Annotated in this window: 46 protein-coding genes, 1 tRNA gene and 1 riboswitch; of the genes, 24 read left to right on the forward strand and 23 right to left on the reverse strand. The window is 59.1% G+C overall.

Annotation, left to right across the window (positions count from 1 at the left end):
* Positions 1 to 243: 243 nt before the first annotated feature.
* Together ACVWZF_RS11920 and ACVWZF_RS11925 are read right to left on the reverse strand one after the other, a co-directional pair.
* Positions 244 to 645 carry a YraN family protein gene (locus ACVWZF_RS11920; RefSeq protein WP_011433700.1) on the reverse strand — a complete coding sequence of 134 codons (402 nt, stop codon included), beginning with the start codon at positions 643 to 645 and terminating at the stop codon, positions 244 to 246.
* A gap of 23 nt (positions 646 to 668) precedes the next feature.
* Positions 669 to 791, reverse strand: a complete 123-nt coding sequence (locus ACVWZF_RS11925; RefSeq protein WP_011429573.1) for a hypothetical protein — start codon at positions 789 to 791, stop codon at positions 669 to 671.
* A gap of 391 nt (positions 792 to 1,182) precedes the next feature.
* Between ACVWZF_RS11925 and ACVWZF_RS11930 the strand changes: the two genes are divergently transcribed.
* Together ACVWZF_RS11930 and ACVWZF_RS11935 are read left to right on the forward strand one after the other, a co-directional pair.
* The gene (locus ACVWZF_RS11930) at positions 1,183 to 1,806 is read left to right on the forward strand and encodes a TMEM165/GDT1 family protein (protein WP_011433699.1); all 624 of its coding nucleotides are present in this window, start codon (positions 1,183 to 1,185) and stop codon (positions 1,804 to 1,806) included.
* Between the two features lie 88 nt (positions 1,807 to 1,894).
* Entirely contained in the window at positions 1,895 to 3,088 is a 1,194-nt protein-coding gene (locus tag ACVWZF_RS11935) for an RNA-guided endonuclease InsQ/TnpB family protein (RefSeq protein WP_011433698.1), read from the forward strand.
* A gap of 18 nt (positions 3,089 to 3,106) precedes the next feature.
* Here ACVWZF_RS11935 and ACVWZF_RS11940 read toward each other — a convergent pair whose 3' ends face one another.
* The 3 genes from ACVWZF_RS11940 to mgtE form a co-directional block, all read right to left on the reverse strand.
* Positions 3,107 to 3,808, reverse strand: coding sequence for an MgtC/SapB family protein (locus tag ACVWZF_RS11940; protein WP_011433697.1), 702 nt, complete (start codon positions 3,806 to 3,808; stop codon positions 3,107 to 3,109).
* 27 nt (positions 3,809 to 3,835) lie between these two features.
* Positions 3,836 to 4,039: a DUF7219 family protein gene (locus tag ACVWZF_RS11945; protein WP_238376758.1), complete on the reverse strand. Its 204-nt coding sequence runs from the start codon at positions 4,037 to 4,039 to the stop codon at positions 3,836 to 3,838.
* Between the two features lie 192 nt (positions 4,040 to 4,231).
* Entirely contained in the window at positions 4,232 to 5,611 is a 1,380-nt protein-coding gene (gene mgtE / locus ACVWZF_RS11950) for a magnesium transporter (protein WP_457395948.1), read from the reverse strand.
* 923 nt (positions 5,612 to 6,534) lie between these two features.
* Here mgtE and wecB point away from each other — a divergent pair.
* The 4 genes from wecB (at position 6,535) to ACVWZF_RS11970 (ending at position 11,382) form a co-directional block, all read left to right on the forward strand.
* Positions 6,535 to 7,671: a non-hydrolyzing UDP-N-acetylglucosamine 2-epimerase gene (gene wecB, locus ACVWZF_RS11955; RefSeq protein WP_011433693.1), complete on the forward strand. Its 1,137-nt coding sequence runs from the start codon at positions 6,535 to 6,537 to the stop codon at positions 7,669 to 7,671.
* A 178-nt stretch (positions 7,672 to 7,849) separates the two neighbouring features.
* Positions 7,850 to 8,425, forward strand: coding sequence for an ureidoglycolate lyase (locus ACVWZF_RS11960; protein WP_041437468.1), 576 nt, complete (start codon positions 7,850 to 7,852; stop codon positions 8,423 to 8,425).
* Positions 8,426 to 9,219: 794 nt separating this feature from the next.
* Complete coding sequence (gene ftsZ / locus ACVWZF_RS11965) at positions 9,220 to 10,335, forward strand: cell division protein FtsZ (protein ID WP_011433691.1); 1,116 nt, start codon at positions 9,220 to 9,222, stop codon at positions 10,333 to 10,335.
* Positions 10,336 to 10,404: 69 nt separating this feature from the next.
* Positions 10,405 to 11,382, forward strand: a complete 978-nt coding sequence (locus ACVWZF_RS11970) for a D-alanine--D-alanine ligase family protein (protein ID WP_011433690.1) — start codon at positions 10,405 to 10,407, stop codon at positions 11,380 to 11,382.
* Positions 11,383 to 11,424: 42 nt separating this feature from the next.
* On the opposite strand, the gene ACVWZF_RS11975 is transcribed toward ACVWZF_RS11970, so the two are convergent.
* Entirely contained in the window at positions 11,425 to 11,922 is a 498-nt protein-coding gene (locus tag ACVWZF_RS11975) for a hypothetical protein (RefSeq protein WP_011433689.1), read from the reverse strand.
* A gap of 170 nt (positions 11,923 to 12,092) precedes the next feature.
* On the opposite strand from ACVWZF_RS11975, the gene bchM reads away from it, so the two are divergent.
* On the forward strand, positions 12,093 to 12,758 hold the full coding sequence (bchM, locus tag ACVWZF_RS11980) for a magnesium protoporphyrin IX methyltransferase (protein WP_011433688.1): 666 nt from the start codon (positions 12,093 to 12,095) through the stop codon (positions 12,756 to 12,758).
* A 140-nt stretch (positions 12,759 to 12,898) separates the two neighbouring features.
* Here the strand turns inward: bchM and ACVWZF_RS11985 are convergent, their stop codons facing one another.
* The 4 genes from ACVWZF_RS11985 to ACVWZF_RS12000 form a co-directional block, all read right to left on the reverse strand.
* Complete coding sequence (locus tag ACVWZF_RS11985; protein WP_011433687.1) at positions 12,899 to 13,627, reverse strand: HEAT repeat domain-containing protein; 729 nt, start codon at positions 13,625 to 13,627, stop codon at positions 12,899 to 12,901.
* A gap of 106 nt (positions 13,628 to 13,733) precedes the next feature.
* On the reverse strand, positions 13,734 to 14,504 hold the full coding sequence (locus ACVWZF_RS11990; RefSeq protein WP_011433685.1) for a peptidylprolyl isomerase: 771 nt from the start codon (positions 14,502 to 14,504) through the stop codon (positions 13,734 to 13,736).
* Positions 14,505 to 14,580: 76 nt separating this feature from the next.
* Positions 14,581 to 15,336 carry a hypothetical protein gene (locus tag ACVWZF_RS11995; RefSeq protein WP_457411555.1) on the reverse strand — a complete coding sequence of 252 codons (756 nt, stop codon included), beginning with the start codon at positions 15,334 to 15,336 and terminating at the stop codon, positions 14,581 to 14,583.
* Positions 15,337 to 15,418: 82 nt separating this feature from the next.
* Positions 15,419 to 16,351 carry a DUF1517 domain-containing protein gene (locus tag ACVWZF_RS12000; RefSeq protein WP_457411557.1) on the reverse strand — a complete coding sequence of 311 codons (933 nt, stop codon included), beginning with the start codon at positions 16,349 to 16,351 and terminating at the stop codon, positions 15,419 to 15,421.
* Between the two features lie 222 nt (positions 16,352 to 16,573).
* Between ACVWZF_RS12000 and ACVWZF_RS12005 the strand changes: the two genes are divergently transcribed.
* The 3 genes from ACVWZF_RS12005 (at position 16,574) to nusB (ending at position 20,600) form a co-directional block, all read left to right on the forward strand.
* A complete protein-coding gene (locus tag ACVWZF_RS12005) occupies positions 16,574 to 17,434 on the forward strand; it encodes a Cof-type HAD-IIB family hydrolase (RefSeq protein ID WP_457411559.1) in 861 nt (286 codons plus the stop codon).
* An 11-nt stretch (positions 17,435 to 17,445) separates the two neighbouring features.
* On the forward strand, positions 17,446 to 19,605 hold the full coding sequence (locus tag ACVWZF_RS12010) for an ATP-dependent helicase (protein ID WP_011433681.1): 2,160 nt from the start codon (positions 17,446 to 17,448) through the stop codon (positions 19,603 to 19,605).
* A 119-nt stretch (positions 19,606 to 19,724) separates the two neighbouring features.
* Positions 19,725 to 20,600, forward strand: a complete 876-nt coding sequence (gene nusB, locus ACVWZF_RS12015; RefSeq protein ID WP_414331399.1) for a transcription antitermination factor NusB — start codon at positions 19,725 to 19,727, stop codon at positions 20,598 to 20,600.
* Between the two features lie 5 nt (positions 20,601 to 20,605).
* On the opposite strand, the gene ACVWZF_RS12020 is transcribed toward nusB, so the two are convergent.
* Both ACVWZF_RS12020 and ACVWZF_RS12025 read right to left on the reverse strand, forming a co-directional pair.
* Positions 20,606 to 21,049 (reverse strand): DUF29 domain-containing protein, encoded by a 444-nt coding sequence (locus ACVWZF_RS12020; protein WP_414331397.1) that lies wholly within the window; start codon positions 21,047 to 21,049, stop codon positions 20,606 to 20,608.
* 143 nt (positions 21,050 to 21,192) lie between these two features.
* A tRNA-Gly gene (locus ACVWZF_RS12025) sits at positions 21,193 to 21,264 on the reverse strand.
* 233 nt (positions 21,265 to 21,497) lie between these two features.
* On the opposite strand from ACVWZF_RS12025, the gene ssuE reads away from it, so the two are divergent.
* From ssuE to ACVWZF_RS12055, 6 genes are all read left to right on the forward strand, one after another.
* On the forward strand, positions 21,498 to 22,025 hold the full coding sequence (gene ssuE, locus ACVWZF_RS12030; protein ID WP_414331394.1) for an NADPH-dependent FMN reductase: 528 nt from the start codon (positions 21,498 to 21,500) through the stop codon (positions 22,023 to 22,025).
* A gap of 232 nt (positions 22,026 to 22,257) precedes the next feature.
* Positions 22,258 to 22,339, forward strand: a riboswitch (Glutamine riboswitch).
* A 79-nt stretch (positions 22,340 to 22,418) separates the two neighbouring features.
* Complete coding sequence (locus tag ACVWZF_RS12035; RefSeq protein WP_083757650.1) at positions 22,419 to 22,592, forward strand: DUF4278 domain-containing protein; 174 nt, start codon at positions 22,419 to 22,421, stop codon at positions 22,590 to 22,592.
* A 799-nt stretch (positions 22,593 to 23,391) separates the two neighbouring features.
* Positions 23,392 to 23,631 carry a preprotein translocase subunit SecG gene (gene secG, locus ACVWZF_RS12040; RefSeq protein ID WP_011433676.1) on the forward strand — a complete coding sequence of 80 codons (240 nt, stop codon included), beginning with the start codon at positions 23,392 to 23,394 and terminating at the stop codon, positions 23,629 to 23,631.
* Between the two features lie 12 nt (positions 23,632 to 23,643).
* Positions 23,644 to 24,297 (forward strand): YqiA/YcfP family alpha/beta fold hydrolase, encoded by a 654-nt coding sequence (locus ACVWZF_RS12045; RefSeq protein ID WP_414343667.1) that lies wholly within the window; start codon positions 23,644 to 23,646, stop codon positions 24,295 to 24,297.
* A gap of 67 nt (positions 24,298 to 24,364) precedes the next feature.
* Complete coding sequence (locus ACVWZF_RS12050; RefSeq protein WP_238376756.1) at positions 24,365 to 25,099, forward strand: HAD family hydrolase; 735 nt, start codon at positions 24,365 to 24,367, stop codon at positions 25,097 to 25,099.
* 37 nt (positions 25,100 to 25,136) lie between these two features.
* Complete coding sequence (locus tag ACVWZF_RS12055) at positions 25,137 to 26,780, forward strand: gamma-glutamyltransferase family protein (RefSeq protein ID WP_457411560.1); 1,644 nt, start codon at positions 25,137 to 25,139, stop codon at positions 26,778 to 26,780.
* A gap of 5 nt (positions 26,781 to 26,785) precedes the next feature.
* Here the strand turns inward: ACVWZF_RS12055 and fabG are convergent, their stop codons facing one another.
* On the reverse strand, positions 26,786 to 27,547 hold the full coding sequence (gene fabG / locus ACVWZF_RS12060) for a 3-oxoacyl-[acyl-carrier-protein] reductase (protein WP_011433672.1): 762 nt from the start codon (positions 27,545 to 27,547) through the stop codon (positions 26,786 to 26,788).
* Between the two features lie 275 nt (positions 27,548 to 27,822).
* Here fabG and ACVWZF_RS12065 point away from each other — a divergent pair, with 275 nt between their 5' ends.
* On the forward strand, positions 27,823 to 28,317 hold the full coding sequence (locus ACVWZF_RS12065) for a DUF3531 family protein (RefSeq protein ID WP_414331319.1): 495 nt from the start codon (positions 27,823 to 27,825) through the stop codon (positions 28,315 to 28,317).
* 12 nt (positions 28,318 to 28,329) lie between these two features.
* On the opposite strand, the gene ACVWZF_RS12070 is transcribed toward ACVWZF_RS12065, so the two are convergent.
* Positions 28,330 to 30,090, reverse strand: coding sequence for a sulfatase (locus tag ACVWZF_RS12070; RefSeq protein WP_457411561.1), 1,761 nt, complete (start codon positions 30,088 to 30,090; stop codon positions 28,330 to 28,332).
* A gap of 81 nt (positions 30,091 to 30,171) precedes the next feature.
* Complete coding sequence (gene lptC / locus ACVWZF_RS12075; RefSeq protein ID WP_457411563.1) at positions 30,172 to 31,137, reverse strand: LPS export ABC transporter periplasmic protein LptC; 966 nt, start codon at positions 31,135 to 31,137, stop codon at positions 30,172 to 30,174.
* A 151-nt stretch (positions 31,138 to 31,288) separates the two neighbouring features.
* On the opposite strand from lptC, the gene ACVWZF_RS12080 reads away from it, so the two are divergent.
* Genes ACVWZF_RS12080 through ppk1 form a run of 3 tightly spaced genes read left to right on the forward strand, consistent with a single transcriptional unit; the run spans position 31,289 to position 35,350 of the window.
* Entirely contained in the window at positions 31,289 to 32,158 is an 870-nt protein-coding gene (locus ACVWZF_RS12080; protein WP_457411564.1) for a branched-chain amino acid ABC transporter permease, read from the forward strand.
* Positions 32,158 to 33,117: a branched-chain amino acid ABC transporter permease gene (locus tag ACVWZF_RS12085; RefSeq protein WP_457411566.1), complete on the forward strand. Its 960-nt coding sequence runs from the start codon at positions 32,158 to 32,160 to the stop codon at positions 33,115 to 33,117. Before ACVWZF_RS12080 ends, ACVWZF_RS12085 begins: the two co-directional genes overlap by 1 nt.
* Before the next feature lie 58 nt (positions 33,118 to 33,175).
* Entirely contained in the window at positions 33,176 to 35,350 is a 2,175-nt protein-coding gene (gene ppk1 / locus ACVWZF_RS12090) for a polyphosphate kinase 1 (RefSeq protein ID WP_457411573.1), read from the forward strand.
* A 78-nt stretch (positions 35,351 to 35,428) separates the two neighbouring features.
* Here ppk1 and ACVWZF_RS12095 read toward each other — a convergent pair whose 3' ends face one another.
* Positions 35,429 to 36,007 (reverse strand): DoxX family protein, encoded by a 579-nt coding sequence (locus ACVWZF_RS12095; RefSeq protein WP_457411568.1) that lies wholly within the window; start codon positions 36,005 to 36,007, stop codon positions 35,429 to 35,431.
* A gap of 335 nt (positions 36,008 to 36,342) precedes the next feature.
* Between ACVWZF_RS12095 and ACVWZF_RS12100 the strand changes: the two genes are divergently transcribed.
* The 3 genes from ACVWZF_RS12100 to ACVWZF_RS12110 all read left to right on the forward strand — a co-directional run bounded on the left by ACVWZF_RS12100 (position 36,343) and on the right by ACVWZF_RS12110 (position 39,182).
* A complete protein-coding gene (locus tag ACVWZF_RS12100) occupies positions 36,343 to 37,434 on the forward strand; it encodes an ABC transporter ATP-binding protein (RefSeq protein ID WP_414329341.1) in 1,092 nt (363 codons plus the stop codon).
* A gap of 155 nt (positions 37,435 to 37,589) precedes the next feature.
* The gene (locus ACVWZF_RS12105) at positions 37,590 to 38,633 is read left to right on the forward strand and encodes a GntR family transcriptional regulator (RefSeq protein ID WP_457411575.1); all 1,044 of its coding nucleotides are present in this window, start codon (positions 37,590 to 37,592) and stop codon (positions 38,631 to 38,633) included.
* A 114-nt stretch (positions 38,634 to 38,747) separates the two neighbouring features.
* The gene (locus ACVWZF_RS12110) at positions 38,748 to 39,182 is read left to right on the forward strand and encodes a hypothetical protein (RefSeq protein ID WP_457411570.1); all 435 of its coding nucleotides are present in this window, start codon (positions 38,748 to 38,750) and stop codon (positions 39,180 to 39,182) included.
* Here ACVWZF_RS12110 and ribB read toward each other — a convergent pair.
* From ribB to ACVWZF_RS12135, 5 genes are all read right to left on the reverse strand, one after another.
* Positions 39,171 to 40,424 carry a 3,4-dihydroxy-2-butanone-4-phosphate synthase gene (ribB, locus tag ACVWZF_RS12115; protein WP_457411571.1) on the reverse strand — a complete coding sequence of 418 codons (1,254 nt, stop codon included), beginning with the start codon at positions 40,422 to 40,424 and terminating at the stop codon, positions 39,171 to 39,173. The two genes, ACVWZF_RS12110 and ribB, sit on opposite strands and share 12 nt — an antisense overlap.
* A 110-nt stretch (positions 40,425 to 40,534) precedes the next feature.
* Positions 40,535 to 41,704 carry a molybdopterin-synthase adenylyltransferase MoeB gene (gene moeB / locus ACVWZF_RS12120; RefSeq protein ID WP_011433659.1) on the reverse strand — a complete coding sequence of 390 codons (1,170 nt, stop codon included), beginning with the start codon at positions 41,702 to 41,704 and terminating at the stop codon, positions 40,535 to 40,537.
* Positions 41,705 to 41,706: 2 nt separating this feature from the next.
* A complete protein-coding gene (locus tag ACVWZF_RS12125; protein WP_011433658.1) occupies positions 41,707 to 41,988 on the reverse strand; it encodes a MoaD/ThiS family protein in 282 nt (93 codons plus the stop codon).
* Between the two features lie 246 nt (positions 41,989 to 42,234).
* On the reverse strand, positions 42,235 to 42,723 hold the full coding sequence (locus ACVWZF_RS12130; protein ID WP_011433657.1) for a M67 family metallopeptidase: 489 nt from the start codon (positions 42,721 to 42,723) through the stop codon (positions 42,235 to 42,237).
* A 161-nt stretch (positions 42,724 to 42,884) separates the two neighbouring features.
* Positions 42,885 to 43,181 (reverse strand): DUF6464 family protein, encoded by a 297-nt coding sequence (locus ACVWZF_RS12135; RefSeq protein ID WP_011433656.1) that lies wholly within the window; start codon positions 43,179 to 43,181, stop codon positions 42,885 to 42,887.
* Between the two features lie 199 nt (positions 43,182 to 43,380).
* Here ACVWZF_RS12135 and ACVWZF_RS12140 point away from each other — a divergent pair, with 199 nt between their 5' ends.
* On the forward strand, positions 43,381 to 44,535 hold the full coding sequence (locus ACVWZF_RS12140; protein ID WP_011433655.1) for an RNA-guided endonuclease InsQ/TnpB family protein: 1,155 nt from the start codon (positions 43,381 to 43,383) through the stop codon (positions 44,533 to 44,535).
* 45 nt (positions 44,536 to 44,580) lie between these two features.
* On the opposite strand, the gene argH is transcribed toward ACVWZF_RS12140, so the two are convergent.
* On the reverse strand, positions 44,581 to 46,014 hold the full coding sequence (gene argH / locus ACVWZF_RS12145; RefSeq protein ID WP_011433654.1) for an argininosuccinate lyase: 1,434 nt from the start codon (positions 46,012 to 46,014) through the stop codon (positions 44,581 to 44,583).
* Between the two features lie 130 nt (positions 46,015 to 46,144).
* Complete coding sequence (locus ACVWZF_RS12150) at positions 46,145 to 46,363, reverse strand: hypothetical protein (RefSeq protein WP_011433653.1); 219 nt, start codon at positions 46,361 to 46,363, stop codon at positions 46,145 to 46,147.
* Positions 46,364 to 46,929 lie beyond the last annotated feature (566 nt).

Consider the following 46,929-nt stretch of genomic DNA (forward strand, 5'->3'; position numbering starts at 1 on the left):
TTTCTCGTTTTGACAAATTGGCCAGGAACTTCTTGAGTTTTCTCTATCTCGTCAGTGCTCTCTTTTGGCTCAAATGAAAGATCAACACAACCTAGGACACTCTAGGACACTGCGTCAGGGTTGTGGAGCAATAGCGTTGCGGAGCAATAATGCGCGGGGCTAGAGGGCTTGTCTCAGCAGCCCAGGCATCTCACCTAACCTGAAACGGCCATAAGCTCCCACAGCATCTCGGATAAGCTTGCCTCAACAAATCTCAAAAGCTGCTGGCAGGTAGTCAACCAAAGCGTAGCTTACCCCTTCCCTGGAGGCCCGACGTTCTATCAGCGCAACATCAAAACGGCAGGACAACTCGGAGAGGTGGGGATGCTGGCTCAAGAAGGCTTGGGCAGCCCGGATCAAGCGTCGCTGCTTGGGGATCCCAACCGCCAAAAGCCCGCCTCGATCCCAGCTACCGGGGCTACGGGTTTTCACCTCTACGAAAATCAGCACATCAGCTTTGTGGGCAACCAGATCCAGCTCGCCCCAAGGGCAGCGCCACCGCTGGGCCAGGATCTGCCAGCCCTGCTGACAGAGATATTGCCGCACCCAGCCCTCGCCGACGTTGCCTGTATTCTGGAGGGAAGCCCTTCTGGGCAAGGGATCCATAAAAAAATCACCAGCGCCCGGCTCTAATGAGCAGAGCCATTGCCGTGATACTTGTCGGTGTCGTAAAAGCCGTTGCGGGTGCCGAAGTAGAAACTTGCCAGAGAGAGGACAAGAGCAACCCCCACCAAGACTAACTTTGCATCCACGTGGTTTTCCCCTGATTTTCTCCTCAACCGTGATCATAATAGCCTGCCGCTCCTTCACAATCCTCTGGTAAGCGATGCGCGGCACTGATATCGGCCAAGGCACAGCAAGTCTTGGGGGATCCCATCGGAAATGAACTACTCCCACTGGGAGCTCAGCATGCTACCATTCAGACGGAAAGGGAGTAGTCAGGCGGCTTACCGCCCTCTGCATCGACATACTGGCTAAAAACAGCCCGGTGCAAGAGACAAAGCAAGCCCGGCAGGCTGCTTTGGTGACGAGACTTTCACTGAGTTCACGCGGAGGTGAGCTTGGTGAGTCCGTCTGACTTTCCCAGCCTTCACCTCTAGGTGTGAACCGATTCCACACACAAGAGAGGTTGGAGGCTAGAAAATGTGGGCCGGTTTTTTATCGAGTTTGCTGCTGGTGACGGTAGCGGAATTTGGGGACAAAACCTTTTTTACCCCCTTGATTTTGGCGATGCGCCACCCACGCCGCTGGGTTTTTCTGGGGACATGGCTGGCTTTAGCGATGATGAACCTGCTAGCGGTAGGAACCGGGCAAGTGCTTTTTAAGCTACTGCCACCCTTGGGCGTGCGGGTGCTATCGGCTGGGGTTTTCGCCGTTTTTGGCTTGAGAATGCTCTGGCAAGCGTGCAGAATGCCACCTCAACAGGCATTACCAGAAGAAGAGGAAGCCCTCAGACAAGTGATGCAGGCAGAAGCAAAAGGAGTTGGCCGCGGGGGGGTTAGGGCCATCGTCTGGGAAGCCTTTAGTTTGATCGCCCTAGCCGAGTTCGGGGATAAAACCCAGATTGCTACCGTTTCCCTAGCCGCCACCCATCCGGGATTCAGTGTCTGGGCGGGGGCAACCCTGGGTCATGGTCTGATGGTGGGGCTGGCGGTGGTGGGAGGTCGTTTTTTAGCAGCTCACATCTCTGAACGCGCCGTGCATTGGGTGGGGGGCGGCTTATTTCTGGTGTTTGCGTTGCTGACCGGTTGGGAGTTGGCAGGATGAGGGATCAGCTAGAAATCGCAGGAGCCCCGCACTGTACCCGTAGGGTCAGTGCCGGGAGGAATGCGCTTTGATGAAGTACAATGGACTTATGAGCCAAGTCCTGACCATATCCTGTAAGCTCAAGGTGTTCCCGTCACAAGCCGCCAAATTGGACGCGACGATGGATGTCTTTGTGCAGGCATTGAACTGGGTCAACCAGAACACGCCGGAGAAGATCGTCAACGCGGTCAAACTGCAATCCCTTTGCTACTACGAGATTCGAGCCCGGTTCGGCTTGTCCAGTAACTTGGCTCAACAGGTGTGCAGACGGGTGGCGGGCGCTCGCAAAGTGGCGAGACAGCGCAACCGTCCAGTTAAAGAGTTCAAGCGTAGGTTCGTTACCTACGATGCACGTATCTTCTCATTTCGCGAGAAAGACTGGACGGTGTCGCTGACCACGGTGAAAGGGCGAGAGCGCTTTGAACTAGCCATTGGCAACTACCAGCGTGGGATGCTGGCTGGTTCCAACCCAAAATCTGCCACCCTGGTCAAGCGGAAAGACGGCTCCTACTACATCCAGATTTGCGTAGAGAAAAACCCGCCCAAGCAACAAGATACCGACAGGGTGATCGGGGTGGACTTGGGCAGGACGGATATCGCCCATACGTCAGAGGGGGACAACTGGAATGGACAGCAGTTGAACCGAATCCGAGACCACTACTCCAAGCTGAGGGCGGCACTCCAACGCAAAGCCAGTAAGGGCACCCGCAGTTCGCGGCGCAGATGCCGTCAACTGTTGCAACGGCTGTCTGGCAAGGAGAGACGCTTTCAGGCGTGGGTCAATCATCGCATCTCCAAAGCTATTGTCTCTAGGGCAAAGGCGACAAATAGCGCTCTTGCTCTGGAAGACTTGACAGGGATTCGGGAAAGGGTCAATCAACAGCCACGCAGCAAGACAGAGCGTAGGCGGGCAAATAGTTGGGCGTTTTATCAACTCCGTCAATTTTTGGAGTACAAGGCTCTGCGTGCGGGGGTTGCTCTGATTCTTGTTCCGCCTGCCTACACGTCGCAGACCTGCCACCGGTGTTTGCACATTCATCCCGACCCTGCGCAATCCTATCGCAGTGGAAAGAAGTTTAAGTGTGGACACTGTGGATGGGAAGGGGATGCGGATTTGAATGGTGCAAACGTAATTGCGCTCTTGGGGGCTGCCGTAAACCAGCCTGGAGGTCCGGGCCTGTTTTGTTCTCTGGTAGGGCAGAGCAGGCTCAGGGCTACTGAAAGCCCGCTCCGTACCGCTTAGCGGTCGGAGTCGGGTAGTTTACCCAAATTCCTGTTCGATGATCCGCCATCGGGCAGTGATCACGCCTGGCTCTAGGCTGAGGCGGCTGACGACAAGTTCCAGGGCTTGGTCGTCGCGGGTCTGGGTGACTAGCTCTGCTTCGACTTTGACCAGATTGGGCTTGTCCTCCAGGTCTTCGCTGTAGAGGGCACGCAGTTTGAGATGGGTGGGAGCTATACCCTGCAGGAGCAAGGCGCGGATGTGGGCCTCTGCTTGGCTTTTGCAGATGAACGAACACTCATAGACCAGTTCCAGTTCTGTGCCTTTCAAAGGCTGCTGGTTGATGCGGTAGCCCAGTGGACGCAGCACAACGTTGGAGATCAACACAGCTGCGGCCCCAATGGCAGCTTGGGGAATGTACCCCGATCCGGCAAAGGCTCCCACCGCGGCTGCACACCAGATGGTGGCGGCAGTGTTCAGGCCACGGACGCTGGCTCCTTCCTTAAGAATCACGCCCCCGGCCAAAAAGCCAATCCCCGATACCACTTGGGCCGCAATACGGGTCGGGCTGCTTTCATCAGGGGTGAGAACCGAGAGCATGACAAACAAAGCTGCACCCGTGGCCACCAGGGTATTGGTGCGCAAGCCGGCCATGCGCTGCCGCCACTGTCGCTCCAGGCCAATGAGGGATCCCAGGACAAAGGCAACGGCCAAACGCAAGGTGAAGTCAATCCAGGTCATGCTCCGGTTCTCGTGAAAGGATAAAGTTTAGCCATCCTCATCTGGGATCCCAAGGGCAGTGGCTTCCTGTTGCAAGGTTTGCCAGAGGGCTTCCAGTTGAGCAAAGGCGGATTCTGGGGCCAGCTTACCACCTGTTTCTAAAGCACAGGTTATGCCCACCCGATAGGCATACTGCTGCAGCCGTGACCGAAATTGAGCAGCAGCCAAGGGAGATAGAACTTTCAAGGTCATGGCACACCTCCTAAATGTTTGCTGTAACCCTTCGTTGGTCAAAGGACACCTCGTAAAAGTGCTCTGCGCCGCCGTCGCGATGGCCTTGTGGCGAGACTCTGAAAGGCTGATTTCTCAAGAAGGGCTGGATTATTCGTTCCTGGAACGCGCTTTGCCGGTGAGGTGCCCCCTGGATCCAGCGCCGGCGCAGCCCTAGAGCTCCACTTCAACCCCGACTAGCCAAGCCACCAGGGTGAAATACACCCAGAGGCCGGTGAAGTCTTTAATGGTGGTGATAAAAGGATCCGCTCCCGGAGCGTGGTCAAAGCCCAGCTTTAACATCACCCAGGGCAAAATGGCGCCCAAGATAGCCCCCAAAGTGAGGACAATGGCCAGAGCCAAGCCCACCGCTAGACCCAATTGTGGGATCCCATTCGGTGCCCCCTGCCAGAAGTAGGCAATCACCCCAGCCGTGGCCCCCAGGATCGCACCGATAATGCCACCAATGCTGGCTTCCCGCAGCAAATAGGGGAGAAACTGCCGCACGTTGATGTGGCCCCAAGCCAAGCCACGGGCAAAGATGGTCGTAGATTGGGTGCCGACATTACCGCCCATATCCATGACCAAGGGGATGAAAATAGCCGCTGCCGTCACTGCTTGCAACACTTCCTCAAAGGTTTGGATCACTCCCCCCACCACCATGCCGCCAATCAAGGTGATGATTAAAAACGTGATGCGCAGGCGGACGGCATACCAACGGGAGCCTTTAACCAGGCGCTCGCTCCAAACCTTGTCTCGGCTGAGCAAGTTGCCCACCCCTGCTTGGGCCAGAGCAGCATCCGTAGCCTCTTCTTCCACCAAATTGATCACATCTTCAAAAGTGATGTCACCCACCAAGCGCCCTTCCGTATCCACCACCGGAATAGCCGGCAAGCCCGAATCCTTGAGCAAACGAGCTGCCTGGAGATCCCGGTCGGTAACCCGAGCAAAAGTATCCGATCCCTCAATCAGCTCCCGAATGGGCAAATTCGGATCTGCTTTCACGAGGCGCACGGTGCGAACCAAACCTTTGTAGAACCGCTGATCGTCCACCACAAAAATCACATCCAGCTCATCGTCTCCCAGTTGAGAGTCCCGCACGCTGGCCAGAGCAGCCCCGACGGTGATGGTATCTCGTACCGACAAGTAGCGCAGGTTCATCAGCCGACCGGCACTGCGCTCTGGATAACCCAGCAAGATATTCACTGCTTCCCGAGCTTCTGGGCTGAGGTTGGCAATGAGGCGCTTGGTTACTTTGGCCGGCAACTCCTCAAACAGACGTACCCGCTCATCAGGTGGCAGAGCTTCTATGAGCTGGATCACTTCTGGGCTTTCCATGCTGCGAATGAGATCGGCCTGCTCTTCGGGCCGCAGATACTCAAACACTGCAATGGCTCTGTCTTTTTCCAGCAAGCGAAAAGCCAGTACCCGCTGCCGAGGTGAAATCTCCATCAACTGCTGCACCAGCTCGGCAATGGGAGCGCGGTTGGCCTCTCGCTTGGCGGCTTCCAAGGAAGCAGGGGTTAGGAGATCGCGAAGAACGTTGTGCCGCATGATAAACCTCCGAACGTTGGGGTCAGCCGGGATGAAGAGAACCAGGAGGTCAACAGCCAACCGGTGCTCCGAGGCTCACAGGGAAGCCCTGAAACCCTTGGATGGCCGCGCAGCAAGCCGTAGGTCTAGCGCCAGGCCTCCAAGCCCAGCTTGGATCGCAAGCGCCCAAGCCGATAAGAGGGACTCCAAGGGATCCCCAGGCCTGCGGAAACCCCAAAACCCACAACGGGAAAGTCAATGGGAATCCCCTCGGAATTACTCCTGATCTCCCCTTTTCTGAACAGGGCTGCACAAACCCATTGCTCAGGTAAGGCTCTGCTCAGCTCATCTGTTCGTCGCCGACTGAGAGAGCCACCCAAGTCAAAAGCTAGCCGGGAAAACTCTCCCACCCCTTCGCGTTGGCGAAACGGGATCCTCTCAAGCGACGACAGAAGCTGTCAGCGGGGAAAAGGAGGACACCAGTAAGAGCCCAATCTTCAAGAACGTGCTCCTCGAAGACCATCCACTGGTGGCTGGCGCTACAACTACCGGAAGCGTCCATGCTGCTGAACGTTTTCCTCCAAAAAGGTTAACCGAAACAACCCGGACAGCCAGAAGAGGATCTCTTCAGCTCCCTTTAGGCTAGTTGCAGGAGTGGGATCCCGTCAACCCTTTTTCTCCAGCTCATCCGGTGAACAATTGGTGGGGCAGCTGGAGGGGTAAGATCGGGGTGAGCAGCAATAGCCCCCTTGTGGTTCCTCTCGTCTCGACATTGCCCTCAGCCTGACTCAGCAGAGTCTACATCTCGGTGGCTTGCGACCTTGAGCAACCCACGCCCTTCGCCGCCTCTGTTTTGTTAGTGGTTTTTGTTAGTGGTTTGTTGGTGGCCTTGCTTCAATGAGCTGCGCTTCCCATCTTCTACAGGTGCCGATGTCCTTGAGCTTATGGCCTCTCTTCCCCTCGTTGCCGTGATCTTGGGCACACGGCCCGAAGCCATTAAGCTGGCCCCGGTGATCCAAGCTCTGCGTGCCAGTCCCCATCTGCGCACCGAGCTGATCTTGACCGGACAACACCGGGAAATGGTGGATCAGGTGATGCGGCTATTCGGTCTGCAAGCGGATCGGGATCTGGCGATCATGCGCCCCCGCCAAAGCTTGACGGACATCACCGAAGCCACCTTGCGGGGCCTGGAACTCTACTTTCAAGAGCAACATCCTCAACTGGTTTTGGTGCAGGGAGATACCACCACCGCCTTCGCTGCCGCCTTGGCAGCTTTTTACCACCGGATCCCGGTTGGGCATGTGGAAGCCGGACTGCGCACCGATGATCTCTACAATCCTTTCCCCGAAGAGGCCAATCGCCGCCTGATCTCCCAGTTGGCCAGCCTGCACTTTGCCCCTACCCCCCAAGCCGTTGACAACCTGAAGCGAAGCCACGTGGTGGGATCCATCCATTGCACCGGCAACACTGTCATCGACGCCCTACTGCAGGTGGCCTCCCAAGGGATCCCCTGCCCCATTCCCGGGCTGGACTGGCAGCGCTACCGTGTCCTGCTGGTTACCTTGCACCGACGCGAAAATTGGGGGGATCCCCTAACCGCCATCGGCAAGGCTCTGCTGCAGATCTTGGCCGAGTTTCCCGATACCGCCCTTCTTTTGCCCCTCCATCCCAACCCCTTGGTGCGGGATCCCCTGCAAGCCCTGTTGGGATCCCATGAGCGGGCTTTTCTCACTGAGCCTCTGGACTATCCCCTCTGGGTGAGCGCCATGCAGCGCTGTACCCTCATCCTCAGCGACTCCGGCGGCATTCAAGAAGAGGCCCCTGCCCTGGGCAAACCGGTGCTGGTGCTGCGGCAGACCACCGAACGTCCTGAAGCGATTGCTGCCGGCACCGCCCGCCTGGTAGGCACACACCCCGAAAAGATCCTGAAGGCAGCCCGAGAATTGCTCACAGACCCACAAGCCTATGCCCGCATGGCCCAAGCCCAAAACCCCTTTGGCGATGGCACTGCCGCCCGGCAAATTCGCCACATCATCGAGCGGTGGTTTAACCCGCAAAGCCCTCGAGAAGAACAAAGTTAAGAATTAAAAGTTAAGAATTAAATAAGAATCAAAGATGTATAGGCCGTTACCGGGAAAACCGTTTCTTTACCTATTGCTCTCAATAAGACAATTAATCTCAATAAGACAATTAATTAAGATAGAAAGCCTGACTCCAATCCAATTGACCCCAGTCCAATCAAGAGCGAGGATGCAAACCATGAGCACGACTGCAACTGCCACCACCGTTGTCCGGGTGCCGATTGTGGATGCCACCCCAGAAAATGTGCAACCCTTCGGCCAACTTATAGGGGACGATGTGGCCAATCCTGGGCTGGGGATCCCCTTTTATCAGGGGCGTGTCCTGGAAGGACAGAACATCGACTTTCAATACACCGGCAGAGCCGTTATCCGTACGGCTAAGATCCTGCCCGGATATCCACCTGTGCTCTGGCTGGAGCGCCACATGCGTATGACCCAGTTGTTTGTCGGCCTGGGGCAAGAGCCGTTCATCATGGTGATGGCTCCTCCCAACCATCCCAAAGCAGCTCCCGATCTCGACAAAGTACAAGCCCTGCGATTCCCTGCCGGGCATGGGCTGCTGCTGCACCTCGGCACGTGGCACGATTTCCCCATTGCCTGCGAGCGCCCCGTTGTGGTGCTAACCGCCAACTCCGAAGAAGTGGTGGAAGCCCTGGCCAGCATGGAAGATGCCCACGAAATGAATCAGGGAGATGTATTCAAAATTTCCCTCCCCCAACGGCTAAAAGCGGAGATCCACCTAGAGCTGGTGTAAACTACCCGACATCAACCGCTAGGCGGTACGGAGCGGGCTTTTAGTAGCCCTGCAGTTGGCAAGCCAACCACGAGCCTCTGGGGTGGTTTACAGCACCCCCAATCGACCGTTACCAGTGCCTTAAACAACCGTTTCTGGTGTCCGCAGCATTATTATAGCATTCCTCCCGACATCGACCCTACGGGTACAGTGCGGGGCTCCTGCAATTTCTAGCTGAATGCAAGTCCGGATCCCTGAATCTCTACAGGATGCCAAAGCCTCAGTTCTACAAAGTGGCGCTCTATCAGCCTTTGGCTGGATAGGGAACTCTTCGCCTTAACTGGGCCTTAACTAGGGCCAGACTCTTGTACCGAAACCTCCCTTTGGACCCTTCTTCCCCTGCAAGGGTCTAAGTATTCGAGAACACCTATTCTTACACACAAAAGCTTCGAGACAAGTTCAGAGAGAAATGCCTCTAGGCAAGAAAGGCTACCTGAGATTCTGCCAACAGGCGTCTTTAGGAGGGCCGTATTCAGCGGGAAGATTCACAAACGTCGGCAGCGTTGGCATCTGGAGGGAGTTGCTCTATATTAAATCAGCTAGCATATTCGATATTTGCCAGAATTTAAGTTATTGTGAGAGCTGACATGCCATCCAATTGGTCAGACATCCATCCTCTCAATCCTGGGCAAGGGTTGGGTTCAGCCCAGTCTGCGCCTTCCCATTGGAATGAGCGCCACAGGGGAGAAGGCTCTCATGCCGAGTATGAGAGGAACGGATCTCAGACCAGAGCGGCGGATCGTCCAGAGGACTTCATGCCGAGCAATGCCGCAAAGATTAAGGTTGTAGGCGTGGGGGGTGGGGGTGGCAACGCGGTCAGTCGGATGGCGGCCAGTAACCTCGTGGGCGTCGAGTTTTGGAGCGTCAATACCGATGCGCAGGCCCTTGCCCAGTCCTCGACGGTGAACCGCTTGCAAATTGGGCAGAAGCTGACTCGAGGCTTGGGTGCAGGTGGTAACCCGGCCATTGGCCAGAAAGCTGCAGAGGAATCCAGCGAAGAAATATCGGCAGCCATCAAAGGGGCAGATCTGGTCTTCATTGCCGCCGGCATGGGGGGAGGCACGGGCACGGGTGGAGCACCCGTCATCGCCCAAATTGCCAAAGCCAGTGGTGCCCTGACGGTGGGAGTGGTGACACGGCCTTTTTCCTTTGAGGGCAAACGCCGCAGCAAGCAGGCCGAGGAAGGGATCCAAGCGCTGCGGGAGGCAGTTGATACCCTGATTGTAATTCCCAATGACAAGTTGCTTTCGGTGATCTCCGAGCAAACCCCTGTCCAAGAGGCTTTTCGCGTTGCTGATGATGTGCTGCGGCAGGGGGTGCAGGGCATCTCGGATATCATTCTCATTCCCGGCATGATCAACGTGGATTTTGCCGATGTGCGCAGCGTGATGGCCGATGCCGGCTCTGCCTTGATGGGGATTGGCATGGGATCCGGCAAGTCCCGCGCCCGCGAAGCCGCCATTACCGCTGTATCTTCGCCGCTTTTGGAAACCTCCATCGAAGGGGCTAAAGGTGTCCTCTTCAACATTACCGGTGGGCCGGATTTGTCCTTGCATGAGGTCACGGTGGCTGCCGAGATCATCGCCGAGGCAGTGGATCCCGAGGCCAACATCATCTTCGGCACCGTCCAAGACGAGCGCATGCAGGGGGAAGTGCGCATCACGGTCATCGCCACCGGTTTCCAAGAGAAAGCCCGTCCAGCCGCCATCCCTGCTGCAACCAAAGTTTCTGCCTCCAACAGGTCGGGGGTTCCCAAGCCCACTCCCACGGGCTCTGGGCTGCCGCCTCGACAGCCTCCGGAGCCTGAGCCGCCGATGTCTGGAGGCTTAGATATTCCCGAGTTCTTGCGCCGCCGACGGCCCCCTTCGTAGGGTAGGGTGAAGGTATGCTGGTATCTTGGTGCCGGTTGTTGAGGGTGGGGAGTGCTTTGGGGTTAGGCCATGAACATTGTTGTCTTGGCGGGGGGGCGTTCGGCAGAACGTCAAGTCTCTTGGGTAACGGGTAAAGCCTGCAAACGGGCTTTGGAGGACCTGGGCCATCGGGTCAAGGTAATCGACCCAGATGAGGATCTGCCTCTGCGCCTTTGGCAGGAACGGCAAGCCGGCTGCGACTTCGTTTGGATTGCCTTGCATGGCCCTGGTGGCGAGGATGGGGTGGTACAGGGAATGCTGGACTGGCTGGGCCTGCCCTACCAGGGATCCGGGCCGCTGGCCAGTGCTCTGGCCATGGATAAGCTGGTCTCCAAGCAGATCTTTCGCGCCGCGGGGATCCCTACCCCCGATTGGCAGGTTTGGGATGACCAAAACCCCCTCACTTGGGCCGACTGTGCGGCAGAGTTGGGATCCCCACTGGTGATTAAGCCCAGCAACAACGGCTCGACGGTGGGCATCAGCATTGTCCGGGATGAGAGGTCATTTGCTCAGGGGCTGGAGTTGGCCCGCTCGGTCTCGTCGCGGATTTTTCTGGAGCGCTATGTTCCCGGAAAGGAGATCACCCTCTCGATCTTGTCCGGCCAAGTTCTTCCGGCCATTGAGATCATCCCCGCCCAAGGCGACTTCTACGACTACGAAGCCAAGTACGCACCCGGTGGCTCGCGGCATTTGATCCCCTGTTCCCTCAGCCCGGCAGGGTTGGCCCGCTGTGAGGCGGCAGGTCTGAAGGCCTACCAGGCGTTGGGGTGCGAAGGCTTGGCGCGGGTGGATCTGCGGGTGGATCCCGAGGAAAATCCTTGGGTGTTGGAGGTGAATACACTGCCCGGCATGACCCCCACTTCCCTCTGTCCCGATGCGGCGGCAGCTCTGGGGTGGACGTTCACCGAGTTGGTGGAGCGAATGCTGCAGGATGCCTTGCAAAAAGCCCAATTGACCGGATCCCGGCATCCTCAAAGTTCATCGGCGACTCTCGGCAACGCTCCCTGAGGCTTTTCCCAAGACAAGAACAAGAACCTTTACCCAGCTCTTTCAGAGAAGGGCAACCAGCAAAAGAATCACCCCAATTCCAACAATCAGTACAGCTCCCCCCAGCCACACCCAGGAGATGCGGGACCTGCTGCCTATGTCGGTTTTCCCGACAGGATTCTCCGGCGCAGGTTCAGGCTTTGAGTTGACCGAATCCGGGGCAACAACTGTTAGATCCTGCAACAAGAAGTCGCCTTTTTTTTCCAACAGAACTGTGGTTTCTTCTGAGGCCAGCAGCGGGTTCAACAAGGGGGCCGTTTGCTCCCACTCGTATTCAGAATGTCCCGACTCACGCCCGTACACCGTGACCTGCTCCAAGCCGGGCAAGCCCAACACTCTGAGCTCCGCCTGCACCCGTTCCATGAGATGGGGGTAGTCCACTCGGGCCGAGGAGGATCGATTCAGAAGAACATGCAGATGACCTTGGCGGCGTTTGACCGCAATTCTGACCGGGGCAGCCAACCGAGCCTGCAACGCTTGGGCAATCTCAGCTTCGGTCATGGTGCAGCATCCAAGGTGTGCGGGCTAATTCTAATACAATCCTAGAGCAACCGTGCAGAGGGCTACGGGGGCTCGGGGTAGAATGAGATGCGCATGGGCGAAGAAATGCCGGGTCTCGACAGAGCAGGGCGTTCCTCTTTTCTCTCGCCGGATCCCTAGCTGGAAGTTCTATGCAAGAGAAAACCATTGTCCGCGATTACTTCAACTCCGTTGGCTTCGAGCGCTGGCGGCGCATTTATGGTGAAGAAGAAGTCAATTTCGTCCAAAAAGACATCCGCCTTGGCCATGCTCGCACAGTAGAGACGGTGTTGCAGTGGTTGGGGGATCCCTCGGGTTTACGCATTTGTGATGCCGGATGCGGGGTGGGCAGCCTCAGTTTGCCCTTGGCCACCAGAGGGGCGCAGGTGTTCGCCAGCGACATCTCGGAACAAATGGTGAACGAAGCACGCCGCCGCCAGCAAATGGAGTTGGGATCCACAGACAACCCACACTTTTGGGTCTCGGATCTGGAGGAATTGACGGGGGAATACGATGTCGTCATCTGCCTCGATGTGATGATCCACTACCCTGAAGCCGAGGCCCTGCGCATGCTAAAACACCTGACCTGCCTGGCCCAGTCCCGCCTGATCTTCAGTTTCGCTCCCAAAACCCCCTGGCTGACGCTGCTGAAGAAAGTGGGAGAGTTCTTCCCCGGCCCCAGCAAAACCACCCGCGCCTATCAACACCGAGAGGCGACCTTGGTGAGCCAATTAACCGAATGGGGCTGGAAAGTGCAGCAGCGACAAACCATTCGCAGCCGCTTCTACTTTGCTTGGCTCCTCGATCTGGTTCGGTGACACTCGATCTGGTTCGTTAAACGGGAATGAAACATTTTCGTCTAGCTCCCCTCTCCCTCTGGCAGCGAGGCTGGGAGTAGGGGCAGCAGCGTGGAATGCTTGGGGAGTGTCTCAATCTAGTTTAAAAATGACTATAACGATCAGCTGAGGTTATCCAGTTGCTCCAGCAAATCGGGATCTGCCAGCTTTTGTAGGGCAAGCCGCGCGTCATCCCGAACCCCCCAATCGGGATCGTGGCGGGCGCTGGTCAGCAACTGCCTTGTTAGCATTGCGTAAACGGCGGGATCCTCGAGAGCCAGTTTCACCTGTTGCCCCAGGATCCCTAAGCTCCAGGCACAGTTGCCGCGTACCGCCGCGATTGGATCTTGAGCCAAGCCCCGGCAGAGAGCTGCGACCACCTCATCCAATGCCGGGCCGGGCAACGCCTGCGCCTGAGCCAATTGTCCGAGGGCACTGGCAGCCCACAATCGCACTGCCGCGATATCCCCGGCCAACACTTCCAGCAACACCGGGTAGGCGCGCGGATCCTTGGCATTGCCCAACGCCCACACCAAACCTTTGCGCACATAGCCGTTCCAATCCCAGCGCAAGCCCTCGATCAGCACCTCCACCTCAGCGGGATCCGGATTCCGACCTAGGGCATAGGCTGCTCCCACCCGCACCAACGGGCAGGGATCCCGGACTAGGGCCAGCAGGGGTTTAACGGCGCGGGGTTCTTCGATCTCACAGAAGGCGCGGGCCGCCTGCATCCGCAAATAGGGATCCGGATCCTGCAACTGCTGCAGCATCAGCTCCACATCCACCTCCGGCGGTGAGTGAGGTGGCAGCTCGTCTAGGGGCTCAAGGGGGGAAAAAGCGTCTTCTTGCATGAAAGGGTGCCCAGGTGTTGGCGGAGGGGACGGGGGCAAAACTTGCCCTTCCCCAAGGCAAAAGCCAGAGCCACAACAACCAAACCAGCAGCAGAGTTGCTGCCCATCATAAACTGCCGGGATCCTCCATCTGATCTGCTCTTTCCGGTTGGGATCCCGGCACCCTAAGCAAGTCCGCTCCTTCCAACACCCGCGCCGAGCGGATCACATCTCCCACCTGGATGCGCTCCACCCACTCCATCCCCTCGGTGACGTAGCCGAACACGGCATAGCGCCCGTCCAAAATCGGCAGAGCAGAGAGGGTGATGTAAAACTGGGAAGAGGCTGAGTCAAGTGGGCTAGAACGGGCCATGGCCACCGCCCCCAAACGATGGGGCAAGAGCAACTTACTCAGAGCAGCGGGATCCTGGATCAAGGTGTTGTAGCGGGGGTAGGGTTCCCCACGCAGCTGAATTTCCAGGGGGATGGTGCGCAGGCGGTTGCTCCCCGGCTCTGTTGCACCCCCTGTACCGTCACCACGGGGATCCCCACCCTGCACCACAAAAGGCTGCGGATCCTTTTCCACCCGATGGAAGGTGAGGCCATTGTAAAAGCCCCGCTGAACCAAATCCACGAACTGGCCGCCGGTCAGGGGTGCCGCTTCCCCGTGGATCGCCAAGATCACCTTGCCTACCCCCTCAGCAGTTTGCACCTCCATCTCCACCACTGCCTTCCCTTGCAGTTGCGGGCGGCTAGCATAGGCCGCCGGGATCCCCGATGGGGATTCTGACAAGGGGGGTGTACTGCGACAAGCCAACAGCCCGAGACAGAGGTATCCCAGAACTAAGCCCACTCCCACTCTGCAGCGGCTCATTCGCCCCAGCTTGGCGAATTTCATCTGCCCCTTCTCCTTCAATCCAATCTCCCACCCTCCAGGCGCTGCTCAACCCAGCAGGGATCCCCATCCAGGTGATTCAGATCCGCTGCGACAGCCCCAACTGCAAGGTGACGCTTTGAGCACCATTGCTCACCCTCACACCGTAGGGGCTGATGGAGGTAACCCGCCACTCTGCTTTCACCGCATGGCCAACAGCCACCTGACGTACTACGTTGTCGATCAAAATCAGGGCCTTGGGGGCACCTGGATCGTGGATCAATCCCACCAGCTTCATCTGCGGCAGAGGCTGGGGTGGGATCCGCGCTGGCACCGGAGGCGCAGGTACCCTGGGGGGAGAGGGAAGACCAGCCCCTCTTGAAGCAAGAGGAGCGGCAACAGTCGGCGGTTTTGCCGGTTCGACCAAGACAGCCTTTGCAGAATCCTCAGGTGGAGCTTTGGGGTTTTCATCCACATCAGCAGCAGTGGGAAGCAAGGGCTCCTGGTGAGCATCGGAATGGGAAGATTTGGGTGCCTCAGCCAAGGGATCCCGAGTGGCCTGCGAAAAAACCACCGCCCGCGGGCGCAGGGTCATCCAAAAAGCCAGCCCTGCCACCAAGGTAGCGGCCAAAGCCATACCCATCAGTAATCCTCCGGCAGCAGAGAAGCGCCGGGAAGGCAGTGGGGGCCGTGTGCCGAGGTAAGGATATTCGCCGGCTTCTGACAGCCCCTCTTCCAAGCTGTTCTCCAAATCCTCGAACAGCTCATCCAACAGAGAATCTGCCTGCTTAACTTGGCCAGACCATGCCCAAGGGGAACGACGGCCTCTGCCCGCTGAAGCATCTAACCCGGACATACAACCTCCCTAGCCTGAGCGGCGGGGATCCCGAGGAGTTGAGACACTCAGCCAACAGTTGCCGTCTATCGCCCAAAGGCTCTCAAAGGAGCCGCATTTCCGGGTACTCGGTCAACAGCGCCTCTGCCGACAGGGTGTCTCCCTCCAACTGCGGCGTCCACAGCACTTCGATGGCCACAATCCGATCTGCCGGAATCGAAGCCAGCTGCAACAGGCACTGCCGCAGATCCGCCATGGAGTTAACTACAGGTAGTGTACCCAAGTTACCACGATACGCAACCAGTAGAGTTACCAGCAGGTACTCGCCAACATCTGGGATCCCAGCAGCAGATCGCTGCAGCGCCGCTTGGGAGACTTGTTGGATCTGGTTGTTGCGGTTGCTGAGGCTTTCGACGCTGAACTTGCTCCGTTCTTGTAAAGAGGCTTGATAGAACAGGGATTCGGCGCGGGAGAGGGGCAGCTTCTCCGCTTGGGCATGGCCATAGGCCCAGTAGTCGCTGTAGCGCATCAAGCCAAGGGTGACCTCTTGCAACAGTTGGCTCAGCCCTTCTGGCGACTGAGTATCCGCCTCCAGAGCCAGGGCGTTCATGTCTTTTTGCAGTTGCCGGGCGCTGGCCAGCAGTCCCACTTTTACCTGCGCAACAGTTACCTGGGGATCGCGAACCCCAATGCTATCGTCCCCTTCTTCGGATCTGATCCCCGAGCGCAGCGTCTGCACCAAAAAGCTACCTGCCCCAACCAAGAGCAGCAGCGTCAGCAGGCCGCCACCCCCCCCTCCCCAGAAAAAGGGCACCAGCAGCGGAAAACCAAAGCCGCCTCCATAGCTGGGGTAGACAGGAGCTGAGTAGTGCGGGCCAATCGAGCGGGGGGCAGAGAACGTCGGAGACCGGAAAGATCCGCCGCCAATGCGACCGCCACTGCGTGCCCAAACAGCGCCTACGGGAGCCAGGGCCAAGGTCAAGGCCAGGGCAATGGCCAGCAGAGGCCGGCAGACGCGACCGATTCGTTTCAGCATGATCACAATGTTTTCGTCCATCACGGGGCTAGTCTTTCTTAATTCTACGCTTTCTCGTTGGCGGGAATAGGGGCGGAAACCGATCCCCCACCCGGCCATCTCACTTGTTCAATTCTTCTGTGTTGATTCTTTGTGTACTGAGCCGGCCAATGACCGTCAACCAATCGAGGCAGAGCCATGCTACGGTCTGGAAGGTTGCCAGGAGGAGGGCAAACAACAGCAATGCAAACTCAGGCTAACGTCCAAGTCGAGGAAAGAGAGCGGGCATCTTCTCCACCCCGTGCCCAGATTCGGCTGTTGGTGGTGGATATCGATGGCACGATTGCCGGGCCTTCCAACCAGGTTTCAGAGCCGGTTCGGGAGGCCATTCAGAAGGCCAAAGCAGCAGGGGTGCGAGTAGCCATCGCTACGGGTCGCATGCATCGTTCTGCCGAGCGGTTCCACTACGCGATTGGGGCCGATATGCCCCTATGCAGCTACCAGGGGGCTTTAATTCGGGATCCCGATAGCCAAAAGACCCTAAAGCACTGGAGCCTTGACTGGCCGCTGGCCGAGGAGTTGCTGCAAGTGTTGCAGGATCAGCCGGTGGGGGTTCACCTCTACATCGATGACCAGCTCTATTTGCGGGAGCTGAGCCCCCTCAGTCAGGCTTATGCTGAGCGCTCGCAGGTGCCGTTCCAGATGTTCTCTTCCGCCCAATACGGACGAAGCCCCACCAAGATCCTGGCTGTTTCTGAGGATACCGAGTTCCTGCAGGAATTGCAGGGATCCCTGCGGCGGCGGTATTCCCCTGACCAGCTCTACCTCACCCGTTCAGAGCCGATTTTTCTCGAGGCTACCCATCCGGCGGTGAACAAGGGCAATGCCGTTCGTTTTTTGGCGGAGGAAATGCTGGGGTTGTCGGCGGAGCAGGTGATGGCCATTGGCGATGGCGACAACGACATTGAGATGATTCAATACGCCGGGATCGGGGTGGCGATGGGAAATGCCTCGCCTGCTCTGTTGCCCCATGCCGACTGGATCGCCCCTTCTGTAACAGAAGACGGGGTGGCGGCGGCCATCGAGACCTTCATCCTCAGCTAGGCAGGGATCCCATGCTGGGTCTGGCTTCTTCTCCCTTTCCTGAGGTCACCCTGCGTCCGGCGCAGCAACAGGCGTTGGCCTACCAATCGGGGCCGCTGGGGATCGCCGCCGTTCCGGGGAGCGGCAAAACCTTCATTTTGGAGCTGCTGATCGCCGATTTAATTCTCAATCGGGGGATCCCACCGGAGCGCATCGGGGTGTTCACCTACATGCGTTCGGCGCGGGGCAACTTGATCAGCCGCATCAATCAACGTTTGCAACGGGCGGGGTATCCGGATCGCTTTACCCAGGCCTTTACCCTGCATTCTTTGTCGTTGCGGGTGTTGCGGGAGGCCCCCAGCCGTTGGGAGGAGCTGTCTATTTTGGAGGGATACGAACAGGAGCGGTTGCTCAGCCGCCTGTGCCGCGCTTGGCTCGTCCGCCATACTCAGCTCTGGGAGCCGCTGATCCCCGGCGACAACAACCCGCAAAAGATCGCCCAAAACCGAGCCCAGTTCCGGCGCAGTTTCCAGCAGATGGTGCAGGTGGTCATCAGCAGGGCCAAGAATCTGCGCCTGGGGCCAGAAGTGATCCCCAGCGAGGGCTATCTGGGCTGGGCTGCTCCCATCTACGCCGGTTATCAAGCGGAATTGCGTCGCCTGGGCAAGTTAGACTACGACGACCTGGGCTGGCAAGCAGTGGATTTGATCGAGGGCAGTCCAGAGCTGCGGGAGCAGGTGCAGAACTGGTACGACTACCTGTTCGAGGATGAGGCCCAAGACAGTTCCCCCCTGCAGGAAGAGCTGCTGCGGCTGCTCAGCCAACGCACCGGCAACCTGGTGCGGGTGGGGGATCCCAACCAGAGCATCATGGGCACCTTTACCAGCGCCGAGCCGCGGCTGTTTCGCGCCTTTTGCCAGGCCAGTCCTCAGGTGGTGCTCTTGGATGAATCCAGCCGCAGCGCCCCCCAGATCATCGCTTTGGCCAACCGCCTGGTGGAGTGGGTGAATCAGCAGCACCCCATCCCGGCTTTGCGCACCGCTCTGGCCCCCCAGCCCATTCAACTGGCCACCTCCGGTGGCCAAAACCCCCCGGCCAGCGAGGGTGGTGTGGACTTTCTGCGGGTTGTCGGATCCCCGGAGGAGGAGCTGCAACAGGTGGCGCGGCAGGCCATTGCAGCCGCCCAAGCTTTTCCCGGCCAAACGGTGGCCATTCTGGTCACCACTAACGAGCTGGGGGGCAAAGCCCTCAGCTATCTCCAGGAAATGGGAGCGGAGCGGGTGATCGATCTGTTGCGGGGCAGTCCCAGTCAGCGGCGGGTGTTGTTGCAGCTCAAGGGAATCATCGACTGGTTTGCCCAGCCCACTGCCCCCACTCGCTTGGCTGCTGCTGTGGATTGCTTGGCGGATTGGGCGGGGATCCCACGTGCTGAACTGGGGCCGATGTTGACCTGGATCCGCGCCTCTCTGCCGGAGCGGCTGCTATTTCCCAACTTTGGTGAGGCTCCCGCTCTGCCCGATGGCCCGCCTTGGCAGAACTTGGGCAGGCTGCTGCGCACCCTTGCCGGTTGGCTCCGGGCCGGGCGCTCCCCTTGGCCAGAGGTGCTGAATGTGATCGTTCAAAGCCTCTACCGCAAGCCGGAAGAGCTGTTTGTGGGTCGCTACGTGATCGATCAACTGGAGCAGGTGCTGGGATCCCTGCCCGAAACCGATTGGCAGGAGATCGCCCAAGAATTTCAAGTGATTCTGGATCACCGCCTCAACAACTTGCCTTCGGAGATCTTCGCCTTCGACCCCGAGCCGGGCAGCATCACTGTCACGACTCTGCATCGGGCCAAGGGGCTGGAATGGGATCAGGTGTTCATCCCCCAGGTGTCGGCCTACGAGTTTCCCACCCAGTACGGGGAGCGAACCCTGGGGCTGAAGTTTTTGGATGAAGTGGATATGCAGGCAGAGGCCCTGGCTCAGTTGCGACAGCTCAGCCCCAAAGGCGGCTGGGAGCTGCAGGCCGACTCGGCCACCAAGCAAGCCTTTTTGGATTTGGCAGCAGAGCGATTGCGGCTGCTGTATGTGGGCATCACCCGCAGCAAACGACGGCTCACCCTCTCGGTATCCAGCCAATCTCGCTTTGGCACAGAGCAGAGTTCATCTTTGGTGTTTCGGGTGTTAAGTCGCAGTTTTAGGGCCGGTTGACCGGGTGAGTCTCTCGTTCTTCATGGATTGGCAACCTGCTAGCATGGCTAAGCCCGATAGCGCTTGCGCGCCGCCTTGCGGCAATGGGGCAGTCTTTCAGAAGCTATGGATATTCTGCAATGCAACCTCGGCGTATTGCCCGCGAACTGGCCCTGCTGGGGGTCAATCAACTGCCAGCCACGGCGGCCAAACTGAGCGAAAAACAACTGGAGGACTTGCTGCTGGCAGCCATCCGCGCCCTGAGTGAAGAGACCCATGAAACCCTCTCCACAGCGGCGGCGGAAATCCAGCGCAGCGACCGTTTGTTGCACGAGAGCGATCCTCTATTGTTGGCCGATTCGGATCCCAAGGAAGAGGGTGGATCCCGCTCCGTCACCCTCCGCCTTCAGCAGGCCCAACGACACCTGCAGCGCCTGGAAATCACTCTGAAGGAGGCGGACGTTCCTGACCCCAATGCCTTACGGGGGGAATTGCTGGAGCTAATCCAGCAGGTGCAAGTGGCCCTCGGCAACGCCGGCCAAGCCTTAGAACACCTGGAACAGCGGCTGCACAGCGTCCGCCACATCTTGGATGAGGTTGTCCAGTTGTCCCAAAGAGCAGTCAACCGGGTGGGCGTTGCCCTGTCCATGCCGGAACTGTTGTACATTGCCCAATCCCAAGAAGTGCGCGCCTACGCTTTGCAACTGTTAACTGCCCTGCGAACCCACAAGGAGGCGATTGATGCTCGTTTGCAAAAGGCTTTGGTGGGTTGGCAATTGCAGCGGGTTGGTCGGATCGAACGAGATATCCTGCGCCTAGCGGTGGTGGAGATGGAAATACTGGCCAGCAGCCCCGTGAAGGTTGCCATCAACGAAGCTGTAGAATTGGCCAAAAAATACGGGGATCCTGAGGCCGCCGCTTTCGTCAACGGAGTGCTGCGACGGGTAGTGGACAGCCAGATGGAGACCCACCGGGGTCGGGATCCCTCCCTCCCTGGTTCTGGTTCCGGGGGCTGAGCAGATCACTGGGGATCTTCCTTGCCAGGATAAAAGTCGGGATCCATCACCTGCTCAAATGTGTAGGGACACTGGGCAGGCAGATCTGCTTCAGACAATGGTGTTTCTCTCACCACCAACAGGATCCCGTCCTGGTGAGCCTCTTGCAGGGCTGCCGAAAGATCGGGCTTGAGGCTGGGACTGTCTTTGAGCAATCGCTGGATCTGGCGGCGTTGTTCGGTAATCGTTGCCCGCCAACTTTTGCCTCGCAGGTGGGGTTGCAATTGCCACTTCAGCAAATGCCCTACCAGGATCCCCAGCCGGTGCAGCAATTCCCGGCGTTCTTGCCTGCCCAAAGCCTCGATTTCCTCCACCAAGTTGGCGATATCCAGTTGATCCCACTGCCCCGATTTCAGCAGTGCGGCTTGCTTTTGCGTCCAGGCATAGAAGTCGTACTCGTAAAGTTGCATGCTTCATTGCCTAACTGGGCACTGGCCAAGGAGATCTTACTGACCCCGAACTACCCCTTTTTACCTTGAGCTCATTGATTTCCCGGACTAGGCCAAGTCCGGGAATGCTTGCGGAAAGCGGGTTTTGCCGATTGGTTGGGGAAAGCGGGCGATGAGACTCGAACTCACGACATCCAGCTTGGGAAGCTAGCGTTCTACCACTGAACTACGCCCGCGTAAATCAATCTCAAGTTTAGCAAGCTGAAACCCTTGCTGAATCTAACCTATCACGTTCCCGACCCCTTGAGTAGGTGGGGAGTCGGGGGGCATATTTTGCCCGCAATTTGACCAGCAGGGAATGACGTCGAGAGACAAAGCTATCGTGCATGCTGGGGCAGGGCGAGAGTGGGTTAATCATCTTTCACGTGGGATCCCTGGTACAACTGAGACAGTATTCTGTCTGCGGCCTATGTCCAGCATCCTCCTGCTCTCCGGTAGTCCCAGCACTCCTTCTCGCTCAGAAGCCGTTTTACATCACGCTGCCGGGATCCTGTCCGATCTGGGATTGACCACTCAGTTTGTTTCGGTGCGGGATTTGCCCCCAGAGGATCTGGCACTGGCCAAGTTCGATAGCCCTCAACTCAAGGCAATTCAGCAAAAGGTGGCCCAAGCTACCGGGATCGTCATCTCTGCTCCCGTTTACAAAGCCTCCTATCCAGGTGTGTTGAAGGCACTGCTGGATTTGCTGGATCAAGACGCCTTTACCGGTAAAGTGATTCTCCCCATTGCCACCGGGGGAACCCTGGCCCATCTGCTGTCCATCGACTTTGCGATGAAACCTGTGCTGGCGGTGATGGGGGCAACCCACATCCTGAGAGGGGTTTATATCCTGAGTTCTCAAATTCAGTTGGACGCTGCCGGAACACTACAGCTAGAGGCCGACATCGAGGAACGTCTGCGAGCAGGGCTGCAGGCACTTGCGCAGGCGGTGAAATAGAAGAAATCAGAATTTTGCGGAGACTGGCCGAATACGGGATTGGTGCCCTGGGCCCGGAACCGGTTGCGGCAATCTATTCCGAAAAGTGCATAGGTGATTGCCCAGTCAGGCCCGAGAAGCCGCGGAAGAGCCGACGGCAAGGGATCCCTTTTGCGGGTATGGCCGGATTAAATTTCTATAAATCCCCCAAAAAACCTGCAAAACCGTAAGTTATGATACAGACATAGGATAAATCGTTCATCTCTGCAGTTGGCTCACCAGTGGCCTGGAGCTGTGCAGAGACGGAAGTAGGGGTCTTCCCGAAGGAACGCGCCTCAACTGAATCGCGCCACTCTCTCCGTGGCTTACGGTTCAACAACAACAAACTCAACCCTTCGTTGATGGAGGCGACTTATGAAACTCTCTTTCCGTGGCAACACCTTTGACTACGTTCCCGCGCATACTCAGCTCAGCGATGAGGAGTTGCAAGCTCAGTATCGCGGTCAAACCTTCTGTGTGCACCACACCAGCAAGAAAGCGATGCCTCACCCTCATCAGCCCCTGACCTACCGGGGTGTAAGCTACTGAGGTGAATACTGTTTGCCCTTGTAGGTGAGGTGGGGATCCTCTGGAAATCTCCATAAGGGCTGGATAAAGACCGGGCGGCCCCGTTTGGGGTCGCCTTTTGGGGCAAAACAACTGGAGCAAAACAACACCTCCAGAAGAGATGGCTTAGCCCAGCCAGTTCAGATTCTCAAGCAAGATCGATATCCATCGATATCTTCTCGATATCTTCGTCCGCCAGCTTCTCTCCCCGTCTAGTGACCTGAAGGATTGCGTCGAGGCTGCCTGGGGACAGGTTCTATGTCTTCTGGAGTGGGTTTGCTGGAAGGGTGAGGTGGACCTTGCCAAGGTTGACCTCAAAGGGAGGAGCCAAATCGGTCGCAAGTGCTGGGGGACAGTCAGCAACAGCTGGGCTGTCGGGGGGCCTCAGTGCCCTGAATGCCGGTACCGGGTGCATCGGGACCCAGCCTCAGCCTTGGGAACTGTGCTGGGTGGATTAGAGGTTGTTTTGCGAGCTGGCAGTAGCCAGGGAGGCTGGGGAAGGGAAGCCACCTGTCCAGTCGTTTTGTCGGGGGTTGTAGACCCAGGCAAGTGGCAGGGGGCAGGAATGCCCAGCCGCGAGGTAAGGACTCCGTCCTGCTGACGGGAAGGGAAGCCTGTGCTCTGTCCGCAGGACGAGCGCCGGGAGGATGCCACAGAAGATGGGTGGGTCTTCACCTGCCAACTTGATTCTGAAATGGGAGCGATGCCGAGACAGGGTGCGCTAAGATGCGGTTCCAAGCGATAATGGCCTTAGCAACTTGCCCTACAGGGATCCGCTGCGATGGAAGCGTTTTTCGAGTTTCTCTGGTCGGCTTCGGCCATCTTGCTGGTGATCTTGGTGCTGCTGCACAGCCCTAAGGGGGATGGGTTGGCGGGCATTGGCGGGCAGGCCCAGCTGTTCTCCAGCTCCAAGAGTGCTGAGCAAAACCTCAACCGCATCACCTGGACGGTAGCGACCCTTTTCCTCTCCATCAGCGTGGTGTTGGGGGCGGGCTGGCTCTCGGCAGCCACAGGGCCATAGGGATCCCTTTCCGTGTTGGCGATTTACCTGCATGGATTCGGCTCTGGGCCGCAGTCGGCCAAGGCAACTTTCTTTCGGCAGCGGCTGCAGCAGGTGGGGATCCCTGTTCAGGTGCCCGATCTGAACCAGGACAATTTTGCCCAGCTCACCTTGACCCGCCAGATCCAGCAGGTTTCCAGCCAGCTTGCCGAGATGAACTACCCCCCTGTCACCCTCATCGGCTCTAGCTTGGGGGGCCTGGTGGCTGCTTGGGTTGCCGAACGACAACCTTGCGTGCAGCGCTTGGTGCTCTTGGCGCCGGCTTTTGGCTTTTTAGGCCATTGGCTGCCGCGGCTGGGGGCAGAGGCGGTGGAGACTTGGCAGCGAACCGGACAACTCATGGTGTTTCACTACGGAGAAGGCCGCCCTCTCCCTTTGGAGTACGGCTTTGTTGCCGATGCCCAACGCTACCCGGATGGGGGGTTACGACGGCCTGTGCCCACCCTAATTGTGCACGGGATCCAAGACGACACCATCCCCATTCAAGCCAGTCGAGACTATGTGGCCCGTCGCCCCTGGGCCCAACTGGTGGCGGTGGAGAGTGACCACGCCCTGACGGATGTGTTGGATCCCATCTGGCAGATCACCAGCCGCTTCTGCGGGTGGGGGATGGAGACGGGGCAGTAGGGTTGTTAAAGAGGATCCCTGTCCCGTGCTTGCCCATTCGCGAAAGCGTCGCGTAGCGATAATGTCTATGCAATCCAAAGTGCTGTGCCTACAACAGGGGAAGGCTGACGTGACTGCCGGCTTGCTCTTCGATATGGACGGGGTGATTGTGGATTCGGAACCAATCCATGCCCGCGCCGGGGCCATTGCCCTGCAACGCTGCCACCTATCCCTGGATTTGGCCCCCATCTCCCTGCAGTTCAAGGGGCGCACCGACCGCGACATGTTCGAGTACCTTGTCCAACACCAGACGGACACCCCACCTGCAGAACGGCCCCTGCTGGTGCAGCGCTTGATCGAGGAAAAGGCCAAGGCTTTTGGCGAGCTGCTGGCAGAGGTACCACTGGTGCCGGGGGTGCTGGAGTTTTTGGCGGCCAGCCGCCAGCGCTTTTCTGCCCTGGCCGTCACCACTTCGGCCATCCGCCGGGATCAAGCGCAGATTTTCCAGCGCTTCGACCTGCACCGCTGGTTTGACGCGGTGATTACCGCCGAAGACATTCAGCGGGCCAAGCCCGACCCAGAGCCTTACCTGAAAACGGCTGCCGCTGTGGGGTTGGATCCGGCGTTGTGTTGGGTGATTGAAGATTCTACCCATGGGATCCGCGCCGCTAAGGGGGCTGGCTGTTTTGCGGTGGGCCTCACCACGGCTTTCACCGCCGAGGAACTGCGCCACGCCGGGGCAGATGTGGTGGTGGACAGCTTTGCGGAGTTGGCCACACTCCTGTTCGCGAGAGCGTCGCGTAGCGATAACCTGCCTGTGTAGGGAGCCCAGCCCATTCGCGAGAGCGTCGCGTAGCGATATGCCAGCACCCACTTTTTTGCGGCAGGCCCTGGATCGCTATCCGTTTGCTTCGCGGCGACGGGTGGTGATGGGCAGACAGGGATCCGTGGCCACCAGCCAACCTTTGGCGGCAATGGCGGGCATGGAGATGTTCTGGGCGGGCGGCAATGCTGTGGATGCAGCCGTGGCAATGGCGGTGGCTTTGACGGTGGTGGAGCCAACCTCCAATGGCATTGGCGGCGATGCCTTTGCTCTGGTGTGGGAGGGGGGGGAGGAGGGTCAGCTGTACGGGTTGAATGCTTCCGGTCGCAGCCCAGCCGCCCTGACGCCGGAGCGGTACCGGGACCATGGGCGGATCCCCCCGTACGATTGGTTAGCGGTGACGGTGCCGGGGGCAGTTTCCGCTTGGCAGACCTTGCACCGGCGCTGGGGAAAGCTGCCGTTCGAGCGTCTGTTTGTGCCTGCCCTTCGTCTGGCGCAAGAGGGATTTCCGGTCTCTCCCCGGGTGGCCCAACTGTGGCAGGCGGCGGAGTCCATCTATTTGCCCCTGCCAGATCCCCGCCACGAGGCCTTCAAGGCCGTTTTCTTTCCCCAAGGGCGTGCCCCACGGGCTGGGGAGCGCTGGAGCAGCCCCCTGCATGCCCAAACCCTGAAGGCCATTGCCCACAGCGGGGGTGAGAGTTTTTACCGGGGGGAGCTGGCGGAGAAGTTGCTGGCTTTCTCGGAGGCCACGGGCGGCTTCCTGTCCCCCGCCGACTTGGCCCAGCACCGGGCCGATTGGGTGGAACCCATCCATACAGATTACCGCGGCTACACCGTCTGGGAGATCCCCCCCAACGGGCAGGGCATTGCCGCTTTGATGGCGCTCAACCTTTTGGAGGGTTTTGAGCTGGGTCGGATCTCCTACGATGCCGGCGAGCGCTATCACCTGCAGATTGAGGCAATGAAGCTGGCCTTTGCCGATGTGAGCCGACAGGTGGCGGATCCGGAGTATGTGCGGGTCAGTCCTGCCCAGATGCTGGATAAGGCTTATGCACAGCGGCGGCGGCAGTTGATCGGGAGGGAGGCGATCCCCCTGGCCCAGCCAGGGCTGCCGGAGGGGGGAACGGTTTACCTGGCTGCAGCTGATGGTGAGTTGATGGTGTCTTTGATTCAGTCGAATTTCGATGGCTTCGGCAGTGGTCTGCTGGTTCCGGGCACGGGCATTGCTCTCCACAACCGCGGCACGGGTTTCACCCTGGAGCCCGGCCATCCCAACCAGGTGGGCCCCCGCAAGCGCCCCTACCACACGATCATCCCCGCTTTTCTATCCAGAGAAGGGATCCCTCTCGGCCCTTTTGGTGTGATGGGAGGGACGATGCAGCCCCAAGGCCATGTGCAGGTGGTGGTGAACTTGGTGGATTACGGCCTAAACCCCCAAGCGGCCCTGGATGCGCCCCGCTGGCGAGTGCTGTTGGATCAAGGGATCCCGCAAGTGGCCCTGGAGAGCACAGTGCCGCCCCAGGTGGTGCGCGAACTCTCTGCCCGCGGCCATGCGGTGCAGGTGGTGGAGGCAGAAGAGGATTACGGCCTTTTTGGCCGGGGACAGATCCTCTTGCGGGATGGGGATCACTTCATTGCGGCTTCCGAACCCCGTGCCGATGGCCTAGCCCTGGCGTGGTAGAGTGCCTAGCTCATCACCATGCCACCATCGATGGCAAAAACCTGTCCCGTGATGTAGGCCGCCGCCGGATCTGCCGCCAAAAAACGCACCAGCCCCGCCACTTCTGCCGGGGATCCCAGTCGCCCCAGGGGGATCTGCGCCAAAATCGGGCCGGGGTCCAGTTTTTCGGTCATTTGGGTGGTGATGAACCCCGGTGCCACGGCGTTGACGGTGATGTTGCGGCTGGCCAGCTCGCGAGCTGCTGTCTTGGTGAGGCCCACCACCCCTGCTTTGGCGGCGCTGTAGTTGGCCTGGCCGGCATTGCCCACCAAGCCCACCACCGAGGTGATGTTGATGATGCGCCCCTGGCGCTGCTTCACCATGATCTTGGCGGCTGCCTTCAGGCAGAGAAAGACCCCCGTCAGGTTGAGATCCAGCACCGCCTGCCAATCTTCTGGCTTCATGCGCAGCAGCAGGGTGTCGCGGGCCATGCCGGCATTGTTCACCAGCACATCCACCCGACCCCACCGCTCCATCACCTGGGCAAACAGGCTCTCCACCGCCTCTGGGCAAGACACATCGGCGGCCACAGGGATCCCTTCTCCCCCCAGGGCTGCGATCTCTTCCACCAGAGACTCGGCTTCGGCAGCGGAGCGGGCGTAGTTGATCGCCACTTTTGCTCCAATGGCCCCCAGGTGCAGGGCAATCGCCCGGCCAATGCCCCGGCTGGCTCCGGTGACCACAGCCACCCGGTCTTGGAGGGAAGGCAAAGGGAGAAGCTCAGACATAAGCGGCAGATTCCTTATGATTGGGACAGCCGCAACAGTATAGGATGCTTTAGAGCCCTCTGGTTGCCACTGGCTTCCCTGCGATCGCTTGCGCTGCGTCCCTCATAACCGCCGTTCGCGCTACTTGGATGGAGTCCTTCGGCATAGGCAGGAGGGATCCCACGGCTCTGTGCAGTCACCCTGCCCGCAAGATGTGTTGACGGACGGATTCCCAGACCAACGGGCGAGCAGAGCCGGACTATGATCAAAGGCTAGGCCTTGCAGAGGAACTGTCCATGCAAGTGGAGTTTCGCGAGTGCGATCCGGGAAATCTGTGGATCTGGTTTGAGTTTGCCGAGCCGCCGGTCGAAGCTGAGCTGGAGTACCTCAACGAGGTGCTGGAGTCATGGTACGTGCTGGGCAAACTGGGGGGATTTAACGCCGAGCGTCTGGTGGCCCAAGAGGCCGAGGTGGATCTGAGCTATCTGGAGTATCCCAACGAATCGGAGCCCTTGCCTTCCCTAATGCACAACATGGGATCCCTGGAAGAGAAGGACAACTGGGCCCGCTGCTGGTTTGATCTGGGCACCGCCGATGCGATGGCGCTGGATGTGTTGATCAACGCCCTGCGCACCCTCAGCCTGGAATACATCGGCCTCAGCCGCGTGATTATCGGCGGGCAAAATGAGGATTGGCCAACGGCGGATCCGGAGGAGATGGATGACATGGATGACTACGATCTAAACGGCTATGTGCGGGATCACAGGGAGGAGGAAGGAGGGCTGGAATAGCGGGATCCCTGCCTACTCCAAGTAGCCCAGCTCTTGCATCTGCCGCACCAAGTCGGCATCGCTTTCCACATTCACCTTGCGAGGAGCCGTGCTAGGCCGCCGGGACTCTGCCCAGCTCACCCAGGCTCTCAGCCCATGCTGTAGGCGAGCCAGCCAAGCCTGGGGCCAGCCGGTCTCCACCGCCGACCCGTCGTGACAGCGTTGCGGATCAGCATCAGGGAGAGAGGACACGGGATCCCCGTCGCCGACCCAGAGCAGATCCCGCAGCTCCGCCGGATCCTGCTCCAAGTTGTAGAGGCTGGGACGATCCCCCGTTTGGATGAGCTTGGTCATCCCCTCATAGAGGGCACGGCGGATGTCGTAACAGGCACGCGCCCGCAGCAGGCTGTCGTTACGGCTTTCCATAGCCCGAATGAGGAGGTGGGGCGGGAAGGCTTCGCTGAGCACTGTTCCCTGCTCGGGATCTTCCCCTGCCAAGGTGCGGGCCAAGCTGAGGCGGGCGACCTCGCGGCGGAGCTTGAGGCTGACACAGGGGGCACCGTTGGGGGAAAGGTTGGGGCTAAAGCCGGCAGCTTCCAGGAGGGTATGGAAGAGGCGGCGGGTGGAAACGGGGGTGGCAATGCGTTTTCCTGCCGGGAAGTGGCCGGGATAGCGCAGGATGAGGGGCACGCGGATCAGCTCTTCGTAGACCACAAAGGCGTGGCCGACGAAGTCGTGTTCTCCCAGGCCTTCGCCGTGATCGGCGACGATGGCCACCAGCGTGTTCTGCTCCAGGCCGGTGTGGCGCAGGGTGTCGAAGACGGATCCCAGTAGGTGATCTTGGTAGGCCACCTCAGCATCGTAGATATCCCGCAGCACCTGCGCTTGCAGTGGAGAAAGGGGCTGCGGCAGGGGCGCCATCCAGCGGTAGGGCTGGGCGTTGTATTGGCGCAAAAAGTCGCGGGCCTCGCGGTTGCTTTTGAAATAGGGGGCGTATTTCTGCACAAAGGGCTCCGGCGGCCAGTAGGGCAGATGGGGCTCCATCAGGTTGACAAAGCAAAAGAAGGGCCGTGCTCTAGGATCCGACCGGCGGCGGGCCATCTGCTGCAGGTAGCGGTTGAGGTCGGCAATCGAGGCGGCGGTGTTGCCTTTGAAGTTGAGCAGGCGGGTCCAGAGGGAGGCAAACCAGGGGTGCAGCGCCAGCTGGAAGAGGGCGTCGGAGCGGGCAAAGGCGTTTTGCACCGGATAGGAGAGCCGCCGCCAAAATTGGGTGTAGGCGGCCAGCCAGCGGTTCAAGGGGGCGGGCAAGGGGGTGCCTTCGGGGGGGCGGGTGGGCAGAGCGCCACCGTAGTTGTAAAAGGTTTCAAAGCCGCGCCGCAAGCCGTTTTTCAGGATCCCCACCAGAGGGTTGTTGCAAAAGCCCACAGTGGTATAGCCGCTCAGCTGCAACAGCTCTGCCAGGGTGGGCAGGGCGGGGCTCAGCTCCAGATCTGCTTGGACAGTCTGGTGGGTGCTGGGATATTCCCCCGTAAAGAGGGAAGCGTGGGAGGGGATGGTCCATTGGGCAGGGGCGATGGCCCGCTCGAAGAGGGTGGATTCGGCAGCCAGCCGATCCAGGTTGGGGCTGGTGGGCAGTTGGCGGGCACGCTCCGCTTCCGACCAGTAGCAGGAGAGACGATCTGCCCGCTGGGTATCCAGCACGATCAGCAGGATGTTGGGGCGTTCTGCAGCAGCGCCAGCCCTGGCGGGGAAACATCCTGTTTGCGTCAGCGAGACGGAGTCCTTAAAACTCACCACAACCCACCTGATACGTTTCTTAAAGTATCCCTATCCTGCCATGCTCTCGGCCAGCTTTCTGCTTCCCCCACCGCCTCCTCAGGGCAAAGTGAGCTGGGTTTGGCTGTTGCCTTGGATCCGAGCAGTGTTGGCCTGCCAATCCAGGATCCCTTGGTTGCCTCTGACAGTCAAAGCCTGGCCGGGCTGGCGGTAGCGCACGTTGCCTCGGGCTTGCAACTGGGTGGAGCCGATGCGCCAGCGAATCTCTTGGGCTTCCAGCTCTTGCCCTGTCTGCTCGGCTTTGGCCTTCACATTGTCCAGCAAGCGCAGCTCGGCAAAGGGCAGGGGAGCACGCAACTGACCACCGCTGAGGCGCAAGGCTTGTAGGGGGGCATACACCTCTACAGCCCCTACTGCCTGCACTTCCCCGACGCCAAATTGCCACAGAAAACGGCTGGCAGCCAGCTCCAGATCCGGATCCCGGTACTCTGCCCGCACCGGCTGAGTGGGATCCCAGTTCTCCAGCTGCATCTGGGCTTGGCCAAAGTCGACGAGCAGCCGCTCCCCCTGCAGGGATCCCTGGCCCTCCAACAGCTCCACTTTCACCTGGCCCTCAGCTTGGAGGAGGCGCTGTTCCGGCAGCCATTCCACCCGCTGGGCCTCCAGACGCAGGTTGTCTCGCTCCGATTCCACCTCGACTTGACCCCTCAATTCCAGACGTCGTTCGCCGGGGTAGGCAGAGCCTTGCTCGGCGCGGGTGCGGATGGCGCGGTTGTCTTCGTCGAAAAATTCTCCCTCAACGGCCTGCAAATGGGCGGATCCCAACTGCACAGGAGTGGCGCTGCCTTCGGAGGGGGGCTCGTATTCGGCCAGGCGAGCCTGTAAGCGCCAAAGAATGCCGCCGTCGGGCCTGGCTTGGGTGAGGGTGATGTCTTCGTAGATCAACTGGGGGGTGGAGATGGGCTCGGAAGGCGCATCGGGATCCCACTCCGGCCCGCCACAGCCCGCGCTCAGCAGGGCCAAAACGGCCAGGAAACGGAGGACAGACAAAGACCTGGACTGCATGGATCTTCCTTGGGGGCTTTCTCCCCTACCCTAGCTTTCTTAGGACTCCGTCCCGCTGGCGCGATCAGCCGTATCCTTCCGCTGCGCTGAGCCGGATCCCGCTCTCGGCAAACCCGTGGCATTATCAGGGCAAAGTGTTTTTGGGGCAAGCGTGACCCAACTGTTGCAACTTTTCATCTACGGCCTTGTCTTGGGCAGCATCTACGCCCTGGGAGCAATTGGGGTGTCGCTGACCTTTGGCATTTTGCGCTTTGCCAACTTTGCCCACGGGGATCTGATGACCCTGGGGGCCTACTTCGGCCTGACATTTGTTGGGTTGGGTTGGCCAATTGGGGTCAGCCTGCTCCCGGCAGCTTTGGCCACGGTACTTTGTGCAGTTGGGATCGACCAACTCATTTATCGCCGCCTGCGCCGGGAGGCACCAGTGATCTTGCTCATTTCTTCTTTTGGCACCGCCCTGATTCTGCGCAGCCTGGTGCAGATCATCTGGGGGCCCAACAATCAGGTGTACCGCAGCGGGATCCAGTTGCCGTGGCGGCTTGGGGAGCTGCGCATTAAGCCCGATTGGGCGGTAATCCTGGCGGGAACAGCCCTGTTGGTGGTGGCCCTGCATCTCTTCTTACAACGCACGCGGGTGGGCAAAGCGATGCGGGCCATGGCCGACAATTTTGAGCTGGCCAAGATTACCGGCATTGATACGGAGCGAATCGTTCTCTGGACTTGGGCCATCGGCGCAGCTTTGGCCTGTGCAGCAGGTGTGTTCCTGGGCATGGATACCCGGCTGCACCCCACCATGGGCTGGCGGCTATTGCTGCCCATTTTTGCAGCGGCCATTCTCGGCGGCATCGGTCGCCCTTACGGGGCCATTGCCGGAGGAGTGGTGATCGGCCTGGCGGAAGAATTCTCGACCTTGGTGATCAACCCTGCCTATAAAACCGGGGTGGCCTTCGCCATATTGGTATTGCTGCTGATCTTCCGACCCACAGGATTACTGGGATCCTCAGGTGGGGGAGAGGTCTGATGTTGAGCTACGGCATTTTCTTTTTGATTTTGGTGGGGATCTACGGCGTGCTGGTGCTGGGCCTCAATATCCAGTGGGGCTACGCCGGCATGTTCAACATCGGGGTGGGGGCTTTTTTTGCCGTGGGAGCCTATGCCAGCGCCATTGTAACCACACCCCCAAGCGCCGAGCATTTGGGCGGCTTCAATCTACCCTTTTGGGTGGGTTTTGCCGTGGCTGTGGCCGTCGCCGGGGCGATTGCCTTTTTGATCGGGTTGATTACCCTGAAGCTGCGTTCCGACTACTTGGCCATCGCCACCATCGGCATTGCTGAGATCATCAGCCAAATCCTGAGAAATGAGGGCTGGCTGACCAATGGCGTACGGGGAATTACCCGCATTCCACGACCCTTTCGCGGCTGGATCCCAGGTCAGGATACCCTTCTCTACTTGGGCTTGGTGCTGGTCATTTTGGCGGTGGTCTATTGGGCTGCGGAGCGGGCCTATCGCTCCCCCTGGGGGCGGGTGCTGCGGGCCATTCGCGAGGATGAACCGGCAACCATGGCCGCCGGCAAAGATGTGCTCCAGTTTCGCCTGCAGGCGTTTGTGCTGGGATCCATGCTCATGGGGTTGGCGGGGGCCCTCTACGCCCATTTTGTCAATTTCATCAGCCCAGAAGCCTTTCAACCGGAGTTTGCCACCTTTATCGTTTGGGTAATGCTGATCGCGGGGGGCAGTGGCAACAATCGCGGCGCCTTGCTGGGAGCGCTGGTAATTTGGGGGGTGTGGTCGGGCAGCGAGTGGCTCACCAACCGTTTGCCGCCCCAGTGGGCCACCCGGGCTGGCCCTTTGCGCATTTTGTTGATCGGGATCCTGCTCCAGGTGATTCTTCTGACGCGCTCTCAAGGATTGTTGCCTGAACGTCCGCCCAAGCCCGTCTTGGGCACTTCTCCTTCGCCTCAGCAGAACCCCGCAGGATAGGATTGGGTCGGCTCCAGCTGTTGTTGACGTGTTTGAGATAACCCAGCCCTCTGTCGTCATGACTCCGCGTCCCAAGGAAACTGACCCTTCCTGGCCACCCTGCAACCCCGACACGACGGGCTGCCCCCCTGATGCCGGACAACCAGGGATCCGGACTACACCCATCCAAGAGGGCTATGCTCTGCCGGAGCAGTATTTCAACCGGGAGCTGAGCTGGATCGAATTCAATGCCCGGGTTTTGCACGAGGCCCTGGATGAGCGCACACCGCTGCTGGAGCGGCTGAAGTTTCTGGCCATCTTCGAGAGCAACCTGGACGAGTTTTTCATGGTGCGGGTGGCGGTGATCCGCCGTCAGTTGGAAACGGGCGTGTTGGTGCTAACCCCGGATGGCCTTACACCGCAGCAGCAGTTGCAGCAGATCTCGAGCCACCTGCGCCCCCTGATTCGCAAATTGCACACTTGCTTCCGGCAGGAACTGGTGCCCAAGCTGGCGGAACAGGGCATTCACATCCGCGATTTTTCCGAGCTGGACGAGCTGGAACGGCAGGAGCTGCGGGACTACTTTGAGAGGCGTTTGTTTCCAGTGCTCACCCCCTTGGCGGTGGATCCAGGCCATCCTTTTCCCTACATCTCCAACCTCAGCCTCAGCTTGGCGGTGGTGGTGCGGGATCCAGAGACTGGCAAGGAGCATTTTGCTCGCGTGAAGGTGCCCAACACCTTGCCCCGCTTTGTGCCGCTGCGGGATGGGGTGAGCTTTGTGCCGCTGGATCAGGTGATTGCCCACCATCTGGAAGCGCTGTTTGTCGGCATGCAGGTGCTGGAGTACTACCCCTTCCGCATCACCCGGGATGCCGATCTGGAAATCCAAGAGGACGAGGCCGACGATCTGCTGGCTGCCATTCAAGAAGAGCTGCGCAAGCGCCGCTTCGGCTCAGTGGTGCGCATGGAGATTGCCAGCCAAACTCCGGCAGCCATCCGACAACGGCTCAGCGAAGAGATGCGCCTCAACAGCGACTCGGTGTACGAAGTGGATGGCCTCTTGAGCATGGGGGGGGTGATGGCGTTTCTCAGCCTGGATCGGCCCGATTTGAAGGATCCCCCTTGGGGGCCGGTTACTCCCCCTCGCCTGCGTACCGCTTCGGTGAGCGATGAGCCGGTGGACATGTTCTCCGTCATCCGGGAAGGGGATCTGTTGGTGCATCACCCCTACGATTCCTTCGCCGCCAGCGTAGAGCGGTTTTTGGAGGAGGCCGCCAACGATCCGCAGGTGCTCACCATTAAGCAAACCCTCTACCGCACCTCCGGCGACTCGACGGTGGTGAAATCCCTCATTCAGGCCGCCGAAAACGGCAAGCAGGTGGCCGCTCTGGTGGAGCTCAAAGCCCGTTTCGACGAAGAAAACAACATCCTCTGGGCCAAAAAGCTGGAGAAAGCCGGGGTCCACGTGGCCTACGGCCTGCCGGGGCTGAAAATCCACTGCAAACTGGCTTTGGTGGTGCGGGAAGAGGAGGGATCCCTGCGCCGCTACGTCCACATCGGTACCGGCAACTACAACCCCAAAACCGCCCGTATCTATACCGACCTAGGGCTGTTCACTTGCGATGAGACCCTCTGCAACGATGTTACGGAATTGTTCAACCTACTGACGGGCTACTCACGGCAACGGCAATTCCGCAAGCTCTTGGTGGCCCCCAGAACCCTACGCCAAGGCATGGAAGCCCTGATCCGCCGCGAGATGCGCCATGCCCAAGCGGGGGGCCAGGGGCGTATCATCGTCAAGATCAACTCTCTCACCGACCCGGAAATGATCCGGCTGCTCTACGAGGCCAGCCAAGCCGGGGTGGAGATCGATCTCATCGTGCGGGGCATGTGCTGCCTCAAGCCGGGGATCCCCGGCCTAAGCGAACGCATCCGCGTGATCAGCATTATCGGGCGCTTCCTGGAGCACTCCCGCATCTTCTACTTCTACAATGGCGGCCAGGAAGAGTACTTCATCGGCAGTGCCGACTACATGACCCGCAACCTGGATCGGCGCGTCGAGGTGGTTACCCCTGTGGAGGATCCCGCGTTGCAGCGGGAGCTCAAGGCGATCTTGGACATCTGCCTGACGGACAACCGGCAAGCCTGGGAGTTGCGCCCTGATGGCACCTACGTGCAGCGGCAACCCAAGCCAGGAGAGCCTGTGCGCTCCACCCACCAACGCCTGATGGAGCGGGCCGCCAGCCGCATTTAGCAGGATGACCCTCACTGCTGACCTCTCTCAGAGGGAGAGAGGAGCAGCCTCGCCGCTATCGGGAATGGCCACCAAAGCTCAGGATCCGGTGGTCTTGGCGGCCTCGGCCTCTTCCTCGCCCAGCGCAATTACCCGTTCCGTGGCCTGCAACGAAGACTGCAAGCTCTCCAACTTTTCTCGGCTGGAGCGGTTCAGCCACGACTCGATTGCGTTCACCAAGAGCTGATCCACAGAGAACCAGCCCCCCCCATTCACCGCAAAGGCCAGGAAGATCGCTGCGTAAATGGCCGACAGCTCCAGATAGGGAACGCTGAAGCCGGCCACCTTAATGTGATGGAACATGGCCACTGCCATCGTGGCGAACAAGCCTAGTGCTGCCCCGCGGGTCAACAAACCCAACGCCACCATCGGAGCTGCGATCAGCTCGGTATAGGCAGCCACATAAGCGAAGAAGATCGGGAAGGGCAACCCGATCACTTCTACATAAGCCGTCGCAAATCCTTCGATATCTGCCAGCTTGTCAAGGCCGTTGTGAATCATGAATAGCCCTGCCACCACCCGCAAAACGGTCCACGCCACTTGAGACCAGCGCGGAGTTACGCTGTCGTGACGCAAAGCTGAGGCGAGTAGCACGGGAAACTGCTGAGAGGGTGCCATAGGATAAAACCTGCGATGCAAAGATGAGCAAAGATTCTAACCTATTGTAACGATTCTAAATTTCTGTAACAAGATGGGGTTCAGATCCCCAGTGGTCAAGGGATCCCATGCAAAAACAGGGATCCCATGCAAAAACAAGGCCTCCGGTCCGCTTCCGCGAAAGGCCTCCGGCCCGCTTTCGCGACCGGTCGGGTGGGTTTCCGGCGAGCTTTCACCGCAGGCGATTGCGCCACACTATCTCTGCTCTTGGCCTGGGACTTTTCCGGCCTTGCTGAGACCTGTCAACCTCTGTAAATGGATCCCTCATAATGGGTTCATTGGCTGACCCTGTCGCTATGATTGCCGAATCTGTCCTCGCCTCTGATGTCAGCTCCGCCAAAGCCCAAGCCGGGAGAGAGGAGGGATCCCCGCCTGCCATTCGTTTGCGGAGGGTCAGCCGCAACTTTTCCGGGATCCAAGCGGTGGACGGGGTGGATTTGGAGGTGCAGCAGGGGGAGTTTTTTACGTTGTTGGGGCCGTCGGGTTCGGGCAAAACCACCTGTTTGCGGATGATCGCGGGCTTTGAGCGTCCGGATGAGGGGCAGATCGAATTGAACGGCCAGAATGTTTTGGGTCTGCCGCCCTACCGACGGCCTGTGAACACGGTGTTTCAGGACTATGCTCTCTTCCCCCACATGACGGTGGCGGAGAACGTTGGCTACAGCTTGATGATCCGCGGCATACCGCCGAAGGAGCGCCAAAAGCGAGTGCAAGAGGCGCTGGAGCTGGTACAACTGCCCGATCTGGGATCCCGTAAACCCAGCCAACTTTCAGGGGGGCAACGGCAACGGGTGGCCTTGGCGCGGGCTTTGGTTGGCCGACCGCAGGTGCTCTTGCTGGATGAACCTTTGGGGGCGCTGGATTTGAAGTTGCGCCAACAGATGCAGTTTGAACTCAAGGCCCTACAACACCGCCTTGGTCTCACCTTTTTGTACGTCACCCACGACCAAGAAGAGGCCCTGACCATGAGCGATCGTATTGCCGTGTTCAATCGCGGGCGCATCGAACAGGTGGGATCCCCGGCAGAGCTCTACGAGCGACCTGCCACCCGGTTTGTAGCCGGTTTTATCGGCCAAACCAACTTGATCGAGGGATCCCTGGCGGAACGATGCGTGGGAGAAGCGGCCCTGTTTGCTTTGCGCCCGGAGCACATTCGGATTGACTTATCTGAAGAAGGGATCCCCGATGGCCACTGCCGCTTGCGGGGACGGATTTGCGACACTGCTTATCTAGGGGCTTTCATTCGCTATCAGGTATGGGTGTCGGGCTGTGAGGTGAAACTTTTGGCTGTGCAACCCAACCCCGGCCTGAATTTGCAGCAGTTGCCGGAAGGGACGGAGGTGACTTTAAGTTGGGATCCCAGCCGGATGCACCGCATCCCCGAATAGGGCTCTCAATCCCGATCTCCTCTGGAGCTTGTCTATCCGGCGTCGGCGCTATCTTGCAGGCAGTTGACACTCCCGCCGACTGAAGTCGAGGGATTCTTACGTAGCCCAGAAACGGGCTCGCAACGGCGTTGTCAAAGGGAGAAAAACGGGCCATGATGCGCATTTCCATCCAGCCGGAGAGTGGGATCCCTGGCTCCGTACAGCTTTTTAATTTGCTCTGCTTTGCCATCGCCTGCGGGCAATTTCCTCCCGGCTACCGCCTGCCCAGCACCCGTCAATTGGCTATGCAAACAGGCCTGCACCGCAATACCATCCACAAGGTTTACCACCAACTCGAGGCTATGGGCCTGGTGGAAACCCGCGCTGGATCTGGCATTTACGTGAGCCGCTCCGCCCGCCAGGTGGTTAACTACTCTCGCGGCCTGGGGGAAAACCTGGATCGATCCCGACAGGTCCTGGAGCAGGTGCGCCAGGGCATCGACCAGCTGCTGCAGCAGGGGTTTTCTCTGGAGCAGGTACGGGATCTGCTGCTGGCGGAGATCGATTGGCGGTTGCGCTGCAGTGCTCAAGTGCTGGTGTGTGTGCCCAACCGGGATTTGGGTACAGGACAACTGATGACCCAGCAAATCCAGCAGACTTTGGGCATCCGGGTCCAGTTGGTGCCCCTGGAGGAGCTGGCCACCGTTCTGGATCAGATCCAGTCCGGCACTGTGGTGACGCTGCACTATTTTCTCAGCGCCGTCGAGGCCATTGCCCAACCCCGGGGGGCCCGTGTTCTGACGGTGGAGGTGTCCGACTACGCCCGCGAAATTGCCCTGATCCGCCAATTGCCTTCCTACGCCTGTCTGGGGCTGGTGAGCATCAGCACTGCCCTGCTGGAGGTTGCCGAGGTGATTGTCTACAGTCTGCGGGGAGACCTGCTGGTGCTGACGGCAGTGATCTCGGATACGGAACGGGTGGGATCCCTAATCCGCCGCGCCCATACGCTGATTTGCGATGAGGCCAGCTACCCCACCCTGCGGGTCTTGGTGCGCCAAGCCCGAGCCGATCTAATCCGCACACCCAACCTAGTCTGCGCCACCCCCCACATCGGAGAAGCAGCCATGGCCGAGCTGCGACGGGAACTGGGTGGGATCCCTGGAGCCGGAGGGGATAGAGAGGCGGGCGGCAGCAGTTTGCAAGGCAAAGAAACCCATTAAGCCTTGTTGCAGGTGAGCCATTTTGCGGATGACAGGCTGCCCAAGATCGTGCTTAAGTGAAAATACGGTAAAAGCTTACTCACTTTGATTCATCGCTGATCAGTCTTTACACGCATGGTGATCCTCGACTACGCCTCCGCCGATCATGACCATGTGGCGGTCACTCGGGAAGGTTTCTGGGAGGCCATCCGCTTCCAAGACCATTTTTACGTCTTCAACCGGGGCTTTTCTCAGCTGCAAGAGGCCATCGCCAGTTGCCGCTACGACATGGATCACGGATCCCTGATCAGCCTGGTGGTGGTGCGCCCTCAGGGCTATGAAGTGTGGTCGCAGGTGGGATCCGACATTCCCGTCTTGCCGAAGCAACTGTTGAGCCCGACAGCCAGGGACTCCCTCCTACCGGCGCGTTCGGTTCCATCTTTGCCCGAACGTCCTTTCTGGTCTTTTTGGGGTTGGGGATCCAAGGCTTATGTGGTGGATGGCGAGCCGGCTGCACCCCAGTCTTTGTTCCACCATAGCCCTCGGCCCTACAACGCGCTACAGGCTTGAGCCGGAATCGGTTGCGCCAGTGTCGTGCAGCAACAGTTTCAGGGAACAGGACGGCTCCACATGCAAATTGAGATCCGGCTCTTCCACCAGCAGGGGCACGCGCTCGGCCACTTCCAGGCCAAATCCTTTCAAGCCGCTGATGTGGCGAGAGGTGTTGCTGATCAGGCGCATTTTGCGCACCCCTACATCCCGTAGGATCTGGGCGCCGATGCCGTAATCGCGCAAGTCCATCGCCACCGGTGGCGCGGTTTCAGAAAGTCCCAGATCTTGCCGGGCGTAGGACTTGATTTGCTCGATGAGACTCAGCTCCTGCTCTTGCCGGCGCAGGTACACCAGCACCCCCTTGCCCTGGTGGTCGATCATTTTCAGGGCCGCTGTCAATTGGCGGCGACAATCGCAGCGCAGGGATCCCAGCGCATCCCCTAGGGGACACTCCACATGGACGCGCACCAAGACGGGCTCAGAGGCAAATTGGTCCGGATCCCCTTTCACCAGAGCCAGGTGCTCGACTTGGTTGAGGCTATCGCGGTAGCCGTAAACCCGAAACTGGCCGAACTCCGTCGGCAGGACAGCAGCAGCCTCTCGGTGAACCAGTTGTTCGGTGCGCAGGCGGTACTCGATGAGGTGGGCGATGGTGATGATCTTCAAATCGTGCTGACGGGCATATTCGATCAACTGGGGCAGGCGGGCCATGGAGCCATCCGGGTTTTGGATCTCGCAAATCACCCCTGCCGGATACAGCCCGGCCAACATCGCCAGATCCACCGCTGCTTCCGTATGGCCAGCCCGTTTGAGTACTCCGCCCTCCCGTGCCCGCAGCGGAAAGACATGCCCAGGCCGGCGCAGATCTTCCGGTCGCGTGTGCGGGTGAATGGCCGCCTGAATGGTGCGAGAGCGATCGGCAGCGGAAATGCCGGTGGAGACTCCGGCTTCCGGCCCAGCATCAATGCTGACGGTGAAGGCAGTTTGGTTGCTGTCGGTGTTCTGCCCCACCATCAGGGGGATCTTCAGCTCATCGAGGCGGGATCCCTGCATGGCCAGGCAGATAAGGCCCCGCCCGTAGGTGGCCATGAAGTTGATGGCCTGCGGAGTGGCAAACTGGGCAGCACAGACCAGATCCCCTTCGTTTTCTCGGTTTTCGTCATCGACCACGATGACCATGCGACCACACTTGAGGTCTTCGAGGGCTTCGGGGATGGAGTGGAAGATCGTCTCTGTCTCGGCCTGCGGGATGGCACTCATGGAAAAGGGGACGCAAAAAGGGAAAACCTGGCACAGCCGGCTCTGGGCACCGGATCTGCCGGATCTATGCTAGAGCAAACCGGGCGACAGGTAGGGATCCCAAGGCAGAGTCAGTACTTGGGAATCGAGGGATCGTAAGCCTCTGCCCAGGCGAGGATCCCCCCGCGCAGGTTTTTTCCTTGGATCCCAGCAGCTTGTAGGATCTTCAGGGCTTTGGCCGAGCGTGCCCCACTCTTGCAGTGGACGATCAGCTCTGAGCCGTTAAGGAGGCGACGCACCTGCTCCACCCCGTCGCCGTTTTCAATTTGGGGCAGGGGGATCAGGTGAGCACCAGGGATCCGGCCTATCTCCCACTCATTTGGGTTGCGCACATCGACCAACACAAAGTCTTGGTGAGCATCCATCCGCGCTTTCAGCTCGGCCACAGTGATCTCGGGGATCTCTGTCTGGCCAGCTTGTTCTGTGGCTTGGGCTGGCGGGATCCCGCAGAACTGCTCATAGTCGATAAGCTGGGTGATGGGAGGAGTGGCAGGGTTTTTGCGCAGCTTCAGCTCCCGGAAGCTCATGTTCAGGGCATCGTAAAGCAGCAGCCGCCCACTTAGGGTTGTGCCCACGCCCAGCAGGATCTTCACGGTTTCGGTAGCTTGAATAACACCGATGATGCCGGGGAGGATCCCCAACACTCCCCCTTCGGCGCAGGAGGGCACCAGTCCTGGTGGGGGCGGCTCGGGGTAGAGATCCCGGTAGTTGGGCCCATCTTCGTAGTTGAAGACCGTCGCTTGTCCCTCGAAGCGGAAGATCGAGCCGTAGACATTGGGCTTGCCCGTCAACACACAGGCATCGTTCACCAGGTAACGGGTGGGGAAGTTATCGGTGCCATCCACAATCACGTCATAGTTGGCAAACAGCTCCAGTGCGTTGTGGGCCTTCAGGGCGGTGTTGTAAACATCCACTTGACAGTGGGGGTTGATCTCCAGGATGCGGTTCTTGGCCGATTCCACCTTCGGCTTGCCCACCCAGGAGGTGCCGTGGATCACCTGCCGCTGCAGGTTGGACACATCCACCACATCAAAATCGACAATGCCAATCCGCCCCACGCCGGCTGCCGCCAAGTACAGCAACAGGGGCGAGCCAAGGCCGCCTGTGCCGATGCACAGCACTTTGCCCGCTTTCAGCCGCTTCTGTCCTTCTAGGCCCACCTCGGGCAGGATCAAATGCCGAGAAAACCGCTCCATCTCCTCGCGGGAGAGGCTGACTTGGCTGGTATCCAGGTTCAACATGCTCACAACCCTCCAGCAATAGCGGGAACGATGCTGATGACGGCTTGTTCTCCCACGGGGGTGTTGTTGCCTTGGGGCAACGTGCGCACATCCTCGTCGTTGAGGTAGACATTGACAAAATTGCGCAGCTTCCCATCCTCGGTGTAGAGGTGGCGCTTCAGCTCGCCATAGCGGGCGATGAGGTTGCCCATCACTTCGCCAACATTGCTGCCCTCGATCTCGACAGCTTCCAGGTTGTCGGTGTAGGGGCGCAGGGGAGAGGGGATCAGAACTTTGGTTGCCATGGGAGTTCGGGGAGAGATCTTGGGTATCTACTGGAGACTTTTGAGGATCCAGAGGATCTGGGCTGACCTATCCGTTTGTCGATCTTGTTGGGGCTGTCTACTGACTTTGAGGATTCAGCTATGTTACAGACAAGGTTCAGCACTAGACTACCGCTTTTTCCGGTGGTACCCATCCCAGCTTTCAAGGATCCCAACTGAACTTAGCCGTGAACTTCAGCCTCAAACAGCGGCAAAGCCCAAACGACTCTAGCTTGCCAAAGCCGGGAGCGGGGGTATGCGAATGTCTTCCAGCATCTGCATCGGCTCCCGTTGGGGCTGCTCCTGCTCATCCAAAACCCAGCTCACCACCTCTTCTGCCTTGCCCTCGCGCACACTGACGATCACACAGGAAAAGCCCCAAGGAAAAGCATGCTGCCGATCAAACTCGGAGGGAATGGCCGCATGGTTGGGATGGGAGTGATAGGTGCCCAGGATCCCCAGCCCTTTGCGCACCGCATGGTCGTTGGCCCGCTTGAAATCCGCCGGATCGATCAAAAAGCGGCGGCGGCTGGATTCCCCGTCTGCCAGAGGGTTTTCCGCTTGATCCCAGGTGTTGGTCACCGACCAAAGCTCGTGGATGATCTTGTCGGATCCCCGGATTTCCCCAATTAAAATGCCGCAGCTCTCGTGGGGAAAGGCTTGTTCGCCGTGCTGGCGGATGCTGTGAAGGTGGTCTGCCGAGAGGTAGAGGGCCATGAATCTCGCCTTTGCCGATGGAGTTACCGTTCTTTTATTCTGGCACAAGTTGGCCGGGGATCCCTCAACTTAGCTACAGCGGATGCCATTGGGGCGCAACGGGCAGGCCGTTCCGCAGAGGCCGCCGCTGCTGAAAATGTTCGGCCACCAGTGTGGCGCGGTCAGACCCGTCCATCGAGTGAACCCAGAGGTGGCTCTGGCTTTGGAGGGGTGACGGGGGCATAGTGGGGGCAACCCTGGCACGGCCCTTGGGGATGGACGGCACAGCGCAACCAAGCCGAGTGGGCACTGAAAACACAAGAGGGATCCCCCAGGGGTGGGCCAAATTCGCCGGCCCGTTGACGGCGCAGCAGCACCACTTGCCGTCGCCAATCTTGCAAAAATCGGCTGTAGGCGCGTTCCCGCCAGCGACGCTTGGCCGCATGTTCTAGGACACGGACGGTAAGGTTATCCAACATGGAACGATCACCCAAGGAAGAGGCCAACAGGCTGGAAGTTGCGTTGGATGGCTGAGAACCTCAGGATGGCACACACTGGCGAGAAGAACCCAAGAATTGCAAACTCTCCTTGAGTTCAGCTTACTAGCGCAGGAGCCCCGCACTGTACCCGTAGGGTCAGTGTCGGGAGGAATGCGCTTTGATGAAGTACAATGAACTTATGAGCCAAGTCCTGACCATATCCTGCAAGCTCAAGGCGTCCCAGTCGCAAGCCGCCAAATTGGACGCGACGATGGATGTCTTTGTGCAGGCGTTGAACTGGGTCAACCAGAACACGCCGGAGAAGATCGTCAACGCGGTCAAACTGCAATCCCTTTGCTACTACGAGATTCGAGCCCGATTCGGCTTGTCCAGTAACTTGGCCCAGCAGGTCTGCAGACGGGTGGCCGGCGCCCGCAAAGTGGCGAGACAGCGCAACCGTCCAGTTAAAGAGTTCAAGCGTGGGTTCGTTACCTACGACGCACGTATCTTTTCATTCCGCGAGAAAGACTGGACGGTGTCGCTGACCACGGTGGAAGGGAGAGAACGCTTTGAGCTAGCCATTGGTAACTACCAGAGGGGAATGCTGGCTGGCTCTAACCCCAAATCGGCCACCCTAGTCCAGCGGAAGGATGGCTCCTACTACATCCAGATTTGCGTAGAGGAAAAGCCACCCAAGCAACAAGATACCGACAAGGTGATCGGGGTGGACTTGGGAAGGACGGATATTGCTCATACCTCAGAAGGGGACAACTGGAATGGACAGCAGTTGAGCAGAGTCCGAGAGCGCTACTCCCGGTTGAGGGCGGTACTCCAACGCAAAGCCAGTAAGGGCACACGCAGTTCGCGGCGCAGATGCAGAGAACTGTTGCAACGGCTGTCTGGCAAGGAGAGACGCTTTCAGGCGTGGGTCAATCATCGCATCTCCAAAGCTATTGTCTCTAGGGCAAAGACCACAAACAGCGCTATTGCTCTGGAAGACCTGACAGGGATCCGGGGAAGGGTCAATCAACAGCCACGCAGCAAAGCTGAGCGGCGTAGGACCAACAGTTGGGCGTTCTACCAACTACGCCAGTTTCTGGAATACAAGGCGAGGGTTGCAGGGGTTTCTCTGATTCTTGTGCCGCCTGCCTACACGTCGCAGACCTGCCACTGGTGTTTGCACATCCATCCCGACCCTGCGCAATCCTACCGCAGTGGCAAGTCGTTCAAGTGTGGGCACTGTGGATGGGAAGGGGATGCGGATTTGAATGGTGCGAATGTGATTGCGCTCTTGGGGGCTGTCGTAAACCAGCCTAGAGGTTCGTGGTTGGCTTGCCAACTGCAGGGCTACTGAAAGCCCCCCCTGTACTGCGAAGCAGTCAGGGTCGGGTAGTTTACTTTAAGTTTGTGGAGTTTCTTCCGATGGCTCTGGCTGCTGGTGGCGGGCCTGGGCCCGTTGCAGGGCTTCTCGCACCACAGCAAAGCCCGTTCCCCCGGCGCTGAGCCGCGTGGCCACCACCTGGCGGGGCTCAATGGCCGTCAAAATGTCCGCCTCAAAGGCCGGGTGGAAGGTTTTCCAGCGCTCCAAGGGCAGATCCCGCAGCAGGATCCCCTCTGCCAAACAAATGCGCACAATCTGCCCCACCAAATCATGGGCTGTGCGAAAGGGGATCCCTTTGCGCACCAAGTAGTCGGCCACATCGGTGGCGTTGGAGAAATCTTCCTGCACAGCAGCCGCCATGCGCTCAGGTTGAAATTGGATCCCTTCCCGCAGCAGAAGGGTCATCGCCTCTAGGCAGGCTTTCAGGGTATCGACCGTGTCGAATAGTCCCTCTTTGTCTTCTTGGAGATCTTTGTTGTAGGCCAGCGGCAGCCCCTTCAAGGTGACCAACAAAGCCTGGAGATGGCCAAACACCCGCCCCGCCTTGCCGCGCACCAACTCCGGCACATCGGGATTTTTCTTCTGGGGCATGAGGCTGGAGCCGGTGGCACAGGCATCGGTGAGGGTGACAAAGCCGAACTCCTGGGAAGCCCAGAGGATCACCTCTTCCGAGAGGCGGCTGAGATGCACCAAAATCAAGCTGGCGGCAGCGTGGAACTCCACCAGGTAGTCCCGGTCGCTGACGGCATCCAAGCTGTTGGCGCTGATCCGCTCAAATCCCAGCAGATGGGCGGTGAGCTGCCGATCGATGGGCAGAGAAGTGCCGGCCAAAGCCCCGGATCCGAGGGGGCAGACATTCACCTCTTCCCGCACCCGCCCCAGCCGTTGCCAGTCTCGCCAGAACATTTCTTCATAGGCCAAGAGGTGGTGGGCCAAGCTAATCGGCTGAGCCCGTTGCAGATGGGTGTAGCCGGGCAGGATTGTCTCCAGATGCCGCTCAGCCAAGTCCAACAAAACTCCGCGCAGCTCCCAGAGGGCTTGACGAAGGTGATCGATCTGATCTCGCAGATAGAGACGCAGATCGGTGGCCACTTGGTCATTGCGGGAGCGCCCGGTATGCAGTTTTTTTCCCACTTCCCCCACCAAAGCCACCAAACGACGCTCGACGGCGTAGTGGACATCCTCTGCCTCTGGATCGGGCCGGAAGGTGCCGGCAGCCGCTTCCTGTTGGATCTGCTCCAATCCCCACCGGATCTGGTCGGCCTCTTGCTGGGTCAGGATGCCACAAGCGGCCAACATCTGCACATGAGCCAGGGATCCGGCCACATCGTAGGGCAGCAGGCGGATGTCGAAGCCGATGCTGGCGTTGAAGCGGGCGATGGCAGGATGCAGGGATCCCTCGAAGCGTTGGCTCCAGGGGCGAGGGGTGGAAGTTACCGTCGGCTCAGACATCGGCTGGGAACCGGAAGAATGGGAAGAAAGACCCCGCTGCAGAAGAAAAAGCACAAAAACCAAATACCGACGGCCAAAACCCCGCCGGCTCAGGCCAACTGGATCCAGCTAGAGCAATGGTGACAAGGCCCTAGTGGGAGCTGGTGATGCTCTTGAGCATGTAGCCCGCCACGATCCCTATCAAAAGCGCCCAAATTTGGCCCGATTCCACAAAGCCATTCCAACCCTTGCGGATATCGCCCAGCACATCCTGTCGGAACACCTGCCCGACAATCATTTCCGTCTGGAAAGCCGTGGGGGCCGGCAAGTAAACCGAAGCGGTTTCAGACCCAGAAGGAGAGAAGTTCATGGTTGTACCTCAGGTGTAGATAACACAGTGCAGCCAACCTGGTAGCTCCACCAGCTAGAGCGTACCGCTCTGAAAGACCTACGAAACGCCAACAAACACTTCCACTCGCACCGGCGGCGCGGAGTGCTCAGCGTCTGCCGCGCTTCTGCTTTCTTCCTGCCTTAACGAACTATGGCTGGCAGCAGAGATCACCCCCACTGCCCCGCCAGAGGGATCTCCACAGGCGTGACTTCCCCGCAAGCTGCAGGTAGCCGCTCCTTGCTCTCTGAGAGAGCCACACAGACTAAAGCTGGAGCAGGCTTTAGCCCATGCAGAACGCATGCCAGAACTAACCAACTAGCCTAGTAGTCCGGCAAAACCACGTCAACCAACCCACCGTTGCTGCCCAGCCCAGTAGCGTTGAGTAGCTTGCTTGAGCTATTGTGAGCGTTGCGGCCTGCTGTCATTAACCCTGAGTTTGAACTTTTTTAGCTAGGTTGTGTTGATCTTTCATTTGAGCCAAAAGAGAGCACTGACGAGATAGAGAAAACTCAAGAAGTTCCTGGCCAATTTGTCAAAACGAGAAA

This window comes from Thermostichus sp. OS-CIW-30 (assembly GCF_054060215.1).

What these genes read in the sequence shown, in the direction of transcription:
- ACVWZF_RS11920 (WP_011433700.1), bottom strand. Translation starts at nt 645, where the DNA reads ATGGATCCCTTGCCCAGAAGGGCTTCCCTCCAGAATACAGGCAACGTC.
- ACVWZF_RS11930 (WP_011433699.1), top strand. Translation starts at nt 1,183, where the DNA reads ATGTGGGCCGGTTTTTTATCGAGTTTGCTGCTGGTGACGGTAGCGGAA.
- ACVWZF_RS11935 (WP_011433698.1), top strand. Translation starts at nt 1,895, where the DNA reads ATGAGCCAAGTCCTGACCATATCCTGTAAGCTCAAGGTGTTCCCGTCA.
- ACVWZF_RS11940 (WP_011433697.1), bottom strand. Translation starts at nt 3,808, where the DNA reads ATGACCTGGATTGACTTCACCTTGCGTTTGGCCGTTGCCTTTGTCCTG.
- ACVWZF_RS11945 (WP_238376758.1), bottom strand. Translation starts at nt 4,039, where the DNA reads ATGACCTTGAAAGTTCTATCTCCCTTGGCTGCTGCTCAATTTCGGTCA.
- mgtE (WP_457395948.1), bottom strand. Translation starts at nt 5,611, where the DNA reads ATGCGGCACAACGTTCTTCGCGATCTCCTAACCCCTGCTTCCTTGGAA.
- wecB (WP_011433693.1), top strand. Translation starts at nt 6,535, where the DNA reads ATGGCCTCTCTTCCCCTCGTTGCCGTGATCTTGGGCACACGGCCCGAA.
- ACVWZF_RS11960 (WP_041437468.1), top strand. Translation starts at nt 7,850, where the DNA reads ATGAGCACGACTGCAACTGCCACCACCGTTGTCCGGGTGCCGATTGTG.
- ftsZ (WP_011433691.1), top strand. Translation starts at nt 9,220, where the DNA reads ATGCCGAGCAATGCCGCAAAGATTAAGGTTGTAGGCGTGGGGGGTGGG.
- ACVWZF_RS11970 (WP_011433690.1), top strand. Translation starts at nt 10,405, where the DNA reads ATGAACATTGTTGTCTTGGCGGGGGGGCGTTCGGCAGAACGTCAAGTC.
- ACVWZF_RS11975 (WP_011433689.1), bottom strand. Translation starts at nt 11,922, where the DNA reads ATGACCGAAGCTGAGATTGCCCAAGCGTTGCAGGCTCGGTTGGCTGCC.
- bchM (WP_011433688.1), top strand. Translation starts at nt 12,093, where the DNA reads ATGCAAGAGAAAACCATTGTCCGCGATTACTTCAACTCCGTTGGCTTC.
- ACVWZF_RS11985 (WP_011433687.1), bottom strand. Translation starts at nt 13,627, where the DNA reads ATGCAAGAAGACGCTTTTTCCCCCCTTGAGCCCCTAGACGAGCTGCCA.
- ACVWZF_RS11990 (WP_011433685.1), bottom strand. Translation starts at nt 14,504, where the DNA reads ATGAAATTCGCCAAGCTGGGGCGAATGAGCCGCTGCAGAGTGGGAGTG.
- ACVWZF_RS11995 (WP_457411555.1), bottom strand. Translation starts at nt 15,336, where the DNA reads ATGTCCGGGTTAGATGCTTCAGCGGGCAGAGGCCGTCGTTCCCCTTGG.
- ACVWZF_RS12000 (WP_457411557.1), bottom strand. Translation starts at nt 16,351, where the DNA reads ATGCTGAAACGAATCGGTCGCGTCTGCCGGCCTCTGCTGGCCATTGCC.
- ACVWZF_RS12005 (WP_457411559.1), top strand. Translation starts at nt 16,574, where the DNA reads ATGCAAACTCAGGCTAACGTCCAAGTCGAGGAAAGAGAGCGGGCATCT.
- ACVWZF_RS12010 (WP_011433681.1), top strand. Translation starts at nt 17,446, where the DNA reads ATGCTGGGTCTGGCTTCTTCTCCCTTTCCTGAGGTCACCCTGCGTCCG.
- nusB (WP_414331399.1), top strand. Translation starts at nt 19,725, where the DNA reads ATGCAACCTCGGCGTATTGCCCGCGAACTGGCCCTGCTGGGGGTCAAT.
- ACVWZF_RS12020 (WP_414331397.1), bottom strand. Translation starts at nt 21,049, where the DNA reads ATGCAACTTTACGAGTACGACTTCTATGCCTGGACGCAAAAGCAAGCC.
- ssuE (WP_414331394.1), top strand. Translation starts at nt 21,498, where the DNA reads ATGTCCAGCATCCTCCTGCTCTCCGGTAGTCCCAGCACTCCTTCTCGC.
- ACVWZF_RS12035 (WP_083757650.1), top strand. Translation starts at nt 22,419, where the DNA reads ATGAAACTCTCTTTCCGTGGCAACACCTTTGACTACGTTCCCGCGCAT.
- secG (WP_011433676.1), top strand. Translation starts at nt 23,392, where the DNA reads ATGGAAGCGTTTTTCGAGTTTCTCTGGTCGGCTTCGGCCATCTTGCTG.
- ACVWZF_RS12050 (WP_238376756.1), top strand. Translation starts at nt 24,365, where the DNA reads ATGCAATCCAAAGTGCTGTGCCTACAACAGGGGAAGGCTGACGTGACT.
- ACVWZF_RS12055 (WP_457411560.1), top strand. Translation starts at nt 25,137, where the DNA reads ATGCCAGCACCCACTTTTTTGCGGCAGGCCCTGGATCGCTATCCGTTT.
- fabG (WP_011433672.1), bottom strand. Translation starts at nt 27,547, where the DNA reads ATGTCTGAGCTTCTCCCTTTGCCTTCCCTCCAAGACCGGGTGGCTGTG.
- ACVWZF_RS12065 (WP_414331319.1), top strand. Translation starts at nt 27,823, where the DNA reads ATGCAAGTGGAGTTTCGCGAGTGCGATCCGGGAAATCTGTGGATCTGG.
- lptC (WP_457411563.1), bottom strand. Translation starts at nt 31,137, where the DNA reads ATGCAGTCCAGGTCTTTGTCTGTCCTCCGTTTCCTGGCCGTTTTGGCC.
- ACVWZF_RS12085 (WP_457411566.1), top strand. Translation starts at nt 32,158, where the DNA reads ATGTTGAGCTACGGCATTTTCTTTTTGATTTTGGTGGGGATCTACGGC.
- ppk1 (WP_457411573.1), top strand. Translation starts at nt 33,176, where the DNA reads ATGACTCCGCGTCCCAAGGAAACTGACCCTTCCTGGCCACCCTGCAAC.
- ACVWZF_RS12095 (WP_457411568.1), bottom strand. Translation starts at nt 36,007, where the DNA reads ATGGCACCCTCTCAGCAGTTTCCCGTGCTACTCGCCTCAGCTTTGCGT.
- ACVWZF_RS12100 (WP_414329341.1), top strand. Translation starts at nt 36,343, where the DNA reads ATGATTGCCGAATCTGTCCTCGCCTCTGATGTCAGCTCCGCCAAAGCC.
- ACVWZF_RS12105 (WP_457411575.1), top strand. Translation starts at nt 37,590, where the DNA reads ATGCGCATTTCCATCCAGCCGGAGAGTGGGATCCCTGGCTCCGTACAG.
- ACVWZF_RS12110 (WP_457411570.1), top strand. Translation starts at nt 38,748, where the DNA reads ATGGTGATCCTCGACTACGCCTCCGCCGATCATGACCATGTGGCGGTC.
- ribB (WP_457411571.1), bottom strand. Translation starts at nt 40,424, where the DNA reads ATGAGTGCCATCCCGCAGGCCGAGACAGAGACGATCTTCCACTCCATC.
- moeB (WP_011433659.1), bottom strand. Translation starts at nt 41,704, where the DNA reads ATGTTGAACCTGGATACCAGCCAAGTCAGCCTCTCCCGCGAGGAGATG.
- ACVWZF_RS12125 (WP_011433658.1), bottom strand. Translation starts at nt 41,988, where the DNA reads ATGGCAACCAAAGTTCTGATCCCCTCTCCCCTGCGCCCCTACACCGAC.
- ACVWZF_RS12130 (WP_011433657.1), bottom strand. Translation starts at nt 42,723, where the DNA reads ATGGCCCTCTACCTCTCGGCAGACCACCTTCACAGCATCCGCCAGCAC.
- ACVWZF_RS12135 (WP_011433656.1), bottom strand. Translation starts at nt 43,181, where the DNA reads ATGTTGGATAACCTTACCGTCCGTGTCCTAGAACATGCGGCCAAGCGT.
- ACVWZF_RS12140 (WP_011433655.1), top strand. Translation starts at nt 43,381, where the DNA reads ATGAGCCAAGTCCTGACCATATCCTGCAAGCTCAAGGCGTCCCAGTCG.
- argH (WP_011433654.1), bottom strand. Translation starts at nt 46,014, where the DNA reads ATGTCTGAGCCGACGGTAACTTCCACCCCTCGCCCCTGGAGCCAACGC.
- ACVWZF_RS12150 (WP_011433653.1), bottom strand. Translation starts at nt 46,363, where the DNA reads ATGAACTTCTCTCCTTCTGGGTCTGAAACCGCTTCGGTTTACTTGCCG.